The sequence below is a fragment of the Acidicapsa acidisoli genome, assembly GCF_025685625.1.
Lineage (GTDB): Bacteria > Acidobacteriota > Terriglobia > Terriglobales > Acidobacteriaceae > Acidicapsa > Acidicapsa acidisoli.
Genome location: NZ_JAGSYI010000005.1, coordinates 115,343 through 173,013, shown reverse-complemented (window position 1 = coordinate 173,013; position 57,671 = coordinate 115,343). Strand labels below are relative to the sequence as shown.

The following is a 57,671-nucleotide window of genomic DNA, read 5'->3' as shown; positions in this document are numbered from 1 at the left end:
CAGTAAGCGAGAAGTAACTGATATCAAATTCCAAGAAGGGCATACGAAGGAAACTCACGTGAAAACGAAGCGTTTTAAGGTTGGGAACTTGAAGCTAGAGGTCCACGAAAACGGTCGAGCCGCAGGTGAGGCCGCGGCCCAGGCTGCAGCCGAGAAGCTGAACGAGCTAAGGCGTCTCGAAGCAACGATCGGAGTTATCTTTGCCACAGGGGCATCCCAGCTCGATACTCTCCATGCACTGACCATGGCTGATGTGCCCTGGTCGCAAATCAAAGGCTTCCATTTGGATGAGTATGTTGGGATGTCTTCGGATCACCCAGCTTCGTTTCGCCGCTATCTGCGGGAGAATTTGACGAGCAAGGTGCAAATGAAGGAGTTCCTCGAGATAGATGGCACTGCGCCGGATATTCAAGATGTGTGCCGGGAGTATATAGGCAACATTCAATCAACCAATCCAAGTTTATGTCTGATGGGTGTTGGAGAGAATGGTCATTTGGCGTTTAACGATCCTGCCGAGGCGCGCTTTGACGATCCAGTCGATATGAAAGTAGTACATCTTGACGAGTTATGCCGGGAACAGCAGTTCGCGGAAGGATGGTTCAGGAGCCTTGACGAGGTTCCGACGGTCGCCATGACTCTCACAATTCCAGCATTGTTTCGAGTTCCCACCTTGATAGGGTCTGTACCTGGTAGCCGGAAAGCTAAAATCATGCGGTTAGCTCTCGAAGGCCCAATCTCAACGGATTGTCCAGCTTCCATTCTGCGCACTCATCCTGATGCCACCGTGTATCTGGACAAGGAGTCCGCAGCAGAATTGAATGGACTTCTGGAATTTGAGGAAGCAGAGTGACAGGGGGATAGGACCGCAGTATGCCTACCAAACTCTTTCTCCCGAATTGAGAAGCATTGGAGTTCTTGCATGGGCCTCCTGAAAGGTAAGTGCGGGATATCGTAAGATGAGGCGATGAATCGCCGAGCTGTCTTGAAATTTGCGAGCCTTTCTGCTGTTGCGGCGGCTTTTGACAAAGTTTCCGAAAAGGACGCATTTGCGTGTCCATCAAGCTTCTCCGCGCAGGGCGGAGCATCCCCACGGCTGTTTGCATTGAACCAGGCCGGCTATCTGCCCGGAGCTGAAAAAGTTGCGACTCTGCCCGTCCAACACGGCGGCGACAGTTCCTTTCAGATTGTGCCCGAGAATATGCCAGCGCAGGTCGCGTCTCCCGTATTGAATGGCACTCTCTCCGCGCCGATTTTAGATGCGGCCTCAAGCGATCGGGTGGTGCGCGCCGATTTCTCCCGGCTGACTACGCCAGGCATATACCGGCTGGTGGCGCAAGGCCAGCGTAGCGACCCATTTTCCATAGGAAAAGATATTTATCGTGAGCCGCTGAGGCTCTCCATGCGGGCTTTTTATGGGCAGCGATGCGGGTGCGCTGTCGATCTTGGTGGTGGGTACAGTCATCCGGCTTGCCACCTGTCCGGCGCGTACCACCCGAGTTCCGGACGCAAGGGCACCGTCGTGAATCACGGCGGATGGCACGACGCAGGCGACTATGGCCGGTACATCGTCAACAGCGGCATCACCTGCGGCACGCTTCTCTGGGCCTGGGAGCTTTATCCGCAAATCCTACGCAACCTTTCTCTCGATCTTCCGAATTCCGTCAAGCAATACGGCGTCAAGTTGCCCGATTACCTCGCCGAGGTGCGTTGGAACCTGGAGTGGATGCTATCCCTGCAGGATGACGATGGCGGAGTCTGGCATAAACAGACGAGTGAGCAGTTCTGCGCCTTCATCATGCCGGAGCGCGACGATCTGACCAGCTACATCATCGGCACCGGGGCGTCCCCGTACAAAAATACATGCGCTACCGCTGACCTCGCGGCGGTGATGGCCATTGCAGCCCGCTGCTACTCGGAGTATGACGCATCTTTTTCGGCCCGCTGCCTCGCGGCTTCCAAACGAGCCTGGAGCTGGGCTGTCGCAAACCCGGATGTGACGTTTACCAATCCTCCAGGGGTTGGCACCGGTGAGTATGGCGACGAGCACTGTCATGACGAGATATTCTGGGCCTCTGCCGAGCTGTGGCGGACGACCGGTGAGCGGCAATATGAGCTGGCCTTTCTTGACGGAGTTGCGGCGCAAGCACCCGAGAGCGCCATCAAAGCGCCATATTGGGTTTACGTCGCTCCGATGGCCTACTGGACCTACGCTCTCGCGGATCGGAAAGGTTCGGAGCCGCTGAAAGAGCGTATCCGTAAGCAGACGGCAAAGGCAGCGCAGGAACTCGTCGAGCGGAGGAAGCTCAGCGGTTACGGAAATACTATGGCGCTGACCGACTATATTTGGGGCTCAAACTCCGTGGCTGCCAACCAGTCGCTCCTGTTGCTCATCGCGGATCATTTTCAGCACGAACCTGCAGCGGTGGAGGCAGCGCTCGGTAATGTGCATTACGTGCTCGGTCGCAACTGCTTCGCCGTCTCGTGGGTCACCCAGGTCGGAACCAATCCGTTTCAACATCCGCATCATCGTCCCAGCGCGGCCGACGATATTACAGCGCCGTGGCCGGGACTGATGTCCGGCGGACCCAACGCCCGGCCAGGAGACGAGGCGGCGAAGACCCTGCCGACCCTGCCGCCGATGCGGATGTGGATGGACGATCAACGGGCTTACTCACTCAACGAAGTCGCCATCAACTGGAATGCTCCGCTGGTATTTCTCCTCGCGGGCGCGAATGCGCAGGTAAGCTGAGGATTCGGAGGCGAGTTCGGCTGAAGATCGTTGACCGGGGGCTTTGTTTTCGCGCACAAAAGAGGAGGGGCGCTCTGTATCGAGCGCCCCTTTCGAGTTTGGGTTGGAAGCAGCTTACGGCAGGTAGTAGCGGAAGCTGGTCCAGAACATGTTGTCGATGCCGTTCGCTCCGCCGCCGGGGTTGGTTGTTCCGCCCGCGCCAGACCAGAGGTCGCGCTCAAAGCGGCTGTACTGAAGGCCATAGCGCATACGGCCCATGGGTCCGCGGTAGATGTCGTACCACGTGCCTGCGGTGAACTCCTGCACGTCCTTGTTCTGATTGCCGCAGCTGGCTGGGGTAGACGGGTCGAACCCGGTGCCGCCGCCGCCGTAGGCTCCCGCCGCCGCCGTGGTGGGCGTTGGTTCCACGTTGCAACCGGTCATGCTGGTGAGGGGCGAACCATAACCCTCTTTGCCGTAGTAGTCGCGATAGACGTAATCGCCGCCGTAGTTCAGATAAATCATCAGGCGCGGCGTGGGGGTCAGCTCCACGGTGCTGAGGGCCGAGAAGGCCTTCAGCGGATCGATGATGGCATCCGGCCGCAGGGTGATGTCGGCAATGGTGGAGGAGCCATAGCGGCCTACGCCCTTGCCATACAGACCCTTGAGGCCGATGGAGATCTTCTTGTTGGCCAGCGGAGCGCGGAAGCCGCCGCCGATGCCGCCGCCGGGAACAACGTCGTTAAAGGCGCCAGTCGCGTTGGTGCACGTCGTGGTGCCGCTGGCGGAGGTGGTGCAGGTTTCGTTCGGATAGATGCGGTCGCGGAAGAAGCGGCTGATGCCGAAGACTTCCCAGTGACCCCAGCCGGGCTCAAAGGCGATCTTGCCGACAAAGTCGGGAGCGAAGTTGAAGGAGTAGTTTGCCGTGGCGTTGTAGAGGCCGCCGCTGACACCGGCGGAGCCGATGAGCAGGTTCGTCGGGAGGCCGCTGCCTGCGGGGTTCAGGGTTTCTGCATTTTCAGCCGAGGCGCCGATGAAGAACTTGTGGTTGAAGTCCTTGCTCACGCGGAAGCTGTACTGGCGGGTCCATACGAAGCCAGCTTCGTACTGGGGGTCGATCGTCGCCGGAAGAATTTCGCTTCCTCTCGTCAGGCCCTGGGTGGTCTCAGTCGCCAGGGACCAACCCTGACCGCCAGAGAAATCCCAACCGTTCTTCAGGAGAGCATCCGCCCAGAGCTGCCGCTGGCGTAGTACGTAGCTGTTGGACTGGTTGTTGTTCGAGGTGATGCCTGTGCCGAGCCAGTCCGCTTCGTAGTAGCCGGTCATCGTCATGGAGTCGAGCTTGCCGGTTGCACGGAGTGCGATACGCGACTGACGGCCCGTACCCTGGAACTCACTCATCTGCGCATCGTCGGAATATTGAAGCGGAACACCGGTGAACGGAGTGTTGATATCACCGCCCGTGGCTCCCTGACGCCACACGGTTTCGGCCGCCACGAAGCTGCCCGTGGGCGAAATCGTGATGCCCTTGAAATGCAGTGTGTCTGGATTCTCAATTGCCTTCTTGACCTGGGCCTGACCGTCCTGGACGGTGGTGACAAGGCTGGCCTGGTTCGACTTGAGATCGGTTACGGTCGAATTGAGCGTCGAAACTGCGTTAGCATTCTCTGTCACCGCCTGCTGCTGCGAATTGGCTGCTGCCTCGGCGCGAGCCGCAGTTGCCTGTGCGGCAGCGGCCGCATCCTGCGCCTGCTTCAGCTGCGCGTCGCGGTCGGAGAGCTGCTCTTTGAGCGTGTTGATCTGTGTCTCCATCTCCCGCTTCAGTTCTTCCAACTCTGCCGCAGTTGCTGGAGGAACCGGCTTAGGTTTGGCCACGTGCTTCGCATGTTTCTTATCGGCCGGAGCTGGCGCGGGGTCAGCCGCATTGGCGTAAAACGAAGTGAATCCCGCTGCCAGGATTACCGCAGCGATTGCTTTTGTCTTGATGTTCATTGAGCCTCTCTGAATTGAATGCGTGATGAAATCGGCAAGGTGCACGCCTGAGTAAACGAGTTCGTGGAAGAGATGAGGAAGCCTCGCTCCATGTCTGTTTTCCTGCCCTTTTCGGCGCCATCCGGGGGATGAGGACGCATAACCTACTAAAAACTAAAGAGTTCTGATTTCCCGGGCACGAGTTCTCGACTTGTGCCGAGCGAGAAGCAGAATTACTTTCCCGTTCCAAGTGCGGAATCCCAATTGAGGATGTCAGAGTTGTATGAATATTTAACGAATCACGGTCGAACGCGTATTTCATTTGCGTTAATTTGTGGCTTGGAAGTACTGAATGTTGCAGTTCGATGAATTATCGCGAATAAAGCGATAATTCATCGATTTGATTCAACGTCCGTTGGTGCCAGTCGCGGGAACAGACCCCGATGCCGTTGCGCCTGCCTTCGGCGCGCTTAACAGATTAGCGAGCAGGCGGTACGCTCCAGGCACCAGTTCAGGAAGCTGGCGGTAGACCGCGTAGGCCATGTAGACATACGTCCCTTTTCCCGGATGTGCGACGAGCAATCCTCCGCGCTGCGGATCCTGGCCTGCGTCTGCGGTCTCAGTGAGCGGTGTGTAGGCTGCATCCCAGGAATCGAGGAAGGAGTGGCCGCGCTCTTCGACCCAGCCATCGAAGTCGTGCGAGGTGATCTGGTTCGGCCAGCTCAGCAGCTTGTTCTGCGGGTCGAGGATCTTCACCGGTGCGGATTCCTCCACAACACGCTCCGGAGTGCGGCCCATGGCCAGCGAAAACGGGGCAGGGAAGGTGCCGCTCTGATATTGAACGATCAAAGTCCCGCCGCCTTCGACGAATGCATCGAGCCGGTTTTGAACCATCCCAAGTTCGGGGCGCGCCGAGTAGGCGCGAATCCCCAGCACGATGACGTCCCACGCAGACAGGTCGCTTGACATTAGATCGCTGCTGGTCAGCAGATGCGGCGTAACTCCTAGCCCCTCCATCGCTTCCGGAACGGTGTCACCGGTGCCCATGACATAGCCGACGCGCAGTCCCGGAGCCACCTTGACATCGACAGCGCGGGTCTTGATCTCGGCCTTGCGGTACATATTGTAGGGACGCAGGCCGGCATGACCCGTCCACTGCCAGCCGCTCTCGTATTTGCGACCGTCGGACTCGGCTTCCGCCTGAATCATGAAGGAGGAGTCCTGCAAACCCGCAGGAGGCTTGACCTCAAAGAGCATCGCTGCCGTATCGCCAAAGACCTTGCGATGAAACTCGGCCTCAGCCGGGGTTGCGGTCCAGCCCTCCGGCACTTTCAGACGCACCTCGCCGTCAGCCGGGCCTTCGGTATGCACCGTCACCCGGACTGGCAGCGGACTGCCGTCGAGAGGCAAAATCCGGGACTCAGGAGAGACTCGAACTCCAATTTTCGGGGTCACGACGAGCGGTTCAAAGATGCCGCCCACGCTCACTTGGCGCTGCATGGTCTGCACCACTTCCCCCAGCCGGATGGGAACGCCTTCGTAACGGAACTCGGCCCACGCCGTCAGCGGATAAGGAGCGAAAGACCGCCCGCGCCACTCTGGCCGCGAAACGTCGTAATAAGGCTGCTCAATGCTGGGCCGGGTGAAATATGGCTCCGTAGGCGTTGCGTCCTCCGGCACGCGCGCTTCAAGAGTCACGTCGCTGCCCGGATTCGCCACGCCATTTGCCGCCGACTCTTTCGAAGTCCATCCATGGCCGTCGCTGCTTTCGAGCCAGACTCGTTCCAGCTTGGCAGCCTTGGTGGCATTCCCGGTGTGAATGCGAACTTCCAGGCGATCTCCCGGCGAGACGCTGCGAGAGGTTTCGTCGATTCCGCCGCCGAATGGCCCTCCGCCGATGCTCGTGGATCGGGTGGTAAATGCTTGCAGGTCCAGTCCGAGGGACTGGGTGAGAGCCTGCTGGAATTGCTCCATCTTCAGGTTCAACTCGGCGATGAGGTCATCGCGCTCGCGACCAGGGATCTGACTTGACGTGACGCGCTGCCGCAGAGCAAGCGTCGCCTGGTAGCCTGCCTTGAGCACTGGCGCTATCGCCTCGGGGTTTGCGGCAACATATTGCTTCTGTGCCGCGTCAACCTGGGTCGCGATACCGGCGAGGCCGCTCTTCAGCCAATCGGGCGGCGCGGAGACCAGCGAGGCAAGGCCCTCAATGCCGGTCGGCATCCCGGCGAAAAAGCTCTTCTGAACGCCGCTCAGCCCCTGCACGCTCGTCGCCCAGCGGTGATATTCGGATTCGCCGCCGTCGGAGAGCGTAGGATTGCCGCCGCCATTCTGCGATTTCTGCTCGCCCCACCCCTCGCGTGCGATCTGCGTATAGCTGCGGCCGAGCACCGGGTCATACGATCCTGTGGGTATCTCCACATCGGTCGAGAGTTCCTTGTCCGACCACTCCTGCGTGACGTAGTTGTAGAACTTCATCGGGGCCCACTTGCCTGTGGCGTAGTCGAACATGCCCTTGGAAGAGACAGGCGCGAAGGGCATCCTGGAAAAGACTGCGCGGGGCGACCATGGTCTCACGCCCAGGGCAAATTGCTCGGGAAATACCTTGGGATCACCTGCGGCGCGGTATGCTTCCTGTTCAATGGCCGCCGAAACCTGATGCTGACCGTGGCCATCGGTCACGCCGCCGACGAAAGTCGAGACCAGCACCAATGGACGTTCGCGGCGAATCGCCAGCACGGCGTCGTAAAGCACGCGGTCGTGTCCCCACTGCGCAAAAGCCTCTTCCTTGGTCTTGGAAAATCCGAAGTCGGCCTCCGTGCCCCAGTACTGCTTTACGCCGTAGAACTGGTCAGCCCGCAACAATTCATTGGTGCGAATGATGCCCAGCGCGTCGTAAGCGTCGGCGGAAATCGCGTTCTGGCCGCCTTCGCCGCGCGTCAGCGTCAGTTGCGAGGCGCGCACGCCGTGGCCGCGCGTTTCGTAGGTGAGCATCGAGCCGTCCTCGTCATCCGGATGAGCAATGATGATCATCAGGCTGGCCCACGTGCCGAGACGCTTCAGGCTCTGCTCCAGCGCAGCGGCCCCGCGATCTTCCGGCAGCGGCAGCGCGATCTCTGTAGCTTCGGCGCGCGGCACGGGCGGTACGGGCTGCTGTGCGATTACGGTGGACGAAATCATGCTGGCCAGGGCCAGCCAGGTGACTGCCTGCTGAGTCGTGTGGGCGTATTTCATCTCTAGCGCCAGTGTACAATCCGGGCAGCCTGTACGAATCCTTGCACGCCGGTAGCGACGTCTTTCCGTTAGCTGAATCTTCTCAACTGATGACCCTATCCGCAGTCCCCTCAGGATCGAGCTCCGAAGCGCAGTCGCACTCTGGCGGTCTGTCGCGCCGCATCGGCCTGTCTTCCGCCGTAGCTCTCAACATGATGGACATGATCGGGGTGGGTCCGTTTCTGACCCTGCCGCTTGTCATAGCTGCTGCAGGCAGCCGATTCGCCGTCTGGGCATGGCTGCTCGGGGCCTTCATCGCCGTTTGCGACGGCCTAGTCTGCGCCGAACTGGGCGCGGCATTTCCGCGTGCCGGCGGTTCCTACGCCTTCCTGCGCCAGATTTACGGCGAAGATGGCGCGGGCCGGTGGATCTCCTTTTTGTATGTCTGGCAGCTCAGCTTTTCCGCGCCGCTATCCATCGCCTCCGGCTGCATTGGCCTGGCGACCTTTCTGGCTTACATCTGGCCGCCGCTGGCCGCTCAGCCATTCGCCGCCCTGCCCCAGTTGCACGGGACAAACCTCGTTGCCGCCGCAACCTGTATTTTGGTCACCTCGCTGCTCTATCGCAACCTCACCTCAATCACCAGGATGGCGTGGGTGCTCTTCGCCGGTGTGCTGCTCACCCTGGCCGGCGTCATCGTTTCCGGCTTCGTCAACGGTGCGCGCCACGGCCTCATCGATTCCGGCAGCGTCGGGGTGTGGCCATTCTCCCACCTGGCCGCGGGGCCATCGGGCACGCTTCTGTCGGCACTGGCGCAGGCGACGATGATCACCTGCTACGACTATTGGGGCTACTACAACATCTGTTTTCTCGGCTCGGAGGTGAAGCGGCCCGAGAAGACCATTCCCCGCGCAATCCTCATCTCCATCGCAGTGGTCGCTACCTTATATGTCACGATGAATCTGGCCGTGCTGCCGTCGCTGGGTGCTGTTTCCTCGGCTGCAGCCAAAGCGAGCGTGCAATCGCGCCTCTCGCTGGTCGCGGAAATCGCCCAATCCGCCTTCGGACGCGTCGCTGGGCAAACGCTTGCCGCGCTTATCCTGTGGAGCGCCTTTGCGTCGGTCTTTTCGCTGCTGCTCGGCTACTCGCGCGTGCCCTACGCCGCCGCCCGCGACGGGAACTACTTCTCAGGACTTGCCGCAGTGCACGCCCGTCACGGATTTCCTCACCGTTCGCTGATCGCGCTCGGCCTGGTGGCGACGTGCTTCTGCTTTTTCTCGCTGAGCCAGGTGATCACGCTGCTGGTCGTCATTCGCATCGTGCTGCAGTTTCTATTGCAGCAGGCCGGAGTCATCTGGCTGCGTTTCAAACAGCCCAACCTGCCCCGGCCATTTCGAATTCCGCTGTACCCGTTGCCGCCGCTCGCCGCAATCGCCGGATTTCTTTTCATTCTCGCGTATCGGCCTAACCCGCTGCGGGAGTTGGGAGCAGCCGCCGCGATTGCCGCCAGCGGGACCGTGATTTATATGATTCGCGCGCGAGGCCGTGGAGACTGGCCGTTTGTGAGCGCCGGGCAATCCGACACCGGCAAACCTTGACCGGCAAATCTTGAGGCATTTACTACTTCAAGCGGGTATCCGGATGCAGGTTGCGGTACGTGGCGATCATCTCTGAAACAACGATCCCGTCGATGGTCATTCCCTCCAGAAGGCACTCCGAAATAGAAGCGCCGCGCAGATCGGCCTGCGTAATCTGAAGCCCCGAAAAGCTGACATCCCGGACGCGCCATCCGGAAAGGTTCGCGTTCCGGATCGATGCCCCTGAGAAATTGATGTCGTCAAAGCTCGCATTGGATAGGTTGACGTCCTTGAACGTGGAATAGGACAAGCAGGATTGCGTGACCTCGAGCCGCTGGTTGACCTGATTTAACTGGACGGTATCCTGGGTCGCCATCCCGAACCCCTTTCTGCAAATCAATCGCGTCATCCATACTAGCCGGTCGGAAAACCAATGTGCGAGTCGCAAGCCCAGGCTTTTGCCTTGGACGCAGCCTCGGAGCGCGGCGAAAGGTTATTCTGAAAAGAAGTCAATTCGCAACTCTTTTCGGCAAAAGGAATACACCGTGTCTGAAATCGCCGTACCGGCAGTCGAAATTCCCGCGCAGTTGCCCAACGTCCGCGTCGCCGTGCTCGGAGCCGGCAAGATAGGCGGCATTTTGCTTCAGGCATTTCTGAAGCAGAACCTCTTCGCTCCCGATCAGATTCATGCCACCGTCGCGCACGCCGAGCGTGCCCTGGCGATCTCCACGCAATGGGGCGTCGATGTTTCAACCGATAATCTGGCCGCCGCGCAGCAGGCCGATCTGATCCTGCTGGGTGTAAAGCCCTTACAGGTTGCGGACCTTGTGAAGCAGATTCGTCCGGCGCTCACGCCGCAGAAAACGATCGTTTCCTTCGCCGCTTCCGTGAAGACGGATTCGATCGAAGAAGCCGCCGGGATCGAAATCGGCGTCATTCGCGCCATGCCCAACACGCCTTCTGCGCTGGGAGCAGGCATCGCCGGGCTGTGCCGCGGCCGTTTCGTGACCGACGCGCAGATGGATCTGGCCCGGCGCATCTTCGAAACCGTCGGCCGCACCGTCACCGTGGACGAAAAGCACATGGACGCAGTTACGGGGCTATCCGGCTCCGGTCCGGCATATATCTACATCATCCTGGAGTCGTTGGCCGAGGCCGGCGTCAAGGTCGGCCTGCCGCGCGATACCGCAACGCTGCTCGCCGCGCAGACCACCTTTGGCGCAGCCAAGATGGTGCTCGACACCGGCTACCATCCGGCGCTGCTCAAAGATGCCGTCACCACTCCAGCCGGTTGCACCATCGACGGCATTCTGGAACTCGAAGAAGGCGGCCTGCGCGTCACGCTCATCAAAGCCGTCATGCGCGCCACGCAGCGAGCCAAAGAACTGGCCGCGGGTTAAGAGCCTTCACTCGCTTGAGCAATTCCATCCAGATCCCGTCCCGAACCAGTCAGCGCCCCCAGTGGCTGCCAGCCTACATCCCCGAGTTGCAGGGCCTGCGCGGGCTGGCGGTGCTGGCGGTGGTTGTCTATCACTGCCATACGCGGCTTGAGGGCACCTGGATTCACTACGCCTCTCTCTGGGGATGGGCAGGCGTGAATCTCTTCTTCGTGCTTTCAGGCTTTCTGATCACTTCCATCCTGATCGAGTCGCGTGACAAGCCGCATTATTTCCGCAATTTCTACGCGCGGCGGGCGCTGCGCATCTGGCCGGTGTATTTTCTGCTGCTTGCCGTCTGCTATGCAGTGCCGGAATGGTTTCTGGGCGATACGCTGGCGCATCAGAGCCACTGGAAGACGCTGGTGGCCTATGTGCTCTTTCTCCAAAACCTGCGCCACACCCCGCTCCCCGGCACACTCGGCCCCACCTGGTCGCTGGCAATCGAAGAGCAGTACTACTTCGTCTGGGCGCCACTAGTTTTGCTGGGCTCCGCTCGCTTCGTCAAAGGACGATTACAGCGTTGGCTTCTGCCGGGAATCCTGCTGGCGATGCTTGCCGTCTCGCCGCTGGTGCGCTATCTTCACCCGCACTGGCTGAATGGCACCCACACCGCAATCCATCTCGATGGAATCGCCCTAGGCAGCCTGCTTGCGCTCGGTCTCGATCGGCTGAATCTCTCGCGCCGCGTCTGGCTCTGGATCGGCCTGACCGCTGCTGTCGCCGGCTTCTGGGCGACCGCGACCATCGCAGGCGGCACGTCGTTCCTCGATTCCGCGCTGGCCCTCGCATTTGCCGGGGTAGTTCTCGCAGCCATCGCCGGAACCGGTTCGCGAAACCCGTTCGCCGTCGTTCTCAGGCGCGGCCCGCTGGCCTTCTACGGACAGATCAGCTACGGCATGTATATGACCCACATCCTGGTCTTCGTGTATTTCGGGAACTTCGATGCCCGTTTGGATGACAAGTACCACATCGGAATCGCAGGGAATCTGGCCATCGTCGCCCTGCGCCTAGTGGCTTCGACGGCAGTCGCGACAGCGCTCTGGTACGGCTTCGAATCGCAGATTCTGAAGCTCAAGCGATATTTCAAGAGCACTTAAGTCACGTATTTCGAGTCGTCTTAAAGTGCGGGAAGACATCATCCAGCCTCACCCTGCAAAGCGCTTTTGCTTCGGCTTCAAGGCGGGGATCGAATAGCATCGAGGTATATGCAGCCCACCGTTATTCTGCTTTCTTTCAACTCCGAGGACACTCTGGGCACAACCCTGACCCGCGCCCGCCAGGTTTCAAACGAAATATTCGTAGTGGACTCCTTTAGCTCCGACGGCACCGTGGCGCTGGCCGAGTCGCACGGCGCAAAGGTCGTGCAACATGCTTTTGAAAACTATGGCGCTCAGCGCAACTGGGCCATCGACAACCTTCCTATTACCCGCAAATGGCAGCTTCACCTCGACGCCGATGAGGTCATGGATGACGAACTGGTCGCCGCCATCCTCGCCCTGCCCGACGACCCGGAGCACTCGGGTTACTTCGTCCCCCGCTACGTCAAGTTTCTCGGCCGTGTTCTGCGTCACGGAGGCATGAGCCCCACCTGGCACCTGCGTCTCTTTCGCAGCGGCATTGGCCGATGCGAAGACCGCAAGTACGATCAGCATTTTCTCCTCCTTAGCGGAACCAACGGCCAACTTCCCGGCGTAATGGTAGACGACATCGCCATGAGCCTTTCGGAGTGGACCGCGCGCCACAATCGCTGGGCCGATGGCGAAGTCGCCGAAATGGATGCCGCGCATGAGGCCGGCCGTCTTGTCGCCGACTCCAAAGGAAATCCGGCGCAGCGCAAACGCGCCCTGCGCGAGAAATACAACAATCTCCCGCTCTTCGTGCGGCCTTTTGCCCTTTTTGGCTACCGATTCTTCTTCAAACTCGGCTTCCTCGACGGCACCGAAGGCTTTATCTTCTGGGTCCTGCAAACCTTCTGGTTCCGCTTCCTGATCGACGCCAAGATTTGGGAGAAACGCAACGTCGCGAAGCCAGGAAAATAGAGCCCAAAATATGAACGGGAGATGAAATTATCAGCCGCCGACGACGCAATCTCCCATTCAAAGCGCCTCCACTTAGAATGTGTCCCGAATCACACAGACCTTTCCTATAGGGCTGCTAGCATCGCTGTGAACGGGCGTTGATGGAAATCTCCCCGGTAATCCATCAGCCGCTCCAGCGAGGTGCAGCATGGCGGAAGAGACAATTCTCACAGACGAGGCGCAAATCACCCCCGAAACTAGAGCAACACTCAGCCCCGAGATCCTGGCCAAAATGGACGCCTACTGGCGTGCCGCCAACTATCTCTCCGTGGGCCAGATCTACCTCAAAGACAATCCGCTGTTACAGCAGCCGCTCACGCTGGACGACATAAAGCCGCGCCTGCTCGGCCACTGGGGCACCACTCCCGGACTGAATTTTCTCTATGTCCATCTCAATCGCGCTATCAACGAGCGCAACCTGAACATGATCTATATCATCGGCCCCGGCCACGGCGGCCCGGGGATCGTGGCCAATACCTACCTCGAAGGCTCCTATACCGAGCTTTATCCCGCCGTCGAGCAGAATGCGGACGGCATCAAGCGGCTCTTCCGCCAGTTCAGTTGGCCGCTGGGTATTCCCAGCCACGTCGCACCCGAGACGCCGGGGTCAATCCACGAGGGCGGCGAACTCGGATACTCGCTGGTGCACGCCTACGGCGCAGCCTATGACAATCCGGACCTGCTCGTCGCCTGCGTCGTAGGCGACGGCGAGGCCGAAACCGGCCCGTTGGCCGCAAGCTGGCACTCCAACAAATTCCTCAATCCGGCAACGGACGGCGCGGTGCTGCCCATCCTGCATCTTAACGGCTTCAAGATCGCCAATCCTACGGTTCTCGCTCGCATTCCACACTTCGAGTTGGAAGACCTGATGCGCGGCTACGGCTACGAGCCCTTCACGCTGGAGGGGCACGATCCCGAGACGATGCACCAGCAGATGGCCGCCGTTCTCGACATCATGCTCGACCGCATCGCGGCAATCCAGAAAGCAGCCCGCGAACCGGGACAGGACGCGACCAAACTCGAACGCCCGCGCTGGCCCATGCTGATTCTGCGCACTCTCAAGGGCTGGACCGGCCCGAAATTTGTTGATGGCAAGCCGGTCGAGGGCACTTGGCGCGCCCACCAGGTCCCATTCTCTGAAATCTTCGAAAAACCGGATCACCTGCGGCTGCTTGACGAATGGATGCGCTCCTACAAGCCGCAAGAGCTGTTCGACGAAAAAGGCCGTTTCCGCAACGATCTGGCCGATCTTGCACCTAAGGGACTGCGGCGCATGGGCATGAATCCTCACGCCAACGGCGGCCTGCTGATGAAGCCGCTCATCGTACCCAACTTCCGCGATTTCGAAGTAAAGATCGACACCAATGCGCGCGGGCAGGAAGACGTCGAATCCACGCGCATTCTCGGCAAACTGCTGCACGCCGTCATGCAGGCCAACCTCGCCGACAAGAACTTCCGCGTCTTCGGCCCCGACGAGACCGCTTCCAACCGTATTCAGGACGTGATCACTGGCGTTGGCAAAGCCTGGATGGCCGAGACATTGCCGGTCGACGAAAACCTCTCCGAGACAGGCCGCGTGATGGAGGTGCTTAGCGAGCATCTCTGCCAGGGCTGGCTGGAAGGCTATCTGCTCACCGGCCGCCACGGATTCTTCTCCTGCTACGAGGCCTTCATCCACATCGTGGATTCGATGGTCAACCAGCACGCCAAGTGGCTCAAAGTCACCCGCGAGATTCCTTGGCGCAAGCCCATCGCCTCGCTCAATTACCTGCTTACCTCCCACGTCTGGCGGCAGGACCATAACGGCTTTTCGCACCAGGACCCTGGCTTCATCGACCATCTGTTGAACAAAAAGGCAGATATCGCTCGCATCTATCTTCCTCCGGACGCGAACACATTGCTCTCCGTCGGCGACCACTGCCTGCGCAGCCGCAACTACATCAATCTCATCGTCGCTGGCAAGCAGCCCGCCCCGCAGTGGCTCACCATGGACGAGGCTGTGCAGCACTGCACCACCGGTCTCGGCGTGTGGCAATGGGCTTCCGATCCCGGAGAGCCGGACGTGGTGATGGCCTGCTGCGGCGACGTGCCGACCCTTGAGACCCTGGCTGCGGTCATGCTGCTCCGCGAAGAGGTTCCCGATATCAAGATCCGCGTCGTCAACGTCGTGGATCTGATGACCCTACAGCCCAGTTCCGAGCATCCCCACGGACTTCCGGATGAGGAGTTCGATCTGGCGTTCACCGCCGACAAGCCCGTAATTTTCGCCTTCCACGGCTATCCCTGGTGCATCCATCGCCTGACATACCGGCGTCACGGTCACGACAATTTCCACGTTCGCGGCTACAAGGAAGAGGGAACGACCACGACTCCCTTCGACATGTGCGTTAGGAACAACATCGATCGCTACCAGCTCACACAGGATGCCATCCGGCATATTCCCCGCCTCGCGCATCTCGCCGATGCCGCCCGGCAGCGTTACTCGGAGCAGATTCAGAAGCACCGGCTCTATGTCGCGGAAAACGGACAGGATCTGCCCGAGATTCGGAACTGGAAGTGGTCAGCCCGCTAGTAATCCATTCTTCTTTCGAGGAGCTTTCATGGCGACCTTGCCGGTACTGGTGCTGAACAGCGGTTCCTCTTCGATCAAATTTTCTGTCTATGAAGCAGCAGGAAGCGAGCGCCGGAAGCTCTTCGAAGGCGAAGTTGAAGATATCGGAGCAAACGCGCGAGAGAATCGCGGCAAGTTCTGGATCAAGTCGTACGCTCAGGATGCCAACGGCACAAAGCTGGTGGATGAAGCGCCGGTCGTGCCTGACCTGGATGCTGGCTTTGCGCTCATAGCGAAGGCGCTCAAGCAACCGCCGTTCCCGCCTCCGGCAGCGATCGGGCATCGCATGGTCTGCGGCGGCCCGACAGTCACTGAAAATCAACGCCTCACTCCGGAACTGATTGACGAAATGGAGCGGTACACAGCCTTTGCGCCGCTGCATACGCCGGTCGCAATCTACATCATGCGGCAGGTCCTGCGCGAATTTCCCGATGTCCCCAACTTCGTCTGTCTCGACAGCTATTTTCATCGCAATCTGCGGCCAGTCGCGCGCCAGTTGCCGATTCCGGAGGCATACAGCGCGATGGGCATTCGCCGCTTTGGCGCGCACGGACTATCGTGTGAGTCCATCGTGGCCCACTTACAACCATATGTCCCCGCACGCCTGATCGTCGCGCATCTCGGCAACGGCGCTTCGATCTCCGCCATTCTCGATGGGCAGAGCATTGATACCTCCATGGGGCTCACGCCCACCGGCGGAATCATCTCCGGCTCCCGCACAGGCGACATCGATCCCGGCGTCCTCCTCTACATTCTGCGCGACCTTGCCGGTAGGGCTACAAGCACCGTCGACGCCGCGAATCAGTTGGAAAAGATCGTTAACAAGCAATCGGGCCTGCTCGGCGTAAGCAAACTTACAAACGATATGCGTTCACTGCGCCGGGCTATCGCCGAGGGCAACGCCGATGCCCGTCTTGCAGTCGATGAGTTCACCTACAGCATTCGCAAGTTCATCGGCAGCTACGTCGCCGTTCTCGGTGGCCTAGATATGCTCGTTTTCACTGGTGGCATCGGCGAGAATGATTCCGCCACACGGGCCGAGATATGTGCGGGACTTGAACCGCTTGGCATTCTGCTCGATCCGACGTTGAACCAGGCTCGCGGAGAAGCCAAAATCTCCGCCAGCGGTTCATCGGCGACCGTGCTGGTAATCCCTCCGGCAGAAGATCTGATGATCGTCAATCACGTCTGCCGGCTCTTGAAAGAACAGCTGGAGACGCAGCAATAAGTCAGAGTGAAACGCGCTCTCAACCGAAATTGTCTAAATAAGTCTTTCCAGTTGACTCGGAAGCCACCGCTCAGTTACTTGCGACTTAGTGGCGTGACCTGGGTAAGACCGATCCGGCAAGCGTCCTGACCGTGGAAATGCGAACGCGCATGGCATCCTCCCGTAGCGATGCAATCTCCGCAGGCTCAACAGCCGCGGGCCCCAAATTGTTGTTGCGCTCCGCATAGTCAGTCATTTCGAGCACGATGCGAGCGTCTCGAAACAGGCTCCAGAGGCGCCCGAAATTGCGCGAATGCTCGTGCATCTGATCCTCCGTCGTGGCGAGGAACTCAGCCCAGAAGGATAGATCGTCGCGGCGCTGATCGTTCGCCTCGAAATGAATCTGGCCAACGATGCCTTCCCAACTCCTCAGATTCCGCTCACGAAAATATGCGCGGCACTCCACGAGATACAGACTCAGAATGCCCGTCCACGTGATCTGAAGTAACATGGACATCCAGTTTCTCCTCTTCGATTGCCCGACATAAATGGATTGGGAGTTGGAAATGAATACCCACCTAGTAGTAGCAGGAAATCCCGGGACGCAAATACCACTCTTGTCGTAGGTGCAGACAAGAGGAGTTACGGGACTTATCGCGTTGGTCCGATTTGCGATTCATTCAACTCACTTGGAACTCACATGAGGAAAGTGCTTTCCAGCAACCCAGGCCGCTTGTCGTCTAAACTGGAGAGAAGCGCAGGAGGCGTTGCACCATGACCATCGCAGCCATCAGCATCTCTGACCGGACGCCTCCGGTCGCTCTGCGCCGCTTCGCCTGGGGCGTTCTCGCATATTTTGTCGCCACCATCCTGTGGGGCACAATCGTCCGCGCCACCGGCTCAGGCGCGGGTTGCGGCGATCACTGGCCGCTTTGCAACGGCACTGTTTTGCAGCAGTCTCCCACCATCCAAACCATGATCGAATTCACCCACCGCGTGACTGCCGCTCTGGACCTGATCTTTGTCCTCGGCCTGCTCGCCTGGACCTGGCGCAAGACGATCTCAGGCCATCTGGCGCGGTGGGCCGCAGGAGCTGCGGTCTTCTTTACGTTGACGGAGGGTTTGCTCGGCGCGCTGCTTGTGAAGCTTGGACTCACGGCACAAAGCCAGTCCCCGCTTCGCGCTCCCATGCTGGCGCTGCATCTCTCGAATACTCTACTGTTGGTCGCTGCCCTCGCCATGGCCGCCCATTTTCTCGCGCGTAAAACCGGCCTTCGCTGGCGCGACGTTCGCATTAACCATCCCATCGGGACTACGGTCGGCATGATCTCGGTGATGATCGTCGGTGTCACCGGATCGATGGCCGCGCTCGGCGACACCTTGTTCCCCGCGACCTCCTTCGGTAACTCGCTCCAACAGGATTTTTCTGCCGAAAGCAGTTGGCTGCTACGCTGGCGCTGGACGCATCCCACGGTGGCAATCATGGCCAGCATCTTTCTCATCTGGGTGCTGATTCGCGCCTCCCGCCGTGGCGGGCCATGGGACAACCGCAGTCTTTCCGCATTGGTTGTCGCTCTGCTTGCCGTGCAGTATCTGCTTGGAGCGCTCGACGTCTGGCTGCTTGCGCCGGTCTGGATGCAGGTAATTCACCTGCTGGGCGCAGACGTGCTCTGGACGGCGCTGGTCGTGCTCACAGCAAGGCTGACGCTGCTGCCAAAGTCTGCAAGGGCTTAGGCTACAGCGTCTCCAAAATCTCCAAAGCCACTTAGAGTATCAACACCCCGGTAGCCGGATAACTGTTCCCATTCGCGCTCGACTCCAGTGCCGGCAGCTCCGGCGTAGGCGTCAGCAACTCAATCTGCCCGTCGCGCAGCAGCACCGTGTCTTCAACCTTGCCGCCGCGAATGCTGGGATTCCACGCAAACGCCTGATGATTGACCACCGTCTCCCGGCCATCGGGGGTGGCGATCCACTCGCGCTCCCCATAGCCCGTCGCGCCGCCCTGGTGATGCAACTGCTCATCTCCGGCGAAGCCTTCGCGGGCATAAGCATCCGCCGCCACGCGAAACAGCTCCGCCGAGGTGGCTCCAACGCGGCTGGCGTCGAGCAGCGCCGCATTGACCTGCGCCGAGGCGTGGAAGCGGTCCGCCAGCTCTGCCGGGAGTGCCCCGAAGTGCGCAAAACGGGTGATAGAAACAGTCAGTCCCCATTTGCGCGCGCAAAGATTGAGCATGGCGTACTTCTCCAGATGCTTGCCACGCGCAACCGCATGTTTGTACTTGTAGATTCGTTCATCCACGGCCATCAGGTAGACCGACGGCAGAATCCCCCGGCTAAGCAGCGCGGCGGCCACTTGACCCTCCATCGCATACTCGGTCAGTCCCGGCTCAAGCTGCTGCAAAACCGCGGTCACCGCATCGGCGGTCTGCGCGCCTAGCCAGCGAAAGCGGGCAATCTCCGTCTCCTGCAATCCAGCCCGGAGCGGAGCGATATGCGCAGGAAAGCTGCCAGGAAAAGGCACGTCCGAAGCGAGCTTGCCGCGCGTGAGTTGCAGCGCTTTGTCTTCGGTGTCGTTGTCATACCAGGGAAAGATCACCGGCTCAAAGTCGAGATAGCCGAACTCTTCGTCATGCAGCCGCGGAGCCTCGTTGGCCGTGGTGAAGTAGTAGCGCGCGCCCTCGTCAGTCACCAGCAACGCGCCCACACCGGTCTCGCTTGGAGTGAGCACGCGCAACTCTACTGCGCCGCCAGTCAGCCAGGCGATATTCTCATTTCGTCTGAGCAGAAGCCCATCAAGCCGCTCAGCGCGAAGCCACTCAACCACCTGGTTATGTTTCGCCTCCAGTTCAGCGTTCCATGCTTCTTCTGTGACCAGCGTAGCGTCGTTGACAACCAGGCTCCTGCGAATTCGCGTACTCATCCAGTGCTTTCCCCTCTTCAAATATTCTTCAATCTATCAGTTCCATCTCCCACAAAGAAAACAGGGCGCTGACAGATTTCGCCAGCGCCCTGGGAGACGTACCGCAACTTAATCCTCAAGCCCGGGATGGTAATAGCTCTCCCAACCCAGATAGCGGCTGGCAGCCTCATGCACAGCCTTCGACACATCACTGAAGTTCGCAGCCACATGATGCTCGAAGCCCTCGCGGCAGATATACTTCAGCAGCTTCTGCAGCTTGGGAATCTCCGCAACGCCGGCTCCGCCGAAGGTCGTCAGCGGATCGTCCGTGAACTGGCCCGGCCCGACATACCCGCGAATAACACCCCGGCGGTCGTCCGTCGAGTAGCGTGCATAGCTCATCGCTCCGCTCTTGACGCGGCCCACGCAGGTTCCGAATGTGTTCTCCTTGCCCACCGTCCCGGCGATGATCTCCTGGAAGTCCATCCGGACCTCCTTGAAGAAGTGCTTCGGCAGGTTAGAGCAATGGAAGCACACGCACTTATCCGGATGGCTGCCGTAGTTGTTGTTCCAGTCAAGCAGGGCAGAAGGTGTGCCCGAAGCCAGCGCCAGCATGTACATGCTCAGCGTGCCGGGCACGTCCACCTCGCATGCCGATGGAATCAGGTCGTTGGACATCATGCTCATGATGGTGCAGGGCACAACGCCGAAATACTCCTCCAGCGAAGTCCAGCACTGCACCGCGGAGATCGTCACCGCGACTTCCTTCATCCAGCCATCGATCACCGCGCCCAGCTTGGACATCTTGAGCAGCGCGGCATCGGGAATGCCGGAGGTCGTGACATAGCTCTTGATCGCCGCCAGCTTGGCTTGCGCGGCATCGTCCATATCGCCCATCTTGTTGATGCGGCCTAGGATTTCAGAAAGATCGATCGGAATGACCGAGATGCCGCTGGTTTCCAGAATGCGTTCGGAGTAGCGGACGGTGTTGAATGCCTGGGGACGCGCGCCTATGGAGCCGATGCGCAGGTTCTTGAGCCCTTTCACAACGCGGCAGACCGCGCCAAACCACTCCAGATCCGCCTTGAACTCAGGCGAAGCCGGAGCCTCTGTGTGCAGCGTAGTCAGCGAGTAGGGAATCCCGTACTGCATCAGGTTGTTGCAGGCGCTCATCTTTCCGCAGAAGCTGTCCCGCCGCGTAGCGATGGTCATCGCATCGCTCTTATCGGGCGTAGCCTGCACCAGCACGGGTACCTTGAGGCCGGAGAGACGCAACGCATCCGCTACTCCGCGCTCGTCGCCAAAGTTGGGCAGCGTGATGATGATGCCATCGATCTCCTCGGCGTGTTTCTTGAAAAGCTCAGCGCAGCGCTGTGCTTCGGCAAACGTCTCAACCGCGCCAAACTTCGATTCCTGTGCCGTCAGCACGATTGCCTTGGCTCCTGCCGCTTCAATCGCCGTAATAATCTCTTCACGTCCCGTCTTCGCAAGATGGTCCGGGAAGAATCCGCGATTGCCTACCACCACACCGTAGGTCATTGTCCTTTGCGCTGCCATTTCAATTGCTCCTTGTCATTGAGACTGTCTCATTCGATCTGATTGTTTGATTACTTGTTGAGGAGTGATTACTGATCGTTTCGGATCGATGAGCCGTCAGCGCTGGCCGAGTCTCACTCTCCGCTAAAGTACCCGGTCAAATCTCCTTGCCCGGACGAAACCGCACCGAATAAAAGATCCCGAGCGCAAGCATGATAGCTCCCCACCACACAGGCGCATGAAGATTGGCCAGAACCACATTAGCAACGTTGCCCGTAATCAGTTCCCACAGCCCATAGCCCAGGATCAGTACCCCGTAGATGGTCAGGAGCACGCCGATAAAAAACCAGATTGAGATATCCGTAGATTTCATCTTTTCTCTCCTTACCAGAACATGATTTGAAGACCGACAAACGCCACGATGGCCACGGCTGCCCAGTACCACTCATTCTTATAGAAGGGAACCGGCTCTTCTTTCGGAATCTTGGTAGCGCCGTATACAAGGCCATCCAACTCCGCGACCGGACGCGCCTTGCCAAACATACTGACGACAAAGATCACGATGAAGGTCACGCTGATCGACCAAAGCGCGCGGTACATATTCTCTGCCATGTCCTTCGCATAGGGCGATAAGGCCACATAACGCAGAGCCGAAGGGTCTGCCTTCACCCACGCAAACAGCCCAATCGAAGTTAGCGTGCCTGTCAGCAGCCCCCAGAAACCGCCTGCCGCCGTGGCCCGCTTCCAGAACATGCCCATCAGCACAGCGCCCAGCAGCGGCGCAATAAAGAAGCTGAAGAGCGCCTGCACGTAGTCCATAATGCCCTTGGCATTCATCACCATGTAGGCCGCAAAGATCGAAATGATCACGCCAAGAATCGTTGCCCAGCGTCCGACGGCGACATAGTGCTCGTCCTTCGCTCTCTTGTTGATCAGCGGCTGGTAGATATCGTAGGTCCATACCGCGGAAAAGGCGCTTACATTGCCTGCCATGCCGCTCATGAATCCGGCAATCAGCGCTGTGATTCCAAGTCCTAGCAGGCCGGGGCTGCAATAGCGCACCAGCATCAGCGGCAATACTTCGTTGTAACTGTGCAGGCCCGCAGCCGGATTAGCCTTCACTATGTCTTCGCCAACCAACTTCATCAGGCTGCCGTCCGGGTTCTGCAGGACGACCAGGCCAAGCAGGCCGGGCAGAATCACGATAAAGGGCACGGCCATCTTGAAAAAGGAGCCGATAATCGGAGCCATCCGCGCTGAGCGCAGGCTGTTAGCGGCAAGAACGCGCTGGACGACAAGAAAATCGGTGGTCCAGTAACCGAAGCTGATGGCAAATCCGAGACCGAAGACGATGCCCGTCCAGTGCACGCCCATCGGATTGTCCTGAAAGTGGCCCATGCTGCGCCACATGTGTGTGTAGTCGCCCATCGGGATCGCGCCCGTCGCGATATTGTGCGCGATCTTCGTCTTCAGCCCTGTCCAGCCGCCTGCTTCGATCAGGCCCAGGATCGGCACCAGCAGCGCCCCGCCCCAGATAAGCACAAACTGCAGCACCTCGTTGAAGATCGCCGAGCGCAACCCTCCCAGGGCCACATAAGCCGCGACGGCCACTGAAGAGACGATGATCGAAAAGTTCAGGTCCCAGCCCAACACGACCTTCATCACCTCGGCCATGGCGAACATGTTCACCCCGCTCATCAGGACGGTCATGAACGCGAACGAGAAAGCCGCCACCACGCTCGACGCCTGCCCGAAGCGCATCTTGAGATACCCCGGCACCGAGTGGGTCTTACAGACGTAGTAGAAGGGCATCATCACCATGCCCAGAAACAGCATGGCGGGAATCGCGCCGATCCAGTACCAGTGCGCAGCCAGAATGCCGTACTGGTACGCCGAGCCGGCCCAGCCCATCAGTTCCAGCGAGCCCAGGTTGGCGGAGACGAAGCTCAACCCGGCGATCCATGCCGTCATTTCGCGGCCGGCCATGAAGAATTCTTCGCTGGTACTTGCCTTCGATTTCAGGTAATAGCCGATCCAGATGACCATCACGAAGTAAATCGCGATCACCGCGATGTCGAGCAGGCCCAGGTGGGCCAGCGAAGGCGCACCGTTTGCCAGGAAAACGGCTGCTGCCTGAGACAGCACGCCGCTGGCGAGGTTTGAGGTCATTCCGAACTGAAGCATTCGATCACCTGCGTGGGAGCGATTTGTTCCGGATAGCCGGAGACGCCGTCTTAGTAAATGGGTTTACCTGCATACCTGTCAAGCGAAATGAGGTGCCGATCGCGTATCCGTGCCTCGGCCCCCGCGAAAACCATTTCCAACTTGCGACGAGAGAAAGAACTTGCGGATGATCGCTCCCCTGGAGGGCCATTTCGAGGCCCGTTTCTGTTCGGGAAATCGTTTACCGCACCAAGACTAGCACGAGATTCCGCCGCTTGGAAGTTCTTTCCGATTTCCTTCTTGTCATACTTGCCATCTAACGCTACCTTGAAGTATGGAACCAGTCCAACCTGTTCCGTCCTTTCTGTCAGGCCACGCCTCCGCGCCCCCTCTGCGCTCTATTTCACCTATCTTGTCTTTCAGGAGTCACATCGATGCAAACTCCCATTCTCGATCCTGTCGCCTGTAGCGGCCTGTCTCGCCGTAACTTCCTGCGTATCGCCGCAGCCACTTCGGCTCTCGCCTCGGTCCCCGTCCTAACTGAATCCCGCCTCGCTTTCGCCCAGCGTCCTAAATTTGCCGATCCGAACAAAGGCATCCACATCGACGCCAACGAGAATCCCCTCGGCCCATCGGAGTCCGCGCGCAAGGCGATTGCCGAGATTATCCCCAAAGGCGGCCGCTACGAGTTCCCCATGCAGATGGAACTCGGCGAGACCTTCGCCAAAATGGAAGGCTTCGATCCCAGCTATGTCGATGTCTATGCCGGCTCCAGTGAGCCGTTGCATTTCACCGTGCTGGCCTTTACCTCCAAGGACAAGCCACTCGTAATCGCTGATCCAGGCTATGAAGCTCCGATGTGGGCTGCGAATATCTCCGGCGCTCCCATCATCAAAGTTCCGCTGCTCGATCCCAAAGGCGCCGCCACGCACGATGTGAAGGCCATGCTGGCCGCATCGACCACACCGGGTGTTATCTACCTCTGCAATCCCAACAATCCGACCGGCACGGTCACCAGTCGCGAGGATGTCGAGTATCTGGTCTCCAAAGCTCCGAAGGGAACTGTCATCCTGATCGACGAGGCCTATATTCACCTCTCCGATGCCCAACCGTCGCTTGATTTCGTCAAGGACGGCAAGGATGTGATTGTTCTGCGCACCTTCTCGAAGCTCTACGGAATGGCTGGCATTCGCATGGGCTTCGCCATCGGACGCCCCGACCTGCTGAAGCAGATCGCCACCTTCGGAGGCCAGAACTCCATGCCCATCACCGCCATTGCCGCAGCCAAAGCCAGTCTCATCGATACCGATCTGGTGCCCACCCGCAAGAAGCTCATCGGCGAAATTCGCGCCGAAAATCTCGCGTGGCTCAAGAGCGAGGGCTACCATGCCACGCCGTCCGTGAGCAACTGCTTCATGCTCGACGTTCGCCGCCCCGGTAAAGAGGTCTACGCCGCCATGGCCCAGAAGGATGTCTACATAGGGCGCATCTGGCCGGCATGGCCCAACTGCGTTCGCGTCACCGTCGGCTCCCGCGAAGAGATGGCCGTCTTCCAGAAGACCTTCAAGGAAGTGATGAGCGGATCAACCGCCGGCCTGGAACCTCAACCGATCCACGAGCGCATGAGGGAAACGCCCTTCGCCTACCTCTCGTAACTGCTCAGCAAGCACGGAAAAGGCCCTGCTATCGTGGCAGGGCCTTCTTGTTTCATCTGGCGAGTTACGGACATAAGACAAAACAAAGCGGCGTCCGGTTCGCCGGACACCGCTCGTTGATTACCGGATTATCCCGGCTGGCTAGAAGAGAATCTTCAAGGCAAACTCAGCATTCAAAGGTTCGCCGGGTCCGATTCCCGGGTTGCCAAGGTACACCCCGATGGTTGAACCAATCGCGCCGGATTCTCCAGCGCTTGGAAGGCCAACCGGCTCGTAGTTGGTGCGATTGAAGATATTGAATACATCAGCGCGGAACTGCGCGCTGACCCGCTCCTTGATCTGCGTCGTCTTGATAAACGAAACATCCACGGAGTTGTAGCCGGGGTTGTAGTTCTGGCCTCGGCGTGTAGGCGAATAAGTATTCGGGCCCGCAGGACCTACCGTGGTTGTCTCCGGTTCATCGACAAACGCGTTGGGTTGAAACCACTGAACGACGCCGTTCACGATGGAGTGGGAGACGCCGGCAGTCGGATTGGCAATCACCTGAACCGCACGGTCGGCGCCTTCTCCGTTGTTGCTCGGGTTGGAGGCAGATACAACCGTGAAGGGCTCGCCACCGTGGAAGGAGAATCCGGAGTTGATCTCCCAACCCTTCACCAGCCGGTTCGTGTGACCGAATGTCGGAATGCTGTAATCCAGATAGCCGGTTACCGTGTTTCTCACATCAAAGTCGGAATTGCCGTATTCCCCCTTCTCGTTTGCGGGGTCCTGCGGAACATATGGCAGGAAGCCAGTCTCATAGTCCAACGCGTGACCCCAGGTATAAGCCAGTTGCGCAGTCAGATGGTGATAGTTCTGAATACGCAGCGAACTTTGCAAGGAGCTGTAAATCGAGCCCAGGTTACTGCGGGCCTCGTCAATCACCGAGAAGTTAGGGAACTGGCTGTAGTAAGGGCGCGTCAGGTTCGGGTTCGCCTGAACAGCGGAGCCTGGGAGCGCCGGGTTGATGTCGAACAATCCGAGCAGATGGGTTCCCTTGGTTCCTACATACCCAAGCTGGAAGATGACCGAAGGAGTCAGGCTCTGCTGAATATTAAAGTCAAACTCCTGTGTGTAGGCGGGACGGAAGTGGGGATCGAAGGTGGAGATCTTCACCACGCCCTGCCCGTTGAGCGCATCGGCATAGGATTCGAAGATCGGAGTACCCGATTGGATCACTGTGTTCGCAAGACCGGGTGCCTGTACAACCTGTTCCGATCCGGCCGGGTTTTGTCCAGGACCGAAGACCGAGATGTTCTGTGCGCCATTGTTCTCCAGAATCGACTTCATGTAGATGGAGTCGTAATACAGGCCGTAACCGCCTCGGATCACCGTCCTGTCGTTCCTGTAAGGCTGATAGGCGAATCCGATCCGAGGGCTCACGCCGCCCCAGAACTTCGGATAGATATTCGCCACATCCTTACCGGCCACGGCAAGGCCAGAGGGAAGAGATGGATCGAAGATGGAAAGATTCGGTTCGTCCGAGTGCACCGGACCTTCATAGTCGTACCGGACGCCAAAGTTCAGGCTCAGGTTCTTCGCCACTTCCCATTGATCCTGTCCGGAGAGCGAGAAAGTGTTGACGAAGACCTGACGCTTAGGATCACCGACTACGTTTTCGGAGTTAGTCGGGTCAAAACATCCGGCTAGGAAGTCCGCCAGAAAGTACGCATTCGGGTCCGAGGTAAGCGCTGCCAGCGTAGTTGCACTCGGAGTGACGGTCTGTAGATTTGCGCACGCTGTACCGGTAGCATTCCATGGTCCCTGCGTTCCATCAAAGTAAATCGTGCCGCGTTCGCCTGTTTGGTAAAAGTCGTCGACCTGCGCCTGACGGAACTCGCCGCCAAAGTGCATCTGGTGAGCCCCCTTGATCCAGCTCAGGTTTTCATCGAGATGCCCGGTAATGTCGTTTCTACCTTCGGGCGGAGTCACGCCAAGTGGATCGAACCCGCTTCCGCCCGCGGTCAGTCCAGAGCTTGCGCCCGTTGGACCGATGATCAGATGCGGAGCGCCTCCCAGTGCCGGATCGGTAACTCCGGTATTCAATCCCAGCCCGATTGGATCGAGGGCTGTATTGGCATCGCTGAAGGCCTGATTGAAGTAGCTGACACCGGCAGAAATCTGGTTAGTGATGCTTGGCGAAAAGACGTGGTTCTCTACCAGAGAGTAGTTCTGTACATGAATAGGCGCATTTTCAAAGTAGTAGTACAGCTCAGACGAAGTCGGAGCCGTCTGAGTTCCCTGGCCGACAAACCAGTTCGCCGCGATGTGGTCCCTCGGGGAGAGCTGATAGTCGAGCTTGGCGATTCCGTTGAAGCTGTGCCCGGTGAGATTGCCGGTGGACGTGTAGTTATCGGTATTCGCAGATCCGGTCAATGCAACCGCCGGCCATAGTGCAGGCAGGCTGCCGTTACCGTTCAAAAGATTTGCTGCGACAGCATTGTGCGGCACGCCGTAGGCATCCAGAATCGCATAAGCCTCGGTTTGATAAGCGGCCGAAGGCTCAGTCGCCTTTGCTTGCGCACCGATCAGAAACGCTTGATGTTCCCCAGCCAGAAAGAAGAACAGCCTATCTTTGACAATTGGACCACCAACCGAAAAACCGTAATGCTGATTGCGAGTTTCCGTTGTCGCTCCGGTAAACGGATTGGAGTGCTGGAAGAACTCGTTGTGGTTGTAATAGTAGGCCGATCCATGCAGGCCGTTGGTGCCGGACTTGATCGTAAGGTTAGCTGTGCCGCCCGAGTTACGGCCAAGATCGGTCGTACCGGCAGTCACAAAGGAGAAGTTCTCGATGGCGTCGATAGGAAGAATGACGCCTGCGATCGCCGAAACTCCGCCCTGGTTGACAGCAGGGATATTCCACCAGAGATCGTTGTTGTCCGTGCCCTCAATTTGCCAGTTCACTGAGTTGGTGCGGGTTCCGTTGACGCTGGCGTAGCCCCCGCCGCCGCCGGTCGAAAGTCCTGCAAATCCAGGAGTCTGAGCCAGCATCTGCGTAAAGTCGCGACCGCTGTTGGGTAAGTTCTGCACAACTGTCTCAGGTAGCGTCGTCGATTGCGTATCCGTGACCGTATCGACCGCAAGTGAATTGGCCGTAACTTCCACCGTTTCGCCAGCGGAAGCCACGCCAAGTTTTACAGGAAGGGCATAAGTAGCGCCTGCGGATACAGGTACCTGGTCGATCTTTTCGGGTTTGAATCCGGAAGCGGTGACAGAGACGGTATAGCTGCCGACCGGCATATCGGGGAAGGCAAACTCACCTGCGCTTGAGGTGATGGATTTGTGCGATGCGTTGGTAGCTGTCTCCACAGCTTCCACCGTCGCACCGGCCACGACCGCGCCTGACGGATCTGTTACCGTGCCGTTGATGGCGCCGCGAAACGTCTGAGCCCCGGCACTGATTGGAAGTGCCGACAACAAGGCAAGCAACATAGTTGCTATGCCAGGGGAACTGCGGAAACTGCGAAAACCACTTAGCTTCATGCGTGCTTCCTCCAAAAAACTTCAGGGTGTGTAGCTCCTGTTCGCGTTCCGGAAAAGAGTGGTAATCGGATGCGATACTGCCAGTGCGCAAGCGCGCACATAGCGGGATTAATACTTTTCTGGGTATTTACCGCTACGACAGAATGCTGGTTTGGTGGGTTCCATTCGTAAGCATAGTGACAATTGCATTAAAAATGCAATGGAAAAAGCCTCGCGAAACAGCATATATAGCGCAATTCCAGCATCGCTGGATAACCCTCCTTTATCAGGACTACTCAAAACAGACCACTTATCCAGGGAATTCAGAAGGGAAATACAGACGAAGGCTCCGCGTTATATTCCGGCTATGTCAGCCGTACTCGAACCTGGGGCTTAGACAGCCGAATCAAATGCGAAGTCAAAGCGTAGATATGGGACCGAATGCGGCGAAAGTGCAGATACCTGGATCCTTCTCATCCCAATTTCACAAGACTGTTTTCCTCCGGAAATCTTTGCCAACCGACGGCCCAGAGGTTTACGCTTCTTGCGGACATGCGGATATCACGTAACACCTCTACTCAAACGATTTTTCGAATGGTTCTCGCCGTTGTGCTGCTGGCTTCGAGTCTGTTTCCAGCCGGACAACGCGGCTCCATGCTGCTTGCACAATCAACCATCTCCGGGCCGGTTCCAGACTCGCCGGAGATCGAAGCCCGCGCCCACGCCATCCTGGCCAAACTTACCCTCGAACAGAAAATCGATCTGCTCGGCGGAACGGACGGCATGTACACCCAGGCGATCCCGTCTGTCGACCTGCCGCGCCTCAAAATGTCGGATGGACCGCTCGGCGTCCGGACCTTTGGGCCGACCACGGCCTACGCCGGTGGTGCTGCACTCGCCGCTACCTGGGACCCGGACGTCGCCCGCCAGGTAGGCGAAGGACTCGGCCGCGACGCCCGTGCTCGCGGCGTGCATTTCCTGCTGGCCCTCGGTGTCAACATCGCGCGCTCGCCTGTCAACGGCCGCAACTTCGAGTACTTATCCGAAGACCCGTTTCTCAATGCTCACCTTGCGGTTCCTTACATCGAAGGCGTGCAGTCCCAGGGCGTGAGCGCAACTGTGAAGCACTTCGCCGCGAACAATCAAGAGTACGATCGCCACAATGTAAGTTCCGATGTGGATGAACGCACTCTGCGCGAGCTGTATCTCCCGGCATTTGAGGCCGCCGTCAAAGTAGCCAAGGTCACAGCGGTCATGGACTCCTACAATCTGCTCAACGGCGTTCACGCCACGCAGAATGAGTTCCTGAATCTCAAGGTCCTCAAAGGTGAATGGAACTTTCAAGGCCTTCTTATGTCCGACTGGGACGCGACTTACGATGGCGTCGGCGCAGCCAATAACGGCCTCGATCTAGAAATGCCCTATGCCAAGTTCATGAACAAGAAAGAACTGCTGCCCGCGGTGCAGTCCGGCAAGGTGAAAGAATCGACCATCGACGACAAGATACTGCGCCTGCTCCGCGTAGCTCTGCGTTATAACTGGATTGGCCCCGACGCACATTCTCAGTACGTCGACTCGCTTTCCACTTACTCGATCGCCGATCGCGCAGCGGCTCTCGCAGGCGCGCGCGAAAGCCTCACCCTGCTCAAAAACGAGGGACATATCCTCCCGCTCGATCCGGGCAAGGTCAAGACCATTGCAGTCATCGGACCTGACGCCTGGCCGGCAGTTACCGGCGGCGGTGGTTCGTCGCAGGCGCAGGCATTTGATCCGGTCAGTATCCTCACCGGCCTGAGCAATCTCGCTGCGCAGTCAGGTGCCAACGTTGTCTACGCGCGCGGTCTGCCGACCGTAGCGGATATCTTCGGCAACACAAACTTCGATGGCGATGTACGCGTGGAAACCTTCGCCAATCACGAGTTTTCCGGTAAAGCAGAAGAAAGCCATCAGAGACAGATCAATGATCTGAAGCAGGCAATGTGGGATGCAACAGATCCTAATCCACGCAGCCTGCGCTACACCGCAACTTACAAGCCAGAGAAGAGTGGCAGATATCTCCTCTTAGCCGCCGCATCCGGCGAAGACTCCTTCACCGTCAAAGTCGATGGCAAGCAACTCCTCGATCAACCCCATCGCGAGGGCCAGATTCCGCTCTCCACAACCATCGACCTTACCGCTGGTCAACCCATTCACATCGTGGCCGACTACGTGCCGTTTACTCCCGGCGTGCGCCTCGCCTTGGGTCTCGCTCCCGAGTCCAGCCTTGTCTCCGACGACGCACTCCGCCTTGCGAAGACAGCGGACGCGGTCGTGCTCTCCATCGGCTTCGATGCCGACACGGAGAGCGAAGGCTATGATCGCACCTTCGAGTTGCCCTGGGGCCAGGATGCTCTCATTGAAGCCATCGCCGCGGCCAATCCGAAGACTGTGGTCACACTGACCGGCGGCGGCGCAGTCGATACACACCGCTGGCTCGACAAGGTTCCAGCTTTGCTCATGACTTACTACCCTGGTCAGGAGGGCGGAACCGCGATCGCCGAAGTCCTGCTCGGTAAACAAAACCCCGAAGGCAAACTCCCCGTCACCTTCGACCGCGACTGGAAGGAAAATCCCTCGTACGACTATTACTACTCGCACAAGGAAGCCGACGGCCTGCAGCACGTCCACTACAAAGACGGTCTGATGGTGGGCTACCGCTATTGGACAACCACCGGCAAACACGCGCTCTATCCCTTCGGATACGGCCTAAGCTACACGACGTTTTCGTTTGCAAACCTTGTCGTACCCCAAACGGTGAAGGTCGGCGGCACGGCCTCCGTCAGCTTCGATGTGACCAACACCGGCAGCGTGGCTGGCGCGGAAGTTGCGCAACTATATGTCTCCGAACCTGGCGCAAAAGTGAAGCGTCCCGAGCGTGAATTGAAGGGTTTCGAGAAAGTCAGGCTCGCGCCCGGAGAAACAAAACATGTCACGCTCAATCTAGATGCGCGATCCTTCTCCTACTGGGATGAGTCCGCGAAGAACTGGAAGATGGACCCCGGCAAGTTCCTGATCCACGTCGGAGACTCCTCCGAGTCGACGCCTCTGGAGGGCAGTCTCACCGCGGTCGAGTAGAAATCCAATCGAAAACAAGCAAGCGCAACGGCCTGCCGGGCATCCCTCGGCAGGCCGTTCTGTTTTCCGGAGATATCCTCGCGTCCAAAACGGCATAGTTGCATTTGCAAACAAACTTCAGAAAAGTGCAGAAATAAATAAAAATAAGTTCAATGAATACATCGTTATGTAAATAAAAATTGACGGAGTTGTATGAAGAAGTACAAAATGGTGAAGAGTACGTATAAAGAAAATCTCATAAATCATGTCGTGAAAGGAACGCGATGAAGCATCCGCGCTTGCGGGATTTCTTTGCCTGGGCGACGATCGCAGTTTCCTCCGTGATCTGCGGCGCCGGGGAACCGTCAACTCAATCCTCATCACCGCATTCCTACGCGCCCGCGAAAGGAGCCACCTCCGCTCCGCTCGAACTACGGCACGGAGTCCCATTTGTCAAAGTCATGATCAACGGCAAGGGACCGTTCACCTTCATCATCGACACCGGAACCAGCTCCGACGCCATCGTGACGCCCGCTCTTGCCGCCACGCTCGGCCTGCAGGTCGTCGAACGCCGCCACCTCACCGACCTGGGCGGTCAGAATGTCCAAGGCGTCAATGTCGTAGCGATCCAGAAGCTCACCGTAGCTGGCGTCGACTTCCCATCCGTACATGCGGACGTTCATGCAGCGCTGACCACTGTCGGACCATACGACGGCATCCTCGGCTTCCGGCTCTTTCGGAACGAGCTCATGACCCTGGACTATCCGCGGCACCGTCTCGTCCTGAGCGTTGGAGACTCCCTGCAGAGCGGCGATCCAAACGTGCTCCCACTCCACATGTCGCGACTCGTCCCCACCGTCATATTGGAGATTGGTAACGAGCCAGTCGAAGCCCAGATCGACTCCGGCGGTCAGGGAATATGCGTTCCTGAGAGCGTCGCGGAGAGCCTCAAGTTCCAGGGAAGCCTCGACGTCGTCGCTCGTGGACACACCCAGGTCAGCACCTTTCCCATTCTCGGCGGGAAGATCGATGAGGATGTCGAATTTGCGGGACACACCTTCGACAAGCCCTTCATCGAAATCATCCCCAACTTCCCGGTCGCCGACGTAGGCTCGGGCACGCTCCAGGATTTCGTCGTGAGCTTCGATCAAAAACACTGCCTCGCCCGCTTTTTCACCACCAGAAAGAACATCCGCATCGCTTCCGATTGGCAATAATGCCAGTTCGCCAAGCCCGCACACCCCATCGCTGATTTATTGTTCCGATGTGGAGTTGCATGCAGGAGTAAGCGGGCTCCTGCTGCGTCGCGATTAGGTCGTGACTCGTCCAATGAAACGGGCGAGATGTTCGTTCAGGAGTCGAAAGATGAAAACATATCGCATCGCCACCATTCCCGGCGATGGCATCGGTAAAGAAGTGATCCCGGCTGGCCGCCAGCTTCTGGAAGTGCTCGCTGCGTCTGATAACTCCTTTACCTTTGAATTCGAAGACTTTGACTGGGGCGGAGATTATTACCGCCAGCATGGCAAGATGATGCCCGACAACGGCCTCGACGCACTCCGCAGCAAGGACGCAATCCTCTTCGGCTCCGCCGGCGATCCACACATCCCCGACCACATCACGCTGTGGGGACTGCGTCTCAAAATCTGCCAGGGCCTCGATCAGTACGCTAACGTGCGCCCCACGCGCATTCTTCCCGGCATCGATGGGCCCCTCAAGCGCTGCCGGCCCGAAGACCTCAACTGGGTCATCGTGCGCGAAAACACCGAAGGCGAATACTCCGGCGTCGGCGGCCGCATGCATCAGGGTCACCCCATCGAAGTCGCAACCGACCTGTCCCTGATGACCCGCGCTGGCGTGGAGCGCATCCATCGCTTCGCCTTCCGCCTCGCCCAATCCCGCCCGCGCAAGCTGCTTACCGTCATCACCAAGAGCAATGCCCAGCGCCACGCCATGGTCATGTGGGACGAAATCGCCGCCGAAGTCGCCAAGGACTTCCCCGACGTCACCTGGGACAAGGAGTTAGTCGACGCCGCCACAGCCCGCATGGTCAACCGTCCGGCCTCGCTCGACACCATCGTCGCCACCAATCTCCACGCCGACATCCTCAGCGATCTCGCCGCTGCGTTAGCAGGGAGTCTGGGCATCGCGCCGACCGGCAATATCAATCCCGAGCGCATCTACCCCTCCATGTTCGAACCCATCCACGGTTCAGCCTTCGACATTATGGGCAAAGGCCTGGCCAATCCCATCGGCACCTTCTGGTCCGTAGTCATGCTCCTCGAGCACCTCGGCGAATCCGCTGCCGCAAAGCTCGTCATGCGAGCCATCGAAGACGTCACGGCCAATCCATCGCTGCACACCCGCGACCTCGGCGGAACAGCCACAACAACGCAGGTCACCGAGGCAGTTTGCACTCAAATCACCGCGGCCTCCAGGAGTCATCTCGCTACAGCCTGAACAGTTGAGGTCCATGGCTCTCGATCAGAAAACCAGCCTTGAAACCCGTGTTGTCCGCAAGATAAGCCGACGCATCCTTCCGTTCGTGATGCTGCTGTACTTCGTCAGCTTTCTCGACCGCGTCAACGTCGGATTCGCCGCCTTCAGCATGAACAAGGCCATCGGCCTGACCTCGGCCATGTTCGGCTTTGGCGGCGGCATCTTCTTCGTGAGCTATTTCCTCTTCGAAGTGCCGTCCAATCTCATCCTCTATCGCGTCGGCGCAAGACGGTGGATCGCCCGCGTCATGGTCTCGTGGGGTCTTGTTTCCGCAACATCAGCCTTTGCAACCGGGCCACATAGCTTTTACGCCTTGCGCTTCCTGCTCGGTGTAGCCGAAGCCGGATTCTTCCCCGGCATCATCCTCTACCTGAGCCTCTGGTTTCCAGCCCGTCACCGAGCCGTGGCCGCCGCCGCATTCATGGCCGCTGCGCCGTTATCTACCGCCATCGGCTCGCCCATCTCCGGAGCGCTCATGCAGCTTCCGGCCTTCGCCGGTCTCAACAACTGGCAGTGGCTCTACATTCTCGAAGCGCTGCCCGCAATCCTTCTGGGCTTTGTCGTCCTCTACTTCCTGACCGACAGCCCGGAACAAGCACGCTGGCTCGCACCCGAGGAACGGGCCTGGCTCGTCGATACCCTGCAAGCCGAGCGCACCGGCAGCGATACCCATGCAGCGCACACCACAGGAATCTGGAAGACCCTGTCCGATCCCCGCATCCTTGCGCTTTCCCTCGTTTACCTCGGCACATCCGCCGGACTCTACACCCTCGGCCTCTGGTCGCCTCTCATCCTCCGCCAATTCGGCTTTTCCCCGCTCGCCACCGGCTGGCTCAACTCTGCACCCAGCTTCGTCGCCATCGCGGTCATGATAGCCTGGGCGCGTCACTCCGACCGGACGCTTGAGCGCACCTGGCATGTCGTGATCCCCTGCGTCGTAGCATGTCTTGGATTTGTATGGGCCGGAACTACGCACACCGCTGTCGGGGTGATCCTCGCGCTCATGCTGGTCAACATCGGCATCAGCGCAGCCAAAGCCCCGCTCTGGGCCATGCCCAGCGCCTTTCTCACCGGAGCGGAGGCAGCCGCAGGCATCGCCCTGATCAACTCCATCGGAAACCTCGGCGGTTTCGCCGGTCCATTCCTCATCGGCTGGCTCAAAGACAAATCGGGTAGCTACGCCGGCGGCCTCTATGCCGTCGGAGCCATGCTCGCCGTCTCCGCCGCAGTCATGCTCGCCCTCAGCCATCAACTGCGCCACCGCAAATCCTGAGCCGCGCAGACTTTCCCACTCCGGGCAAACCCTGTTATGCTGGCCAGCGCGGCGATACAATCATTCCAAAACGATTGAGAAAAGCGATTTAGGAAGGCGGTCGAGCAATGTGGTTTCTGGGTATGGATGTGGGAACAAGCGGCACACGAGCAGTGCTGATCGATGAACAGGGGCGCGTCGTCAGCTCCGCTTCCGAAGAACACGCACCCTTCCGCACACCACACCCCGGCTGGGCCGAGCAGGACCCCGAAGACTGGTGGCGTGCCGCGCTCATCGCCATCCGCGCCGCAATTGCCGCCGCCCCTGAGCCAAAGCAGCAAATCTACGGCGTCGGCCTCACCGGCCAGATGCACGGAGCCGTCCTGCTCGATAAAGACGGCATCGTCCTGCGCCCATCGCTGATCTGGTGCGATACCCGCACCCAGCCCCAGTGCGACTGGCTCACCGCCGAAATCGGCTACGACCGCCTCATCGAACTGACGTGCAATCCGGCCCTGCCCAACTTCACCCTGACCAAGCTCCTCTGGGTCAAAGAGCACGAGCCCGAGATCTTCGCGCGCACCGCGCACATCCTCTGCCCCAAGGACTACGTCCGCTTCCGCCTTACCGGCGCTTACGCCATCGACGTCCAGGAAGCCAGCGGAACGTTGCTGCTTGACGTCACGAACCGCCGCTGGTCCTCCGAAGTCGCCTCCGCCGCCGGAATCCCCGAAAGCTGGCTCCCCGAACTCTTCGAATCGCCCGAAGTGTGCGCAAATATCTCGCCCGATGCCGCCGAACTGACAGGCATAACAGCCGGAATCCCCGTTGTCGCGGGAGCAGGCGATCAGGGGGCAGGCGCAGTCGGAATGGGCATCCTCCAACCCGGTTCCGTCTCCGCCACCATCGGAACCTCAGGCGTCGTCTTCGCGGCCACCGCCAGCCCGATCAAAGATCCAAAAGGCCGCCTGCACACCTTCTGTCACGCCGTCCCCGGCCGCTGGCACGTCATGGGTGTCACCCAATCCGCGGGACTCAGCTTCCGCTGGCTCAAAGAGACCTTTTTCTCCGGCCAGGACTACGACAAGCTCACAGCCGGAGCCGCCGCAGTCGCGCCAGGTAGCGACGGCCTCGAATGGGCTCCCTACCTGCTCGGCGAGCGCACACCGCATCTCGACCCCGAGGTCCGCGCCGCCTTCACAGGCATTTCAACCACGCACAACGCCTCGCACTTCGTCCGCTCCGTCCTCGAAGGTGTTGCGTATTCGTTGCAGGATACCTTTTCGCTCTTTGCCCAATTGGGCATCCCGGTAAGCGGCATCCGGCTAGGAGGCGGCGGCGCACGAGGCCCGCTCTGGCGGCAGATTCAGGCTGGCGTCTACGGCCACGCCGTCGAAGTACTAACTGCCGAAGAAGGCGGAGCCTTCGGCGCAGCCCTGATGGCCGGGGTCGGAGCCGGTGCCTGGTCCGATCTTGACGCAGCCTGCGCTCAGGCCATCACCGTAGCCGAGCGCATCGCGCCCGACCCAGCGTGGCAAGCGGCCTACGCTGCCGGATACAACCACTGGCGAAAACTCTATCCGGCTCTGGCAACGTTGAGATAGCGTGCGCTTCGGTTCTCCCATATCTGGGCTGAACCGGAGCACCGGCCTTAATCCGTAGCCAGGCTCAGCTCATGGCGCACATCCGCGCCACGAATCCAGAAGATTACATCCGTCGCGATGTTCGTCGCGTGGTCGGCGATCCGCTCCAGGTTGCGCGCAATCAGCAGGGCATTCAACGCCTGATGTGTCTCCTCCGGATTGCGCTGGATGCGAGCCAGCAGATCCGCCTGCGCCTGGTGATTCATGCGGTCAATCTCGTCGTCCATCAGACGCACCGTGTCGGCAACCTGCGCGTCGCCATCCAGCAGCGCCTGCAGAGCCGTCCGGATCATGCGGCTGGCATACTCGCCCATGGCAAACAGGTCCACCGGCAGATTTACGTCCGGTAGGTCCAGCACATCGCGGGTGCGCACCGCAATGCTCATGGACTGGTCGCCAATGCGCTCCAGATCGCCGTTGATCTTGATCACCGCCAGGATGAAGCGCAGATCGATGGCCATCGGCTGCTCCTTTGCGAGCAGTTCGTAAGCCATCTCGTCCAGAGCACGCTGCGCGGTGTTGATCGCCGTCTCATTTTCTCGCACATACTGGCACAGCCCCGCGTCGCGATTCAGATAAGCGTCCACCGAGGCCTCCACGGCCTGCTGCGCAAGCGCCGCCATCGCCAGAATTTTATCCTTCAGTTCGGCGAGTTGTAGTTGAAAGTGAATTCGCGGCACGGCGGTGTCTCCCTGTAGGTCCAAACAATGCAACTACGATTGTGCATGAAGCGTTGTTACCATCTCGCAAATTTCCTGTAAGGCTTTCCTATTCGTGCATCAAGACTGTCATAGGATGAACAACTTTCCGGAAATGGCATCATGATCCGCCTTCCTGCGTGTGCCTCCGCACAGTTAAGCTGAAGGAATGTCCGTGCCCTCCAACCCGTCCTTGCATCCATCCTCCAACACGCACGCCAGAACGCTCACCATCAATCCCGCAGACCACTCAGTCCTTGAAGTCTACAAGCTCATGACCGGGCTCATCGTTCCGCGCCCGGTCGCCCTCGTCTCCACCGTCGACAGCGACGGCGTTCCCAACGTCGCTCCCTTCAGCTTTTTCTGCGGAGTCGGCTCCAATCCCCCCACCGTCCTTTTCTGCCCATCCCTGCGCGCCATCGGAAACCGTCCCGACGACAGAAAAGACACCCTGCGCAACGTCGAACAAACCGGCGAATTCGTTATCAACATCGTCTCCGATACTATCGCCGCCGCCGCAAATGCTACCTCCGCCGAAGTTGGCCCCGAAGTAGATGAATTTCAGCTCGCCGGCCTGACCGCCATCCCCAGCGAAGTCGTCCGTCCGCCCAGGGTCGCCGAATCGCCGGCCCAGATGGAGTGCAAACTGCTGCAGGTCGTTATTACCAATCATGCGCCTGGCGGCGGCGTCATCGTCCTCGGCCAGATCGTTCGATTCCACGTTAACGCCGATCTCGAACAGAACTTCCGCATCGATCCCGCCAAATTAGACGCCGTCGGCCGCATGGCTGGCAACACCTGGGTCCACACCCGCGAACGCTTCGAACTGGAGCGGCCCAAGTAGGTCGACAACGAAAGGCTGATGTTTACGCCACCACCGTCGACGCGGCAGGTTCGATGGGTAGCGTGAACTGAAACGTCGTTCCCCGATCGGGATTTCCGGTGGCCCATAAGCGGCCTCCGTGCGACTCAATGATCGACCGGCTAATGGACAGGCCCATGCCGGTACCCTGAGACTTCGTCGTGAAAAATGCTTCAAAAATCTTGTCTGCCCGCTCGGGAGGCAAACCTATCCCTGTATCGCGGATCGAGATCAGCAGCTGGTCAACAGAGCTTCGTTGCGATCTGATTGTGAGGTCTCCTGCCATATCCGCTTCACAAATGGCATCGATCCCGTTGCGCACGAGGTTCATAATAACTTGCTGCAGCTGCACGCGATCCGCCATTACATGGGGCAACTCAGGCGCGAGATCGGTGTGGATGGAAATCGCATGTCGCCTCGCTTCACTGCGCGCCAGGCTGATGATTTCCCCGATCACTTCATTTACGTCGACACACTCCCGTAGCTGCTCCCCCTTCTTGTACAAAACGCGAATCCGACTGATGATGTCGGAAGCGAGGGTTACGTTCTGAATAATTCTCGATGCGGATTCGTGTGCCTTCTCGATGTTGGGCTGCTCGCGCCATAACCATCGCAAACAGGCATTCGCGTTTATGGAAGCGGCTGTGATCGGCTGCCTGATTTCGTGCGCTATGGAAGCAGCAAATTCGCCCATCGTTGTCACCCGCTGTATATGAGCAAGGTCCGATTGTAGTAGGCGTAATCTCTCTCGCTCTTCTTCCGCGCGCTTGAGGTCCTCGATTTCGATACTGCTGCCATACCACTTGACGACCTTTCCCGCGTCGTCCCGCAGCGGCACGCTGCGGACTAGAAACCAGCGATACAGCCCGTCCGCCCGCCGCACCCTTATCTCATTCTCAATCGGATGCCCATCCTCAACAGCCGCACACCAATCCCTGATGAACCTGGCACGGTCATCGGAATGAATTACGGATTCCCATTTCCATCCCAATAAGTCGTCTGAAGATAAACCTGCAAACTCCAGTAACCGTTCATTAACGAAATCGACAGTGCCATCAGGCGACGCACTCCAGACGTGGGCCGGAACGGTGTTGATGGCGCCACGAAGCTCACGTTCGCTCAGCCGGAGATCTTCGTAGAGCTTCTGAAGCTGTTGGGCGGCATCGTTGAAGGCATTTCCCAGGACAGCCAGTTCGTTGTTCCCTCGTAATTGGACCTTGTGCTGAAAGTCGCCCCGGGCCAGTGCCTCGGCGGACGCAGTGAGTAGGGAAAGCGGGCCCGTGACGGTCTGAGTGAGATACCAGCCAAGTGCAGCGGCAGCGAGAAGAGTCAGCAATGCGGCAACCGGAACGATGATGAATAGGCGTTGGCGTGCTTTCTGGGCGTTTTCGCTGGCTTCGTTGCGCTTCTCCAGTGCTTGCTGGTCGACTCGCTGTACCAGCGATGAACTGAATTCGATCAGAGCGGGGATCTGATTTGCCAGCCGGAACTGAACGGCGTTCCATTCACCAACAGTGGCCAGTTGGACCGCTGTGTCGAGTTGCGAAAGCAGTGTCAGTCGCAGACTTTCGAGTGCGCTGGAGATGCGTGTGTCTTCCTCAATGTCGGGGTTTGCCCTGAGCATCTGCTCGGCGTGATCGACGTGCTGCAGAAAAGTCTGCCGGATCGAGGCCGCTTCGCCGGAAAATTGGCGAGTATCGTGACTGTCGGCCAGTGCAGTCGTACTATCCCGGAAGGAGTCGACGTCGAGGTGAACGCGAACAACCGCGTCAGATATCTGATCCGTCTTACTTACGCGCTGAGCTGAAGCCTCTATTTGCCAGTATTGCCATCCAGCTACTGCATCCGCAGCGATCATTAACACGACGATCAATACGAAACATGCGATCAGACGTGAGCGAATGCTCAGGTCACTTGGCCGAAACGCATTTCGAATTCCACCGCGCATTGCCTGGCCCATCTTGGTCGCATTCGTCTCCATGTTGACATTCTCGTGCGACGATGAGCCGTGTCGTCCGACTACTCTACCGTTGCGCAGCCGTTTTATCAAATTCCGCGTTCGCGCGAACAACAGGTGTTTTTAGCATCCGCTCCAATTCGGCTTGCAATTCGTCTGCCGCTTGTGTCGCAGATTTTTTTCGAGTTAGAACCGTGTGTACGGCTTCCCAATAGGCGCGCGACACCTCCGGATACATTTTTCCAGCCTGCGGGGAGGGACGCAAGGCGATTCCTTTGCGAAATATTTCTAAAACGCGCGGCCAATGCGGGTTGTTCGCCAAGACCTGGGGCTCTTCATATAGCGCAGAAATAGTAGGCGCGTCACTTGTTTTCCCAAGTCTTGTTACTTGCAGGTTGCGGCTGCAGAGAAAACCGACCAACATTGCTGCCTCACGTGGATGGAGCGAATGTGCCGAAACCCCGTAACCAGCTCCACCCAAGGTTGCGGCTGCCCCGGCAGCGCCGCTCGGAAGGGGAGCGATGTCAAAGCGGTCCCTTAGCATGGAGTCCGGAGCGTGGGCGGCGATATATCCACTTGACCAATTGCGCAGGAACGCTGCTTTTCCGGCTTGCCACATGTTACCCGCATCCGACTCTTTAAACGCGACCACTCCGGGGGGTGAAATGGAGCCTACCCAGCGGGCGGCTCTATCCCATGCACGAATGGTCTGCGGGTTGTTGACCGTGACCTTGCCGTTCTTGTCGAGTATTGTTCCGCCACCCTCCGACACCTGCCATTCCAGCGCGTTGCAGGTCAGAGCCTCGGAAGCTGCTCCTTCCCAAACGAAACCCCAGAAATCTTTGTTCCCGCTCGCACGCTCGCCCGATTGAATCCGCCTCGCCATGGCTTCCAGCTCTTCCCATGCCTTCGGCGGCGCCCGATATCCGTATTTCCGCAGCAGGTCAGAGCGATAAAACAACGAGCCTTCGTTCAAGAAGGACGGCAGTGCTACAAGTTTGCCGTTGACCGTGTTGGCGGCAATGAGCTCTGGAAAGTGTGCGTGGATCTCTTGCTCCGGAATATACGCCCTGAGGTCGAGAAGGTTCTCTGCGAGAATCCCAGGCCAGATCACATCGATCGTGTAAACATCTGGTACTTTTGCTCCGTTCTCCAGCATTTTGCGATAGGCCGCCAGCTGCTCCGCTGCTGTCTCGGGTCCAGGCAGGAACTCCACTCGAATTCCAGTCTGCCGTGTGAACTCTGCTATCTCGCCGAGGCGACCCTGATAGTTGCTTCTAAGCCAGCCCTGGTCAATGAGAGTAAGCGTGACCGGAGGTGCAGACGGGCTAGTCTTATGGCAGGCTTGCATCACCAGGCAGACGAGGAGACAAACCCCTCCGGGCGCAAAGCGGCGAACATGGCCCAGCCACGAGCTAGAGATGCGATTTTCGCGCGTTCTGCATGGGTACGCCATCTACCACCCGCCTCGACGAACACCCCCCCGATGATAGCCCGCAACCTTCAAATGTCAAATCGATGCTGCCGAGGTAGACCCTGGCGAGCCATGGTTGAGAGAAAAGAAATGCTGCCCAGAATAAGTCTAGATAAGTCCTGAATATGTCAGGATGAGAGAAGTGATCAACGGCTCCCGCAGCATTGGGTTTTCCCCTTGGTGAGTTTCTTCCCAATCACCCAGCCTCCAACTCCACGCCGCGGCTCTCCCGTCCGCAAGCCGTCACCAGCGCCAGAGCCAGCGCAACCAAGATCACCGTCCCCGCCAGCACAGGCGAAAAGTTGTGAAACCGCTCCGCCAGCTTGTTCTGAATCACCAGGTTCCTCGAGGTCAGCAGATTGCCGAGCTGGTAAGCCAGCCCGGGAAAGATCGCCCGCACCGGCCCCGGCGAAAGCTCCGTGAGATACGCCGGCACCACGCCCCACGCTCCCTGCACCATGAACTGCATCAGAAATGCGCCCACTCCCAGCACCAGCGGCGAGTGCCCATAAGCGAATAGCGGCACAATCGGGATCGCCAGCAGCGCAGCCGTAATGATCGCTCGCTTCCGTCCCCATCGCTCTGAGAGCGTGCCGAAGACAAATCCGCCTGCCAGCGAGCCAACGTTGTAGATCACCGCCAGCAGCCCCACCATCCCCGGCGTAAAACCTCGGCCTTTCAACAAAAACGTCGGGTAAATATCCTGCGTTCCGTGCGAAAAGCTGGTAAACGCAGACATCAGAACAATCAGAAAGAGAAAAGTCGGCGCATAAGTAAGCAGCTTGCCAAGCAGAGGTGGTCTCGCAACTCCGTCCGCCTTTCGCTTGCGCGCTTCCTGCCGGGCCGCGATCCACACGGGAGATTCCTCGACCTTCGATTCCACAAAAAACACCAGCAGCGCCGGGGCCGCTCCAACAACAAATAGTCCACGCCAGTGAATCCACGGGAAAAGCAGCCCGAAAGCCGCAGCCGCCAGCAGATATCCCAACGCGTAGCCTTCTTGCAGAATCCCAGAGAATACTCCCCGGCCCTCTTTCGGCAAACTCTCAAAGGTCAGCGCTGCTCCTACCCCCCAAACCCCGCCCATTGCCACACCAAACAGCGCCCGCAGCACCAGCAGCCACGGCAGCGAAGGCGCAAAGGCGCAGCTCAGCTCGATAACCGAGTAGCACAGAATGTTGACGATCAGAGTTCGCTTGCGCCCAAATCGGTCCGCCATTGCCCCGAAGAGAAACGCACCCACGGGACGAAAGATCAGCGTCAGAAACACCGCATCGGCAACCGCCGAGACCTGCGCATGGAACTCCCCGGCAATCGCCGGAATGCACATGATCAGCAGGAAGAAATCCAGCGCGTCCAGCGACCAGCTCAAAAAGGAAGCCAGAAATGCGTGACGCTGCGGGCGTGTAAGGCGGCCAAAGTGCTCTCCAATAGAGCGGAAGGAACCAGCAGACATACGCCGGAGCATACCAGACGCCACTCGTGCATCAGAAAATCTCCTTATCCGAAAATATTTGTTGCAACAACTATTTTCTTAGCGCATCCTATATCCGCGACTTCTTGTAGTGCCGCTACACGAATGCGCAGGATTTCGTCGGTTTCCCCCGGTTTCCTTGATGCATCGCCTAAGGCCCGTTCTCGCCGAACCAGAGATTCTGGATCGGCAGCTTAACCCCAATTGATTGATTCGCACGAAAGGATCGCTCTATGAAAGTTCTCAAGCTGGCTTCGGCCGCCCTCGCCCTCATCGCTCCTGTCGCCTTTGCGCAGACCTCTTCCTGGAAGGCCGACTCCGCACACAGCGAAGTTGACTTCTCCATCAAGCATCTGGCCATCTCCAACGTTCATGGCCGCTTTGGCAAGATAGACGCCACCATCATTTATGACGATAAGGACATTACCAAGTCCAGCGTCAATGCCACCATCGATGTGACGGGTGTGGATACCGGCATATCCCCTCGCGACAACGATTTGAAGAGCGACAACTACTTCGACGTTGAGAAGTACGCGACCGCCACCTTTACCAGCACCAGCGTGGCCAAGGGTGGCTCCGGTTTGCAGGTCAGCGGCAACCTCACCTTGCATGGCGTAACCAAGCCAGTGGTTCTGGACGTCTCCGGCCCCACCGGTCCGATTACCGGGATGGACAAGAAGCCACATGCCGGCTTCGAGGCGACAACGACCATTCATCGTCTTGACTTCGGTATTGGAGCCAAAGTCCCGGAGGCGATCCTGAGCGACGCAGTTCAGCTCACCATCGAGCTCGACGCCGCCAAGCAGTAAGCAGCCTTCGGTTCGTTGAAGCCTCGTCCGGTGCGCTTGTCGTACTGGGAAGAACTTCTGCAGGGTGGGGAAGCGGTCATGCACGATTGATCTGCTTCCCACCTGACTTATTTCAGCTTTTGATTCGAACCCCCGGCGTGGAGCATCCAAACTCCGTCAGGAGAAGAAATGGCGGCAAATTCTCAGGGATCCGAGCAAGCCCCTAGCTTCTCCAGTCCCCACGAAGAGGCGCTGCTTAACTTAATGCGTTCCGCCGACTGTCTGCATCGCGCAATGCAGCAACGCCTCAAGCCCTCCGGACTCACCCTGACGCAATACAACGTACTGCGAATTCTGAGATCTGCCCGACCCGCCGGTCTGACCTGTTCCTCGATCGGACGCATGATGATTACGCCCGAGCCGGATATCACCCGGCTGCTCGCCCGGTTGAAGGCGCAATCGCTTCTCTGCCAGCAGCGCGACCTTCAGGACCGCAGAGTCGTATGGTCCCGTATCACAGATCTTGGTCTGGAAGTGTTGGGGAAACTGGACAGCTTGGTGGAACAGGGTCCCAGGGAACTCCTTCAGGAGCTCACCCGGGAAGAACTCTATTCATTGACCCGATTACTAAGAAAGGCCCGATGTTGCGCGGCTGGTGGAAGCTCGACCGAACTGCAGTCGCCCGTTAGCGGGAAGCTACCTTCGCCACGATCGACTCTTCTTCCCCCTCACCATGAATAATCTTGTGATGCAGGCAATAGAGGGCAAGTTCGAGCCGGTCTGATACGCCCAGCTTATCGTAGATCTTGCGCAGATAGTTCTTGATCACCTGTTCTGTCGTTCCCAATTGGTAGGCAATTTCCTTATTGCGCTTACCCTGGGTTATGCAGGTGATAATGGCCATCTCTTTGGGTGAGAGACGGGGCTGAGTGCGCGGGCTTACCAGAGCAGCCGCCTGAGAGCGGTAAGCTTCAATCACCAGATTGATCGACTGATTGTCGATCCAGGTTTCACCGCCGGCAATCTTGCGCACACATTTGACCAGCAGATCCGGCGAAATTGCCCTGGATATGATCCCGCGCACACCACGGCGGTAGAGCTCGACCGTGTGGCTCTCGTCTGAATAGGAAGCCTGTACGATGATCTTGATGTTGGGAGCCAATCGGAGCAGTTCAGGAATGGCATTGGCTGTGCCAGTCAACATGCCGCCTTCAAGCAGCACAACGTCGGTTGGGTAGCGCTGAACCGCAGCATGCAGGTTCTCGATCGAATCAGCCTGCGCAACCACCCGGACATCGTCTTCCAGCGCGAAGACCTTTCGAATCCCGACGCGATAAATAGCCTGCGAATCCGCGAGGATGACACGGATCGCGCCAGGTTTGGCAACGGAATCTTGCACTTCTCCTTCTGGAGAATCTTCCAGAAAGTCCATCTTAATGACTGCCATATGCGCCCGTCTGGTTACTGATCTGAAAATCTGTACTCATCAATAGTCGCAGCGGTATGGTACCCATTTTGGCTTGGGTAACAGCGTACCACACGTCCACGACACTGAACCAGTACATCGCGTGGCGTTCCCAGGATCTCCCCTGGCATACGCAATGAGAATCCGATCTGCGTTCCCGTTAGGACTTTTCGATCCGTGACAAAAAGTACTCCGCTTGCGGATACATTCACCGTCTCCGCTGAGAATACTTCTTCGTCCGTCGAGAGAACCACGGGTAGGCTTAAAGGAAACCGCACCGCACAGCGAACCTCTTGCCGAAGCGCACCGTCGATGCCTCTGAGTGAAACAGGTAACTCTGGGACCGATGGGTTCATGATCCGAAATCCTTCCTGGTGGCTAAACCCTACTCTACTTCAATTGAGAGACCTCGGACAGGAACCAGAAATACCAAAGTTTCTTTCACTTAGGGTCACTCTACCGCGCACTTTTAAAGAGGAAAATACCCCTTCCGGGTTACCCGCCTGGCTAATCCCGTACCCAGACCCCTCACTTCCACCCCTAAAAAGACAGCACAACTGACCCAGGGAGTGCGGCCTTTCCTCGGAGAAACGGTAAATATGCCAACAGTACCCGCTATGTTTATTACTTGCTATATAAGATCGGAATGGACTTGTCTATATCCAATTCGGTTCATCGGGTACCTGCAAATCAGGGAGTTCGGCCATTTATCGCCAAAATGCCGCTGAAGCTCCCACCCACTCCTGATTACGGTTATGGTCCACCCCCATCATTTTTCCTCGGCCAAGGCGCACCAGGGGAAGCACTGGCGTCAGTTCGCCTCTATCCGGCCATATATAAAGGATGCGAATCTCAGCCTGGGTCAGTCCGTGCGGCGTTCGAATGGTCGGCACGAAGTGCATCCGTTGCTGGAGCAGGTAGTTCCCCCTTTCCCGTTCCGGAATGGCTTCGAGTTCAGCTCGCGTCGGTGCAAATTGGATGCCCTTCCCGGCAAACGAGAAGAGCGGCTTGAGCAGCAGGTCCTCATACACCGTTTCGCCCTGGTTGCCGCCGGGCAGCTTTACACCAGCCGCTTCCAATCGGCCGAATCCATCTCCTCGCAAAAAGTCATCCAGAAACGCCGCCGGCGGTACCACAGATTCGCCTGCCGCCGAAAGCCAGGGCACCGAATACTTACTGATCAAGAAATACCAGTTGGGATGGCCCGCCCATTCCACATCCCACGGCGCCGTGAGATCGAACGGCAGTTCCACGTTGCGCCCGATCATCTCATCCGCGATCGCCCGGTTATAGATGCGATGGATAGGAATCAACTGATCTCGGTCATTTCTGTAATGCAGCTTATTTCCAATCGGCACGAGCGTGGCGATATCCACCACTGAGATTCCGAGCTGTCGAGCAGTCAACAGAAAATCGGGGAGCGTCTTCTGGTGCCGCGGGTCGACCTCCGTCAACACCACACTTTCCGGCGCGTGATTGCCCAGCACAGTCTTGCCGAATTGATCCCAGAAGCTGTCCTTGTCCATCCCTCCGAGAAAGACGCCAAGATCGTCCGGAAGCCCGAAGACCTGCCTGTATTCCTCGGTCAGCATCGCCTGGTAGGCAAACACCGATGGGAAGGCCTGAATCTCCACCAGGCGAGGCGCCAATTCTGCCGACCCAGTCTCGACCAGCGCAAAGTCCGCTGTCAGAAAGTTCGGATGCGGAAAAACCGCGCTGCCTGATTCGCCTGCAACCAGAAAGTTCCTCGGGATCGAGTTCCGTGCAGCGGCCAGATATTCAGGCCAGCGCAGCAGCCGTTGCGTCAACCGCATCCCTGCGGACGCCATCTCCTCCAGCATTCCCTGCGGGAGAAAGACAGGCGTTTCTGCCACGCGAAACTCCACCCTTGTACCGGCCCTTTCGTCCAGGTGACGTAACAGAGATTGGTACCTCTCAGGCCGGTACTTTTCGTTGAACTCGTCTCTTAGATCGTGGATCACGGGTAACTCCTCAAATCTTCAAAAGTACCAATGTTTTGTTGCGCGCAAGTGTATTACCACGCTTTGGCGGGAAAGGGAAGCCGATTTAGGGCTTTTTTTACAAAATTGCGACTTTGGTGGTATCCCGAACACATCATTTAGGTTACTCTTTCCCTAGCTTGAAATTTACAAGGAGATTTTCCAATGAAGAATGTATTTGTTTCCAATTCGTGTGTATTAGCTACCGTAGTCCTTATTGCAAGCGCCGCCACCGCCTTTGCCGGCCCTGGTTCGCCCGCACCTGCTGGTGGCTCGATTCAATTTGCCCCGACTTCTAACACGCTCGTAGCTGGCCCTGGTTCGCCCGCACCTGCTGGTGGCTCGATTCAATTTGCCCCGACCTCTAACACGCTCGTAGCTGGCCCTGGTTCGCCCGCACCTGCTGGTGGTTCGATTCAATTTGCCGCAACGGCCGTAACTTCTCTCTCGTAACAGTATTAGTGGCCGCTTTTTGCTGGGTCGGTCCCGGCTGCGCCACATTGGTAACTTGAGAAACGCTTTAGTTGTAGATTGACAAAATGCCAAGACTGCTAAACTCTGTTTGGAAGGTTGCATACGCAATTCTGTCCAGGAGGTAAACAGTGACTCTCGACTCCACGATTCTCATCGTGTCAATCGTCGGAGAAGCTGTTGTCAGCGGCCTGCTTCTGCGCCGCAAGACATGGCGTACGCTGCCGTGTTTCTGTACGTATGTGATTTGGACGCTGGCCAGCGATCTGGCATCGTCCCTGATTCTTTGGAAGATGTCTCCGTTTGTGTATGGCCGGTACTATATAGGCCAGGCAATCGTTGATTCGCTTCTGCAATTTACCGTGCTCGTGGAATTGGCTTGGTCGGTTTTAAGCCCGGTACGACCCTCTCTACCGCGAGGGTCGTTGGTTGTTCTGAATCTGTTGATTGCTCTCGCAGGTCTTGCGATTTGGCCTCTGGCAGGCATGGCCCTGCCGCAGAATTTTACCGGCTTGAATGTAGTTCTCTTTCAAATGCAGGAGACTGTCGCCATCCTGCGCGTAGCATGCTTCCTGATAATGGCCAGCTTTAGCCAGTTGCTTTCGATCGGCTGGCGCGACCGCGAATTGCAAATCGCAACTGGCCTCGGCTTCTATTCGATCGTCAGTCTGATTGTGTCCCTGCTGCATTCTCATCAGGGCAAAGGCCCCGAATACCACTGGCCAGATCAGGCATTGTCCGTCAGTTACATTGGTTCATTGTCCTATTGGGTACTGAGCTTTGCAACAAAAGAGCAAGAACGCAAAGAATTCAGTCCACAAATGCAGCAACTTCTGCTACTAATGAGTGGAGGCGCACGAGCAGGTAGAGTTGCGCTGGGTGATCTTTCAGCCGAACGCCCCAAGAAAAGGATTAGGTAATGCTGCTTCCATTGCTCCAAATCGCAATCGTCAGTGCCTTGCTGGTCTATTTCGGTAAGTGGCGTGGCAACATGCGTCGCCGCAATACCCAAAGCTGGGATAGCCTGCTGTGTCAGCTCCGTTCCGACTGGAGCGCCCGCGACTTGAGCGAGCAGTTCCTCTGGAAAGAGGGGCTCACCGCAACTACCGACGACATCTGGCAACGTCTGGACGGCCCCCGCGGTCTTTGGGCCATCTACCAGAATGCCCGTGTCTTGCTGGAAATGGCTGATTACGCCAACCGCAACATGATTCCCGGGTCCAACCCGATTGACCCGATGGTTCTTGAGACGTTGCGTAGCGATGCAATGCAGATTCGCCTTTGCGTCCTGATGGCCCTCGCCCAGTATGCCCTGAGCCAGGCCACCGAGGGAGTCAAGGTCAATGCCTTCCGCGCCGCGAATATCTACAGCGGCATGGCAGCTCGCATGACTGCGCTGCTTCAGGATCACGCTGCGGTCGTCCTTCCTGACTTCGTCGCAGCAATGTAACAATTCCCGTCTTCGCAAGAAAGGCCCGAACCTCAGCGAGGTTCGGGCCTTTTCCGTTTAGGAACTACGCTACCGGATTCTCCACCAGGAATTTCCCAATATTGGAAAATTCCTCGTCGTTTAATCGGAAATGCAGAGCTGGCGCAAGTCCCTTGACCTGCTCGGGGCTTCGTCCGCCAACAATAGCAGCCGTAATCGCAGGGTGATGGAGTGTCCACGCGACAGCGACTACGCCCGGCTCCACGCCGTGCGCCGACCCAATCTTGCGCAGCAGTTCGACAAGACGCAGATTCCGGCTCAGGCGAGGTTCGTTGAACTCCACCGCCTTACGGCGCCAGTCATCCGAAGGCATCGCCGCGACCCGCTCCGCGCTCATGCGTCCCGTGAGCAAACCGCTGACCATCGGGGAGTAGTTGATGACGCCAATGCCGTTGGCCAGGCAATACGGCAAAATTTCCTGTTCAACAGCTGGCCTCAGCATCGAATACGGCGGCTGCAAGCTGGTGATCGGCGCAATCGCCTGCACCCGCTTCATCTGCTCTACATTAAAGTTGGAGATTCCGATCCAGCGAATCTTCCCGGCCTTCTGCTGCCGCGCCAGTTCGGCCCAACCCTCTTCGATCTCTGCGTCCGGATTCGGCCAGTGAATCTGGTACAAATCGATTGTTTCTACACCGAGCCGCCGCAGCGAAGCGTCCAGCTCTTCTTGCACGCTGGCGGCCGTGATCGATCGGTAGATCGTCCGGTTTTCGTCCCAGCGCATCGCGCACTTGGTAAAGACCAGCGGCTTATGCGAACTCGTTTTAACCGCCTTGGCGACAATCTCTTCCGAGTGCCCCAGGCCGTAGATTGCCGCAGTGTCGATCCAGTTAATACCTTCGTCGAGCGCCTGATGAATCGCGCGAATGGATTCGTCGTCATTCTGGGGGCCCCACGCGAAATCCCAGTTGCCGCCGCCGATGGCCCACGCGCCAAAGCCGATCGGAGTCAGGTGAAGATCAGAATTGCCGAGCTTATGCAAAGAAGGGGAAGTAGTAGTAGTCATATACGAAGTAGTAGATGCCCGGGGAACTCGATCCGCTGCAGAAACTCAGATCCTCCACAGCTTCCCGCAATCACATTGATGTCTGATTAAGAAATAGCGTCATGCTTTGATAGCCCGCAAATCTCTCCACATTCTGGATTGAAGGATACTGGATGGAAAACATCAAGCCGCGATCAAAAACCGCCCGTCGCGCATGATCTGCTCCTGCCCGGCTTCCGAATCAAGCCAGATATTGAATCCCAATCCAACTACATCGATGTGTGTACCGGAGCGCCACGGCGCGCCCGTATGTTCGCCATACGGGTTCCCAAAGGCGATATGGATACCCGGAAACTTCTCATCTTGCAGAATATTACCGATGACCCGCTCCACCCCGAGATTCGTCCCGATGGCAAATTCCCCTACCCGATCCGAGTTCTCGTCGGTGTGCGTGTAGGCCCAGAAATCCGCTTCGAGCGCCTTGTTTACGCTGCAGCAACTTACGATCCTGTTCTCGGCAATCTCGATCGTCAGCGGAGTTGCATGCAGCAGCCCATAGCGCGCACACAGCCAATCCCCCACCACGCCGTCCACCACAAATCTCCCGTTCACCTCGCCCGGAGAGGTAAAGCATTCCCCGCCCGGCAGATTGCCCCATTTTTCCGGACTGATAATGCCGCTCGTCTTGAACCACTTGTATCCCGGATTCATCTCCGCCGTGATATCCGTTCCTGCCGCCGTCGTAGCGCGAATCCGCGTTGCCTTGCGCACCCGTTCCAGAACCTGCTGCGAGAGCCGGTCCACGAGGTTAAAGTCAGCCCGCATCCCCTGGCACATGATCTCGGGTGTAATGTTGACCATGTGCGCATGGCGCATCCGCCGTCGATTGACGACATCCGTCATCTGCATGCGCGAATGCAGCTCATTCTGTTGCACCTGGACGGCAAAGATCGATACCTGCGAACTCTCCATATCGGCCAACACCGCCGCCGGCATATCAATCAGAGGCCGCGGCGCAAGGTCTTCCAAAAGAAACGCATTCCACTCGCAGCCGCGTGCGGCAAGTTGTTCGCCAATGGAGGCGGCAATCTGCTCTGTCGCGCGATCTGTAATCAGCGTCACCTTCTCCGACGGTTCAATCCGCAGACAGGTCGTCACCGCAGATTGGGCGCCCGCCGTAAATTCGGCAGGGTAGGGCATTCGCAACAGATCGGCAGTGGTCATGAGCGGGTAAAACCTCGATGAATATCAATTCGGCAATCGAGCCGTATCTTTCGAGCGTAACGGAAAATTCACGCAATTGAAATGGCCAGTCCGTGTAAGCCGCGAAGAAGGCGATCCAATACAATTTGGTTTCAGAACGCAACCATCTCCCAGAACGCCGGAAGGAAACTCGCCGCGATGAAAATGAAATCCCCGTTGGTCCGTCTGTTGAGCATCGCCCTGGTTCTCGCTCTGACGGCAGCCCCGGCCATCTCCCAGGCGCCACCCGCGCGCCCGACCCCACCCACTCGCGACCCCCACACGCCCGGGTATGTCGCAGCCAAAGAACTGCCCGACGGCACAAACGCCCCACCGGACGCCGACGGAAACTTCATCCTCGGTCCCACCCATAACCCAGCGCCCGACATGCAGCCCAAGGACAGCGTCCCGCAGGGCACTGTAGTCGAGTTCACCATGAACTCAGCCGATAGCAAGTTCTTCCCGGGAATCGCCCGCGACCCAAACACCTTCGGCACTCCCGATCCGACCGATCCAGCCAAACTCATCGTAACCACCAGCCATCCCGCTCCGTACACGCGCCACGTAGCCGTCTACGTCCCTAAACAGTACGTTCCCGGCACAGTCGCGCCCTTCATCGTCGGCGCGGACGGGCCTGATCGTGCTCTGTTCACCGCTCTCGATGGCCTCATCGCAGAGCATCGCGTCCCCGTGATGATCGCCATCTCCATCGGTAACGGTAGCGGCGACGCCCAGGGCAGCGAGCGCGGCCTCGAATACGACACCATGTCCGGCCGCTATGCCGAGTTCGTCGAGCAAGAAGTTCTTCCCCTCGTCGAGTCCCAGGCCCACGTCAAGCTGACCAAAGATCCCGATGGCCGCGCAACCATGGGTGGAAGCTCCGGAGGCTCCTGCGCCCTGATCATGGCCTGGTATCACCCTGAGCTTTACCATCGCGTTCTGACGTATTCGGGCACCTACGTAAACCAGCAGTGGCCCTCAAATCCCCAAACCCCCCACGGCGCATGGGAGTTCCATGAGCATCTCATCCCAACCACCCCGGCCAAACCACTGCGAATCTGGATGGAAGTAGGCGACCGAGACCTCTACAATCCAAACGTCATGCGCGACAACATGCACGACTGGGTTGTAGCCAATGAAGAGATGGCCAAAGTGCTAGCCGCCAAGGGCTACCATTATCAATTCGTCTTCGCCCGGAACGCTGGCCACACCGACCGCGCCGTAAAACAGCAAACGCTGCCCGAAGCCCTCGAATATCTCTGGCAGGGTTACCCCATCGCCGGCGCAAAGCACTGATTTGAGTGCGTCACAGCGGAAAGACAGGATTGGAAGCTCCCGCCTCCAGCATCACAAGCGGGAGAATCCGGCATTGTCGCCGAACAATCAGTAGGGCGGGAGGGAAGCTCATTTCCGAGCTTTCCGCCGTCCGCGCTGAACCTGGAACCTCGGGTACCTCTCCGCCCACACTGCTCGATGAGTGCCTCGACCGAGCATGCGCGAATTGAAAATCTGGCCCTTTAGCCACACTTTTAGCCGTTGCCGAAATCCGTTCCGCTGACGGAGCCGACCCTCGGCGGTGAATAGGATGATTGAGAGCGAAGCTACGGAGGTAAAGGGCCAATCAAGACTTTCCAGTACTCTTAGCTTTTTGCTCCACTAGCCGGGCGGTCCAAACCCTCACTCGAATACATGGGGCATCAACATCTTTGCTTCAAGACATTTGCTCCCCGTTACTCTTTGAACAAGTGCGACGCGTGGGTGACCGTCGCGTTTGCCCGCATTGCGGCGGCGACCATGGCCGCTTCCGTCAGCATCGTGTCATTTGCTCCGGCCCGACGCGCATCTTTCATATGCAACTCAATGCAGTAAGGACACTGCGTTGTCAGCGCGACCGCCACCGCCATCAGCTGCTTGTGCAGGACATCGATGGCGCCGTCTTTGAACAACTCTGCATTAAAGGCCCAGAAGGCTTTCATCACATCAGGCGCATTCTCATCGAGCTTCTTGAGCTTAGTGAGATTCCTCATATCAAACATGTGAGTGGCTCCTTTTCGGTTTTTTGTAAAGCGCTTCCGGCTAAGAGGGTGCGGAAAGCGCGTTTGGTGATGCGATTCAGGGGTGACTCCCCAAAACGCACTCCGGTGTCATCCGCGAAGAATGGGGGCTCCGAAGGGAGCGCCGGTCAATCCGCCGTCAACCATCAGCTCGACCGCATTAATGTACGATGAATCGTCCGAGGCAAGAAAAAGCACAGCCTTCGCTAATTCCTCTGGCTCGCCCCAGCGGCCCAGCGGAACTGCGGAAGAGAAGAAGTCGGAAAGTTTTGCGGATTCCTCTTGAGTGGCATCGGCGCGCGGCCCGCGTTTCCAGATGGGAGTCTTCGTCGCTCCCGGAGCCACCACGTTCACGCGAATTTTGCGCGGTGCAAGATCCGCAGCGATGGATCGCGCCATCGAGACGAGTCCGCCTTTCGTGGCAGCATAGGCAGCCACGCCTGGTTGACCGAGATAATTGTGCACCGATCCGTTGAAGATGATGCTGCCGTTGTCGTTCATGAGAGGAGCGGCTGAATTGACGGTAAAGAAAGCACCGTTGAGATTGGTGTGGACTACCCTTTCGAAGATGGCTTCGTCGGTCGTGCCAGTCGGCGTCCTGCCAGAAATGCCTGCATTGGCGAAGACGATGTCAAGTTTGCCAAAGTCTTTGGCGAGTTCAGCGAAGAGCTTCTTGCGGTCCTCCGCAACCGTAACGTCGGCGCGATAGCCCTGTGCCTTCGATCCCAGCTTGGCGACCGCTTCATCGAGTGTCTGTTGATCGCGACCCGTAATTGCGACTTCAGCGCCTTCAGAGATGAAAAGGCGGGCTGTGGCCAGGCCGATCCCGCTGTTTCCTCCGGTAATGAGAGCCTTCTTGCCTGTGAGTTTCATGATTCCTCCAGGAACCCGCGATCGAGAGCCTTGACGTCTCGCCGGGAACGATGTAGCTCCCAGCGGAGTCGTTCATTGTGGCAGCTCTTTGCCTGACTGTTCAGCCACCATGTAAGCGGCATACCAGTCTGCCCAGTTCGCGTCGCGCTGCCCGATGCGCTTCTCGTGCTCGCCGTGGGCGGCCTCCGCACGCCGAAACGCGTTTGCCAGATCGTTCGCTGATGCAAAGGTCGTCGCCGTGTTGTCGATGCGACCCGGAAGCCGCGTCGTGATTTCCTGGAACAGCCAGCCGTTCCCGTCCGGATCTCTGAACGAGGCGAACGAGCGGTAGCTGCGATGCTCGGGATCAGGGCCGTTGACTCGAATCCGTCCAAACAGGTAGGGCTCGTCCGGGCCGGAGTACACGTCTGCAGCGCCGTGGAATACTTCGCTGACCTCAACGCTATGACGGAGCAGATTCTTGCGCGCGGTCTCGATGTCGTCGACGATCAGATAAAGGCCCTGGGCTGAGCCGGGAGCCGCCCCGGTGACGTTCTTCCCGAAGATGACGGAGCACCCGGAGCCAGGTGGTGTGAACTGAATCACACGATAATCCTTACCGTTGTCGTAGTCGGCGTCGAGTCGCCACCCGAGCCTCCCGTAGAACTCCTTCGCGCGATCGACATCCGAGACGGGGATAACGACGATTTCGAACTTCATGTCGACTTTCGCAACGCCAGCATCGCTGGCGGCGTCGTTAGATTGAATTTCATACGTCGTATTTGCCATGTCTTTCCTCCTTTGCGTTCAACTAAATCGCTGAATGCGAGCGTCAGCCAGCAAAATCACATGTTCCCGAAGGCGTGGCGTTCGATACCTTTTGCAAAGTGAGCCTCTCCTGCAAGTCGTGAGCTTCTAAACGGGATTCACGGGCAGCTTGGAGAAGCTCTCACGGAATGATCGGGGAGGCAATTCGCTTCTCTCCTAGCGGAGCCACGAATCATATTCCTGAATTCACACGTTCTGTCGTTGATGTTCTCGACGCTTACGCCCCGCAACATGCCCATCTTTGAGCGCGCGTCAAACGTCTGGTTTGGAAGGAATCTTAGGGAATCGAGGTCGCCGATCTTTCTGCTTGGGGGCCCTGCAGTTCGTGAGCGGCTTTAATCGGCGAGCACGGGAAGCCGAACGCGAACCAGTATATACCTGAAAGCGGTGAAATCTGCGAAGTCACTATTGATTAGACTATTCGCCACGCTCCGAATGCGCGAAAACCAATAATTGTTGGTTCTTGGTAACGGGCTGAGTCACTCATGCAGCCGATATGCTGGCTTTTTCCCGGGTTCAGGAGAAATTAGGAGGCTGCCCAAAACTGGAGCCGGACATGGGCGCCGTTTTTCTACCGTTCGGAGATCCAATCGGACCGTAGCTGATCGTATCCGGTCATCGCCGCGCTCTCTCCAGCAGCTCGACGATTAAACTCCGTAGCTTTTGGGACGGATGCCGCGATCGCCGACAGCTTGCGAACCAGGTTTTGCACGCCAGACAACGCAGAATTCAAATTCTGTTAACCGTAGATTAAAAATCGCCTATTGGTTTCTGCCTATCTTAAGCAATATGACACGTATTCTAAGAAACATTTCCTTTTCCTTTTTGGCAGGCCTGATCTTCTTACTTAGCGCAAATATAGTAAGAGCTCAGTTTGAGGACGGCAGCATTGTCGGCGCCATCCACGACAGTTCGGGAGCCATCGTTCCCGGCGCATCCGTCTCCGCTACCAACACCGCTACAGGCATCGTCGCCACCACCACCACAAACTCCTCCGGCGAATACGAGTTCCCCTCGCTGCGTGTCGGCGTCTACACCGTCAAGGCAGAGTCGCAGGGCTTCTCCACCGCAGTCGCGGAAAACATCAGCGTCTCCGTTTCCGGCCGTACCCGCATCGATCTTTCACTCAAGGTCGGCGGTTCCGATAGCACCGTCGAAGTCAACGACGTCGCGCTGTCGCTCGAAACCGACACCAGCCAACGCGGCCAGACCATCACCAACTATCAAAGCGAAGCGCTTCCGCTCGTGAGCCGCAATTACTCCGACCTGCTCGCGCTCGTCACCGGCAGCCGTCAGGCGCCCACCGCGGCCACCACCAGCTCCATCAGCAGCCTTGTGCGCGAGGGCGCATACAACGTCAACGGCCAGCGCAGCATGTTCAACAACTTCCTGCTCGACGGCATGGACAACAACGCCTACGGCGAAAGCAATCAAGGCTTCGACAACCAGATCATCGCCATCGCGCCTGACTCCGTCGCCGAGTTCCAGGTCGTGACGAACAACGAGAGCGCCGAGTACGGCCGTTCCTCTGGGGCCACCATCAACGTCGCCTCCGCTTCCGGAACGAACGCTTTTCACGCCACAGCCTACGACTTCCTCCGCAACACCGATCTGAATGCCGCAGGCTTCTTCAAGCCCAACGTCGTCAGCAACACCGGCGCAGTAACTCCGTTCAAGAAGCCTGCCTTCAACCGCAACCAGTTCGGCATGAACTTCGGCGGTCCGATCCAGAAAGACAAACTCTTCTTCTTTCTCGACTACGAAGGCTTCCGTCAGGATCTGACGCCGCTCACCGTACTCACATTGCCCACTCAAAATGAGCTGAACGGCAACCTGGTCGTGCCCGTACGAAACCCAGTCACCGGCGCCATCTACCAGGCCGGTACCTCGATTCCCACCACCGCCATGGACCCGCTCTCCGCGCAGATCGTCGGCTACTTCAAGCAGATCTCCCTCCCGTCTGC

44 protein-coding genes (2 of these 44 running past the window's edge) are annotated in these 57,671 nt (G+C 58.2%); 23 read left to right on the top strand and 21 right to left on the bottom strand.

Annotated elements, in window-relative coordinates:
- Together OHL23_RS25845 and OHL23_RS25840 are read left to right on the top strand one after the other, a co-directional pair.
- Positions 1-850: the 3' portion of a 6-phosphogluconolactonase gene (locus OHL23_RS25845; protein ID WP_263354938.1), read on the top strand. The gene continues 17 nt to the left of window position 1, outside the view; the window shows 850 of its 867 coding nt (coding positions 18-867); the start codon falls outside the window, past its left edge; it ends in the stop codon at positions 848-850.
- Positions 851-964: 114 nt separating this feature from the next.
- Positions 965-2,749 (top strand): glycoside hydrolase family 9 protein, encoded by a 1,785-nt coding sequence (locus OHL23_RS25840; RefSeq protein WP_263354937.1) that lies wholly within the window; start codon positions 965-967, stop codon positions 2,747-2,749.
- A 114-nt stretch (positions 2,750-2,863) separates the two neighbouring features.
- Here OHL23_RS25840 and OHL23_RS25835 read toward each other — a convergent pair whose 3' ends face one another.
- Together OHL23_RS25835 and OHL23_RS25830 are read right to left on the bottom strand one after the other, a co-directional pair.
- Positions 2,864-4,720 carry a hypothetical protein gene (locus OHL23_RS25835; RefSeq protein ID WP_263354936.1) on the bottom strand — a complete coding sequence of 619 codons (1,857 nt, stop codon included), beginning with the start codon at positions 4,718-4,720 and terminating at the stop codon, positions 2,864-2,866.
- 384 nt (positions 4,721-5,104) lie between these two features.
- Entirely contained in the window at positions 5,105-7,933 is a 2,829-nt protein-coding gene (locus OHL23_RS25830) for a PIG-L family deacetylase (RefSeq protein ID WP_263354935.1), read from the bottom strand.
- A gap of 89 nt (positions 7,934-8,022) precedes the next feature.
- Between OHL23_RS25830 and OHL23_RS25825 the strand changes: the two genes are divergently transcribed.
- Positions 8,023-9,510 (top strand): APC family permease, encoded by a 1,488-nt coding sequence (locus OHL23_RS25825; RefSeq protein WP_263354934.1) that lies wholly within the window; start codon positions 8,023-8,025, stop codon positions 9,508-9,510.
- 22 nt (positions 9,511-9,532) lie between these two features.
- Here OHL23_RS25825 and OHL23_RS25820 read toward each other — a convergent pair whose 3' ends face one another.
- Entirely contained in the window at positions 9,533-9,865 is a 333-nt protein-coding gene (locus OHL23_RS25820; RefSeq protein WP_263354933.1) for a pentapeptide repeat-containing protein, read from the bottom strand.
- 169 nt (positions 9,866-10,034) lie between these two features.
- Between OHL23_RS25820 and proC the strand changes: the two genes are divergently transcribed.
- The 5 genes from proC to OHL23_RS25795 all read left to right on the top strand — a co-directional run bounded on the left by proC (position 10,035) and on the right by OHL23_RS25795 (position 16,845).
- Complete coding sequence (gene proC / locus OHL23_RS25815) at positions 10,035-10,889, top strand: pyrroline-5-carboxylate reductase (RefSeq protein WP_263354932.1); 855 nt, start codon at positions 10,035-10,037, stop codon at positions 10,887-10,889.
- 14 nt (positions 10,890-10,903) lie between these two features.
- Positions 10,904-12,025 (top strand): acyltransferase family protein, encoded by a 1,122-nt coding sequence (locus OHL23_RS25810; protein ID WP_263354931.1) that lies wholly within the window; start codon positions 10,904-10,906, stop codon positions 12,023-12,025.
- 108 nt (positions 12,026-12,133) lie between these two features.
- Complete coding sequence (locus OHL23_RS25805) at positions 12,134-12,967, top strand: glycosyltransferase family 2 protein (protein WP_263354930.1); 834 nt, start codon at positions 12,134-12,136, stop codon at positions 12,965-12,967.
- Between the two features lie 187 nt (positions 12,968-13,154).
- A complete protein-coding gene (locus OHL23_RS25800; protein WP_263354929.1) occupies positions 13,155-15,578 on the top strand; it encodes a phosphoketolase family protein in 2,424 nt (807 codons plus the stop codon).
- Positions 15,579-15,606: 28 nt separating this feature from the next.
- The gene (locus OHL23_RS25795; RefSeq protein ID WP_263354928.1) at positions 15,607-16,845 is read left to right on the top strand and encodes an acetate/propionate family kinase; all 1,239 of its coding nucleotides are present in this window, start codon (positions 15,607-15,609) and stop codon (positions 16,843-16,845) included.
- 85 nt (positions 16,846-16,930) lie between these two features.
- Here the strand turns inward: OHL23_RS25795 and OHL23_RS25790 are convergent, their stop codons facing one another.
- Positions 16,931-17,341: a hypothetical protein gene (locus OHL23_RS25790; RefSeq protein WP_263354927.1), complete on the bottom strand. Its 411-nt coding sequence runs from the start codon at positions 17,339-17,341 to the stop codon at positions 16,931-16,933.
- Between the two features lie 257 nt (positions 17,342-17,598).
- Between OHL23_RS25790 and OHL23_RS25785 the strand changes: the two genes are divergently transcribed.
- The gene (locus tag OHL23_RS25785; RefSeq protein ID WP_263354926.1) at positions 17,599-18,558 is read left to right on the top strand and encodes a COX15/CtaA family protein; all 960 of its coding nucleotides are present in this window, start codon (positions 17,599-17,601) and stop codon (positions 18,556-18,558) included.
- Between the two features lie 31 nt (positions 18,559-18,589).
- Here OHL23_RS25785 and OHL23_RS25780 read toward each other — a convergent pair whose 3' ends face one another.
- The 4 genes from OHL23_RS25780 to OHL23_RS25765 form a co-directional block, all read right to left on the bottom strand.
- Positions 18,590-19,744, bottom strand: a complete 1,155-nt coding sequence (locus tag OHL23_RS25780) for a M24 family metallopeptidase (RefSeq protein ID WP_263354925.1) — start codon at positions 19,742-19,744, stop codon at positions 18,590-18,592.
- Between the two features lie 108 nt (positions 19,745-19,852).
- Positions 19,853-21,280, bottom strand: a complete 1,428-nt coding sequence (locus OHL23_RS25775) for an L-fucose/L-arabinose isomerase family protein (RefSeq protein ID WP_263354924.1) — start codon at positions 21,278-21,280, stop codon at positions 19,853-19,855.
- 136 nt (positions 21,281-21,416) lie between these two features.
- A complete protein-coding gene (locus OHL23_RS25770; RefSeq protein ID WP_263354923.1) occupies positions 21,417-21,632 on the bottom strand; it encodes a hypothetical protein in 216 nt (71 codons plus the stop codon).
- A gap of 11 nt (positions 21,633-21,643) precedes the next feature.
- The gene (locus OHL23_RS25765; RefSeq protein ID WP_263354922.1) at positions 21,644-23,443 is read right to left on the bottom strand and encodes a sodium:solute symporter family protein; all 1,800 of its coding nucleotides are present in this window, start codon (positions 23,441-23,443) and stop codon (positions 21,644-21,646) included.
- A 413-nt stretch (positions 23,444-23,856) separates the two neighbouring features.
- Between OHL23_RS25765 and OHL23_RS25760 the strand changes: the two genes are divergently transcribed.
- On the top strand, positions 23,857-25,077 hold the full coding sequence (locus OHL23_RS25760) for a pyridoxal phosphate-dependent aminotransferase (protein ID WP_263354921.1): 1,221 nt from the start codon (positions 23,857-23,859) through the stop codon (positions 25,075-25,077).
- A gap of 141 nt (positions 25,078-25,218) precedes the next feature.
- Here the strand turns inward: OHL23_RS25760 and OHL23_RS25755 are convergent, their stop codons facing one another.
- Entirely contained in the window at positions 25,219-28,602 is a 3,384-nt protein-coding gene (locus tag OHL23_RS25755; RefSeq protein WP_263354920.1) for a TonB-dependent receptor, read from the bottom strand.
- A gap of 573 nt (positions 28,603-29,175) precedes the next feature.
- On the opposite strand from OHL23_RS25755, the gene OHL23_RS25750 reads away from it, so the two are divergent.
- From OHL23_RS25750 to xylB, 5 genes are all read left to right on the top strand, one after another.
- On the top strand, positions 29,176-31,695 hold the full coding sequence (locus tag OHL23_RS25750; protein ID WP_263354919.1) for a beta-glucosidase: 2,520 nt from the start codon (positions 29,176-29,178) through the stop codon (positions 31,693-31,695).
- A gap of 263 nt (positions 31,696-31,958) precedes the next feature.
- Positions 31,959-32,891 carry an aspartyl protease family protein gene (locus tag OHL23_RS25745; protein WP_263354918.1) on the top strand — a complete coding sequence of 311 codons (933 nt, stop codon included), beginning with the start codon at positions 31,959-31,961 and terminating at the stop codon, positions 32,889-32,891.
- 148 nt (positions 32,892-33,039) lie between these two features.
- Positions 33,040-34,134: a tartrate dehydrogenase gene (locus OHL23_RS25740; RefSeq protein ID WP_263354917.1), complete on the top strand. Its 1,095-nt coding sequence runs from the start codon at positions 33,040-33,042 to the stop codon at positions 34,132-34,134.
- Positions 34,135-34,147: 13 nt separating this feature from the next.
- Complete coding sequence (locus tag OHL23_RS25735) at positions 34,148-35,446, top strand: MFS transporter (protein WP_263354916.1); 1,299 nt, start codon at positions 34,148-34,150, stop codon at positions 35,444-35,446.
- A 107-nt stretch (positions 35,447-35,553) separates the two neighbouring features.
- Positions 35,554-37,029: a xylulokinase gene (gene xylB / locus OHL23_RS25730; RefSeq protein ID WP_263354915.1), complete on the top strand. Its 1,476-nt coding sequence runs from the start codon at positions 35,554-35,556 to the stop codon at positions 37,027-37,029.
- A gap of 47 nt (positions 37,030-37,076) precedes the next feature.
- On the opposite strand, the gene phoU is transcribed toward xylB, so the two are convergent.
- Positions 37,077-37,748, bottom strand: a complete 672-nt coding sequence (phoU, locus tag OHL23_RS25725; RefSeq protein WP_263354914.1) for a phosphate signaling complex protein PhoU — start codon at positions 37,746-37,748, stop codon at positions 37,077-37,079.
- Between the two features lie 187 nt (positions 37,749-37,935).
- On the opposite strand from phoU, the gene OHL23_RS25720 reads away from it, so the two are divergent.
- Entirely contained in the window at positions 37,936-38,610 is a 675-nt protein-coding gene (locus OHL23_RS25720; RefSeq protein WP_263354913.1) for a flavin reductase family protein, read from the top strand.
- Between the two features lie 22 nt (positions 38,611-38,632).
- On the opposite strand, the gene OHL23_RS25715 is transcribed toward OHL23_RS25720, so the two are convergent.
- The 3 genes from OHL23_RS25715 to OHL23_RS25705 all read right to left on the bottom strand — a co-directional run bounded on the left by OHL23_RS25715 (position 38,633) and on the right by OHL23_RS25705 (position 43,527).
- The gene (locus OHL23_RS25715) at positions 38,633-40,609 is read right to left on the bottom strand and encodes a sensor histidine kinase (protein ID WP_263354912.1); all 1,977 of its coding nucleotides are present in this window, start codon (positions 40,607-40,609) and stop codon (positions 38,633-38,635) included.
- A 43-nt stretch (positions 40,610-40,652) separates the two neighbouring features.
- A complete protein-coding gene (locus tag OHL23_RS25710; protein WP_263355059.1) occupies positions 40,653-41,936 on the bottom strand; it encodes an ABC transporter substrate-binding protein in 1,284 nt (427 codons plus the stop codon).
- Positions 41,937-42,255: 319 nt separating this feature from the next.
- Positions 42,256-43,527, bottom strand: a complete 1,272-nt coding sequence (locus OHL23_RS25705; RefSeq protein ID WP_263354911.1) for an MFS transporter — start codon at positions 43,525-43,527, stop codon at positions 42,256-42,258.
- Positions 43,528-43,766: 239 nt separating this feature from the next.
- On the opposite strand from OHL23_RS25705, the gene OHL23_RS25700 reads away from it, so the two are divergent.
- Together OHL23_RS25700 and OHL23_RS29075 are read left to right on the top strand one after the other, a co-directional pair.
- Positions 43,767-44,342 (top strand): YceI family protein, encoded by a 576-nt coding sequence (locus OHL23_RS25700; protein WP_263354910.1) that lies wholly within the window; start codon positions 43,767-43,769, stop codon positions 44,340-44,342.
- Positions 44,343-44,510: 168 nt separating this feature from the next.
- The gene (locus OHL23_RS29075; RefSeq protein ID WP_396127423.1) at positions 44,511-45,062 is read left to right on the top strand and encodes a MarR family winged helix-turn-helix transcriptional regulator; all 552 of its coding nucleotides are present in this window, start codon (positions 44,511-44,513) and stop codon (positions 45,060-45,062) included.
- Here the strand turns inward: OHL23_RS29075 and OHL23_RS25695 are convergent.
- The 3 genes from OHL23_RS25695 to OHL23_RS25685 all read right to left on the bottom strand — a co-directional run bounded on the left by OHL23_RS25695 (position 45,007) and on the right by OHL23_RS25685 (position 47,660).
- The gene (locus OHL23_RS25695; protein WP_396127426.1) at positions 45,007-45,753 is read right to left on the bottom strand and encodes a response regulator transcription factor; all 747 of its coding nucleotides are present in this window, start codon (positions 45,751-45,753) and stop codon (positions 45,007-45,009) included. The genes OHL23_RS29075 and OHL23_RS25695 overlap by 56 nt on opposite strands.
- Positions 45,754-45,782: 29 nt before the next feature.
- Positions 45,783-46,142: a PilZ domain-containing protein gene (locus tag OHL23_RS25690; RefSeq protein ID WP_263354908.1), complete on the bottom strand. Its 360-nt coding sequence runs from the start codon at positions 46,140-46,142 to the stop codon at positions 45,783-45,785.
- A gap of 351 nt (positions 46,143-46,493) precedes the next feature.
- A complete protein-coding gene (locus OHL23_RS25685) occupies positions 46,494-47,660 on the bottom strand; it encodes a hypothetical protein (RefSeq protein ID WP_263354907.1) in 1,167 nt (388 codons plus the stop codon).
- A gap of 291 nt (positions 47,661-47,951) precedes the next feature.
- On the opposite strand from OHL23_RS25685, the gene OHL23_RS25680 reads away from it, so the two are divergent.
- The 3 genes from OHL23_RS25680 to OHL23_RS25670 all read left to right on the top strand — a co-directional run bounded on the left by OHL23_RS25680 (position 47,952) and on the right by OHL23_RS25670 (position 49,707).
- Complete coding sequence (locus OHL23_RS25680; RefSeq protein ID WP_263354906.1) at positions 47,952-48,239, top strand: hypothetical protein; 288 nt, start codon at positions 47,952-47,954, stop codon at positions 48,237-48,239.
- 149 nt (positions 48,240-48,388) lie between these two features.
- A complete protein-coding gene (locus tag OHL23_RS25675) occupies positions 48,389-49,177 on the top strand; it encodes a hypothetical protein (protein WP_263354905.1) in 789 nt (262 codons plus the stop codon).
- Entirely contained in the window at positions 49,177-49,707 is a 531-nt protein-coding gene (locus OHL23_RS25670; RefSeq protein WP_263354904.1) for a hypothetical protein, read from the top strand. The genes OHL23_RS25675 and OHL23_RS25670 overlap by 1 nt, the downstream gene beginning before the upstream one ends.
- A gap of 64 nt (positions 49,708-49,771) precedes the next feature.
- Here OHL23_RS25670 and OHL23_RS25665 read toward each other — a convergent pair whose 3' ends face one another.
- The gene (locus OHL23_RS25665; protein WP_263354903.1) at positions 49,772-50,752 is read right to left on the bottom strand and encodes an aldo/keto reductase; all 981 of its coding nucleotides are present in this window, start codon (positions 50,750-50,752) and stop codon (positions 49,772-49,774) included.
- Between the two features lie 162 nt (positions 50,753-50,914).
- Complete coding sequence (locus OHL23_RS25660) at positions 50,915-51,955, bottom strand: aminopeptidase (protein WP_263354902.1); 1,041 nt, start codon at positions 51,953-51,955, stop codon at positions 50,915-50,917.
- 177 nt (positions 51,956-52,132) lie between these two features.
- Between OHL23_RS25660 and OHL23_RS25655 the strand changes: the two genes are divergently transcribed.
- On the top strand, positions 52,133-53,269 hold the full coding sequence (locus OHL23_RS25655; RefSeq protein WP_263354901.1) for an alpha/beta hydrolase: 1,137 nt from the start codon (positions 52,133-52,135) through the stop codon (positions 53,267-53,269).
- 434 nt (positions 53,270-53,703) lie between these two features.
- Here the strand turns inward: OHL23_RS25655 and OHL23_RS25650 are convergent, their stop codons facing one another.
- The 3 genes from OHL23_RS25650 to OHL23_RS25640 all read right to left on the bottom strand — a co-directional run bounded on the left by OHL23_RS25650 (position 53,704) and on the right by OHL23_RS25640 (position 55,668).
- Positions 53,704-54,009: a carboxymuconolactone decarboxylase family protein gene (locus OHL23_RS25650; RefSeq protein ID WP_263354900.1), complete on the bottom strand. Its 306-nt coding sequence runs from the start codon at positions 54,007-54,009 to the stop codon at positions 53,704-53,706.
- A 108-nt stretch (positions 54,010-54,117) separates the two neighbouring features.
- The gene (locus tag OHL23_RS25645; RefSeq protein WP_263354899.1) at positions 54,118-54,900 is read right to left on the bottom strand and encodes an SDR family NAD(P)-dependent oxidoreductase; all 783 of its coding nucleotides are present in this window, start codon (positions 54,898-54,900) and stop codon (positions 54,118-54,120) included.
- A gap of 72 nt (positions 54,901-54,972) precedes the next feature.
- Complete coding sequence (locus OHL23_RS25640) at positions 54,973-55,668, bottom strand: VOC family protein (RefSeq protein ID WP_263354898.1); 696 nt, start codon at positions 55,666-55,668, stop codon at positions 54,973-54,975.
- Between the two features lie 828 nt (positions 55,669-56,496).
- Between OHL23_RS25640 and OHL23_RS25635 the strand changes: the two genes are divergently transcribed.
- Positions 56,497-57,671, top strand: the 5' portion of a protein-coding gene (locus tag OHL23_RS25635) for a TonB-dependent receptor (RefSeq protein WP_263354897.1). It continues 2,392 nt past the right edge of the window; only the first 1,175 of its 3,567 coding nucleotides appear in the window; its start codon is at positions 56,497-56,499; its stop codon lies beyond the right edge, outside the window.

What these genes read in the sequence shown, in the direction of transcription:
- OHL23_RS25840 (WP_263354937.1), top strand. Translation starts at nt 965, where the DNA reads ATGAATCGCCGAGCTGTCTTGAAATTTGCGAGCCTTTCTGCTGTTGCG.
- OHL23_RS25835 (WP_263354936.1), bottom strand. Translation starts at nt 4,720, where the DNA reads ATGAACATCAAGACAAAAGCAATCGCTGCGGTAATCCTGGCAGCGGGA.
- OHL23_RS25830 (WP_263354935.1), bottom strand. Translation starts at nt 7,933, where the DNA reads ATGAAATACGCCCACACGACTCAGCAGGCAGTCACCTGGCTGGCCCTG.
- OHL23_RS25825 (WP_263354934.1), top strand. Translation starts at nt 8,023, where the DNA reads ATGACCCTATCCGCAGTCCCCTCAGGATCGAGCTCCGAAGCGCAGTCG.
- OHL23_RS25820 (WP_263354933.1), bottom strand. Translation starts at nt 9,865, where the DNA reads ATGGCGACCCAGGATACCGTCCAGTTAAATCAGGTCAACCAGCGGCTC.
- OHL23_RS25805 (WP_263354930.1), top strand. Translation starts at nt 12,134, where the DNA reads ATGCAGCCCACCGTTATTCTGCTTTCTTTCAACTCCGAGGACACTCTG.
- OHL23_RS25800 (WP_263354929.1), top strand. Translation starts at nt 13,155, where the DNA reads ATGGCGGAAGAGACAATTCTCACAGACGAGGCGCAAATCACCCCCGAA.
- OHL23_RS25795 (WP_263354928.1), top strand. Translation starts at nt 15,607, where the DNA reads ATGGCGACCTTGCCGGTACTGGTGCTGAACAGCGGTTCCTCTTCGATC.
- OHL23_RS25790 (WP_263354927.1), bottom strand. Translation starts at nt 17,341, where the DNA reads ATGTCCATGTTACTTCAGATCACGTGGACGGGCATTCTGAGTCTGTAT.
- OHL23_RS25785 (WP_263354926.1), top strand. Translation starts at nt 17,599, where the DNA reads ATGACCATCGCAGCCATCAGCATCTCTGACCGGACGCCTCCGGTCGCT.
- OHL23_RS25780 (WP_263354925.1), bottom strand. Translation starts at nt 19,744, where the DNA reads ATGAGTACGCGAATTCGCAGGAGCCTGGTTGTCAACGACGCTACGCTG.
- OHL23_RS25775 (WP_263354924.1), bottom strand. Translation starts at nt 21,280, where the DNA reads ATGGCAGCGCAAAGGACAATGACCTACGGTGTGGTGGTAGGCAATCGC.
- OHL23_RS25770 (WP_263354923.1), bottom strand. Translation starts at nt 21,632, where the DNA reads ATGAAATCTACGGATATCTCAATCTGGTTTTTTATCGGCGTGCTCCTG.
- OHL23_RS25765 (WP_263354922.1), bottom strand. Translation starts at nt 23,443, where the DNA reads ATGCTTCAGTTCGGAATGACCTCAAACCTCGCCAGCGGCGTGCTGTCT.
- OHL23_RS25760 (WP_263354921.1), top strand. Translation starts at nt 23,857, where the DNA reads ATGCAAACTCCCATTCTCGATCCTGTCGCCTGTAGCGGCCTGTCTCGC.
- OHL23_RS25755 (WP_263354920.1), bottom strand. Translation starts at nt 28,602, where the DNA reads ATGAAGCTAAGTGGTTTTCGCAGTTTCCGCAGTTCCCCTGGCATAGCA.
- OHL23_RS25750 (WP_263354919.1), top strand. Translation starts at nt 29,176, where the DNA reads ATGGTTCTCGCCGTTGTGCTGCTGGCTTCGAGTCTGTTTCCAGCCGGA.
- OHL23_RS25745 (WP_263354918.1), top strand. Translation starts at nt 31,959, where the DNA reads ATGAAGCATCCGCGCTTGCGGGATTTCTTTGCCTGGGCGACGATCGCA.
- OHL23_RS25740 (WP_263354917.1), top strand. Translation starts at nt 33,040, where the DNA reads ATGAAAACATATCGCATCGCCACCATTCCCGGCGATGGCATCGGTAAA.
- OHL23_RS25735 (WP_263354916.1), top strand. Translation starts at nt 34,148, where the DNA reads ATGGCTCTCGATCAGAAAACCAGCCTTGAAACCCGTGTTGTCCGCAAG.
- xylB (WP_263354915.1), top strand. Translation starts at nt 35,554, where the DNA reads ATGTGGTTTCTGGGTATGGATGTGGGAACAAGCGGCACACGAGCAGTG.
- OHL23_RS25720 (WP_263354913.1), top strand. Translation starts at nt 37,936, where the DNA reads ATGTCCGTGCCCTCCAACCCGTCCTTGCATCCATCCTCCAACACGCAC.
- OHL23_RS25715 (WP_263354912.1), bottom strand. Translation starts at nt 40,609, where the DNA reads ATGGAGACGAATGCGACCAAGATGGGCCAGGCAATGCGCGGTGGAATT.
- OHL23_RS25710 (WP_263355059.1), bottom strand. Translation starts at nt 41,936, where the DNA reads ATGCAAGCCTGCCATAAGACTAGCCCGTCTGCACCTCCGGTCACGCTT.
- OHL23_RS25705 (WP_263354911.1), bottom strand. Translation starts at nt 43,527, where the DNA reads ATGCTCCGGCGTATGTCTGCTGGTTCCTTCCGCTCTATTGGAGAGCAC.
- OHL23_RS25700 (WP_263354910.1), top strand. Translation starts at nt 43,767, where the DNA reads ATGAAAGTTCTCAAGCTGGCTTCGGCCGCCCTCGCCCTCATCGCTCCT.
- OHL23_RS29075 (WP_396127423.1), top strand. Translation starts at nt 44,511, where the DNA reads ATGGCGGCAAATTCTCAGGGATCCGAGCAAGCCCCTAGCTTCTCCAGT.
- OHL23_RS25695 (WP_396127426.1), bottom strand. Translation starts at nt 45,753, where the DNA reads ATGGACTTTCTGGAAGATTCTCCAGAAGGAGAAGTGCAAGATTCCGTT.
- OHL23_RS25690 (WP_263354908.1), bottom strand. Translation starts at nt 46,142, where the DNA reads ATGAACCCATCGGTCCCAGAGTTACCTGTTTCACTCAGAGGCATCGAC.
- OHL23_RS25680 (WP_263354906.1), top strand. Translation starts at nt 47,952, where the DNA reads ATGAAGAATGTATTTGTTTCCAATTCGTGTGTATTAGCTACCGTAGTC.
- OHL23_RS25670 (WP_263354904.1), top strand. Translation starts at nt 49,177, where the DNA reads ATGCTGCTTCCATTGCTCCAAATCGCAATCGTCAGTGCCTTGCTGGTC.
- OHL23_RS25665 (WP_263354903.1), bottom strand. Translation starts at nt 50,752, where the DNA reads ATGACTACTACTACTTCCCCTTCTTTGCATAAGCTCGGCAATTCTGAT.
- OHL23_RS25660 (WP_263354902.1), bottom strand. Translation starts at nt 51,955, where the DNA reads ATGACCACTGCCGATCTGTTGCGAATGCCCTACCCTGCCGAATTTACG.
- OHL23_RS25655 (WP_263354901.1), top strand. Translation starts at nt 52,133, where the DNA reads ATGAAAATGAAATCCCCGTTGGTCCGTCTGTTGAGCATCGCCCTGGTT.
- OHL23_RS25650 (WP_263354900.1), bottom strand. Translation starts at nt 54,009, where the DNA reads ATGTTTGATATGAGGAATCTCACTAAGCTCAAGAAGCTCGATGAGAAT.
- OHL23_RS25645 (WP_263354899.1), bottom strand. Translation starts at nt 54,900, where the DNA reads ATGAAACTCACAGGCAAGAAGGCTCTCATTACCGGAGGAAACAGCGGG.
- OHL23_RS25640 (WP_263354898.1), bottom strand. Translation starts at nt 55,668, where the DNA reads ATGGCAAATACGACGTATGAAATTCAATCTAACGACGCCGCCAGCGAT.